At 37.9% G+C, this 57,671-nt stretch carries 57 protein-coding genes, 2 tRNA genes, 1 pseudogene, 1 riboswitch and 1 other annotated feature (2 of these 62 cut by a window edge); of the genes and pseudogenes, 41 read left to right on the top strand and 19 right to left on the bottom strand.

Annotated elements, in window-relative coordinates; translation table 11 throughout:
• The 3 genes in view from EDX97_RS02510 to EDX97_RS02520 are tightly spaced (at most 58 nt apart) and all read right to left on the bottom strand, a layout consistent with a single transcriptional unit that may run on beyond the window.
• Positions 1-309 carry the 5' end (the start) of an MATE family efflux transporter gene (locus tag EDX97_RS02510; protein WP_128519609.1) on the bottom strand. It extends 1,041 nt beyond the left edge of the window, so 309 of the gene's 1,350 nt are visible here — the first part of the coding sequence; its start codon is at positions 307-309; the stop codon falls past the left edge of the window.
• Positions 306-2,237 carry an NAD(+) synthase gene (locus tag EDX97_RS02515; RefSeq protein ID WP_128519610.1) on the bottom strand — a complete coding sequence of 644 codons (1,932 nt, stop codon included), beginning with the start codon at positions 2,235-2,237 and terminating at the stop codon, positions 306-308. Before EDX97_RS02515 ends, EDX97_RS02510 begins: the two co-directional genes overlap by 4 nt.
• 58 nt (positions 2,238-2,295) lie before the next feature.
• Positions 2,296-3,801, bottom strand: coding sequence for a 4Fe-4S dicluster domain-containing protein (locus EDX97_RS02520; protein ID WP_128519611.1), 1,506 nt, complete (start codon positions 3,799-3,801; stop codon positions 2,296-2,298).
• Positions 3,802-3,909: 108 nt separating this feature from the next.
• Between EDX97_RS02520 and EDX97_RS02525 the strand changes: the two genes are divergently transcribed.
• The 3 genes from EDX97_RS02525 to EDX97_RS12195 are packed head-to-tail and all read left to right on the top strand — an operon-like array spanning position 3,910 to position 5,871.
• The gene (locus EDX97_RS02525) at positions 3,910-4,548 is read left to right on the top strand and encodes an HAD family hydrolase (RefSeq protein ID WP_183164237.1); all 639 of its coding nucleotides are present in this window, start codon (positions 3,910-3,912) and stop codon (positions 4,546-4,548) included.
• Complete coding sequence (locus EDX97_RS02530) at positions 4,535-5,410, top strand: pseudouridine synthase (RefSeq protein ID WP_128519613.1); 876 nt, start codon at positions 4,535-4,537, stop codon at positions 5,408-5,410. The genes EDX97_RS02525 and EDX97_RS02530 overlap by 14 nt, the downstream gene beginning before the upstream one ends.
• Positions 5,411-5,445: 35 nt before the next feature.
• Positions 5,446-5,871 carry a prepilin peptidase gene (locus tag EDX97_RS12195; protein ID WP_128519614.1) on the top strand — a complete coding sequence of 142 codons (426 nt, stop codon included), beginning with the start codon at positions 5,446-5,448 and terminating at the stop codon, positions 5,869-5,871.
• Here the strand turns inward: EDX97_RS12195 and EDX97_RS02540 are convergent.
• Entirely contained in the window at positions 5,765-6,682 is a 918-nt protein-coding gene (locus EDX97_RS02540; RefSeq protein ID WP_128519615.1) for an RluA family pseudouridine synthase, read from the bottom strand. The genes EDX97_RS12195 and EDX97_RS02540 overlap by 107 nt on opposite strands.
• Positions 6,683-6,738: 56 nt before the next feature.
• Here EDX97_RS02540 and EDX97_RS02545 point away from each other — a divergent pair, with 56 nt between their 5' ends.
• From EDX97_RS02545 to EDX97_RS02580, 8 genes are all read left to right on the top strand, one after another.
• Positions 6,739-7,128, top strand: a complete 390-nt coding sequence (locus EDX97_RS02545; protein ID WP_128519616.1) for a desulfoferrodoxin family protein — start codon at positions 6,739-6,741, stop codon at positions 7,126-7,128.
• Positions 7,129-7,164: 36 nt separating this feature from the next.
• The gene (locus tag EDX97_RS02550; protein ID WP_173445834.1) at positions 7,165-8,388 is read left to right on the top strand and encodes a chloride channel protein; all 1,224 of its coding nucleotides are present in this window, start codon (positions 7,165-7,167) and stop codon (positions 8,386-8,388) included.
• Positions 8,389-8,482: 94 nt separating this feature from the next.
• Positions 8,483-9,622, top strand: coding sequence for a glucose-1-phosphate adenylyltransferase (locus EDX97_RS02555; RefSeq protein WP_128519618.1), 1,140 nt, complete (start codon positions 8,483-8,485; stop codon positions 9,620-9,622).
• A 2-nt stretch (positions 9,623-9,624) separates the two neighbouring features.
• Positions 9,625-10,734: a glucose-1-phosphate adenylyltransferase subunit GlgD gene (gene glgD / locus EDX97_RS02560; protein WP_128519619.1), complete on the top strand. Its 1,110-nt coding sequence runs from the start codon at positions 9,625-9,627 to the stop codon at positions 10,732-10,734.
• A complete protein-coding gene (gene glgA / locus EDX97_RS02565; RefSeq protein WP_128519620.1) occupies positions 10,734-12,176 on the top strand; it encodes a glycogen synthase GlgA in 1,443 nt (480 codons plus the stop codon). Before glgD ends, glgA begins: the two co-directional genes overlap by 1 nt.
• Before the next feature lie 108 nt (positions 12,177-12,284).
• On the top strand, positions 12,285-12,551 hold the full coding sequence (locus tag EDX97_RS02570; protein ID WP_128519621.1) for a phosphocarrier protein HPr: 267 nt from the start codon (positions 12,285-12,287) through the stop codon (positions 12,549-12,551).
• Positions 12,552-12,644: 93 nt separating this feature from the next.
• On the top strand, positions 12,645-14,345 hold the full coding sequence (locus EDX97_RS02575) for a phospho-sugar mutase (protein ID WP_128519622.1): 1,701 nt from the start codon (positions 12,645-12,647) through the stop codon (positions 14,343-14,345).
• 28 nt (positions 14,346-14,373) lie between these two features.
• Complete coding sequence (locus EDX97_RS02580; RefSeq protein ID WP_128519623.1) at positions 14,374-14,631, top strand: hypothetical protein; 258 nt, start codon at positions 14,374-14,376, stop codon at positions 14,629-14,631.
• Between the two features lie 8 nt (positions 14,632-14,639).
• On the opposite strand, the gene EDX97_RS02585 is transcribed toward EDX97_RS02580, so the two are convergent.
• The 4 genes from EDX97_RS02585 to EDX97_RS02600 all read right to left on the bottom strand — a co-directional run bounded on the left by EDX97_RS02585 (position 14,640) and on the right by EDX97_RS02600 (position 17,430).
• A complete protein-coding gene (locus EDX97_RS02585) occupies positions 14,640-14,942 on the bottom strand; it encodes a transposase (protein ID WP_128519624.1) in 303 nt (100 codons plus the stop codon).
• 134 nt (positions 14,943-15,076) lie between these two features.
• Positions 15,077-15,622, bottom strand: coding sequence for a transposase (locus tag EDX97_RS02590; RefSeq protein WP_183164238.1), 546 nt, complete (start codon positions 15,620-15,622; stop codon positions 15,077-15,079).
• Between the two features lie 147 nt (positions 15,623-15,769).
• On the bottom strand, positions 15,770-16,936 hold the full coding sequence (locus EDX97_RS02595; RefSeq protein ID WP_128519626.1) for a pyridoxal phosphate-dependent aminotransferase: 1,167 nt from the start codon (positions 16,934-16,936) through the stop codon (positions 15,770-15,772).
• Positions 16,936-17,430: an Lrp/AsnC family transcriptional regulator gene (locus EDX97_RS02600; protein ID WP_128519627.1), complete on the bottom strand. Its 495-nt coding sequence runs from the start codon at positions 17,428-17,430 to the stop codon at positions 16,936-16,938. The genes EDX97_RS02595 and EDX97_RS02600 overlap by 1 nt, the downstream gene beginning before the upstream one ends.
• A gap of 150 nt (positions 17,431-17,580) precedes the next feature.
• Here EDX97_RS02600 and gap point away from each other — a divergent pair, with 150 nt between their 5' ends.
• From gap to rnr, 12 genes are all read left to right on the top strand, one after another.
• Positions 17,581-18,594, top strand: a complete 1,014-nt coding sequence (gene gap / locus EDX97_RS02605) for a type I glyceraldehyde-3-phosphate dehydrogenase (RefSeq protein WP_128519628.1) — start codon at positions 17,581-17,583, stop codon at positions 18,592-18,594.
• 105 nt (positions 18,595-18,699) lie between these two features.
• A complete protein-coding gene (locus EDX97_RS11660) occupies positions 18,700-18,873 on the top strand; it encodes a hypothetical protein (protein WP_173446873.1) in 174 nt (57 codons plus the stop codon).
• Between the two features lie 12 nt (positions 18,874-18,885).
• Complete coding sequence (gene cysS, locus EDX97_RS02610) at positions 18,886-20,238, top strand: cysteine--tRNA ligase (RefSeq protein ID WP_128519629.1); 1,353 nt, start codon at positions 18,886-18,888, stop codon at positions 20,236-20,238.
• Positions 20,238-20,624, top strand: a complete 387-nt coding sequence (locus EDX97_RS02615) for a Mini-ribonuclease 3 (protein WP_128519630.1) — start codon at positions 20,238-20,240, stop codon at positions 20,622-20,624. The genes cysS and EDX97_RS02615 overlap by 1 nt, the downstream gene beginning before the upstream one ends.
• Positions 20,621-21,325 carry a 23S rRNA (guanosine(2251)-2'-O)-methyltransferase RlmB gene (gene rlmB / locus EDX97_RS02620; protein ID WP_128519631.1) on the top strand — a complete coding sequence of 235 codons (705 nt, stop codon included), beginning with the start codon at positions 20,621-20,623 and terminating at the stop codon, positions 21,323-21,325. Before EDX97_RS02615 ends, rlmB begins: the two co-directional genes overlap by 4 nt.
• A gap of 25 nt (positions 21,326-21,350) precedes the next feature.
• Positions 21,351-21,929 (top strand): sigma-70 RNA polymerase sigma factor region 4 domain-containing protein, encoded by a 579-nt coding sequence (locus tag EDX97_RS02625; protein ID WP_128519632.1) that lies wholly within the window; start codon positions 21,351-21,353, stop codon positions 21,927-21,929.
• A gap of 49 nt (positions 21,930-21,978) precedes the next feature.
• A complete protein-coding gene (gene rpmG / locus EDX97_RS02630; protein WP_128519633.1) occupies positions 21,979-22,128 on the top strand; it encodes a 50S ribosomal protein L33 in 150 nt (49 codons plus the stop codon).
• A 6-nt stretch (positions 22,129-22,134) separates the two neighbouring features.
• Positions 22,135-22,341 (top strand): preprotein translocase subunit SecE, encoded by a 207-nt coding sequence (secE, locus tag EDX97_RS02635; protein WP_128519634.1) that lies wholly within the window; start codon positions 22,135-22,137, stop codon positions 22,339-22,341.
• Positions 22,342-22,350: 9 nt separating this feature from the next.
• Positions 22,351-22,902 (top strand): transcription termination/antitermination protein NusG, encoded by a 552-nt coding sequence (nusG, locus tag EDX97_RS02640; RefSeq protein WP_128519635.1) that lies wholly within the window; start codon positions 22,351-22,353, stop codon positions 22,900-22,902.
• Between the two features lie 18 nt (positions 22,903-22,920).
• Positions 22,921-23,700: an HAD-IIA family hydrolase gene (locus EDX97_RS02645; RefSeq protein WP_128519636.1), complete on the top strand. Its 780-nt coding sequence runs from the start codon at positions 22,921-22,923 to the stop codon at positions 23,698-23,700.
• 14 nt (positions 23,701-23,714) lie between these two features.
• Positions 23,715-23,945 (top strand): preprotein translocase subunit SecG, encoded by a 231-nt coding sequence (gene secG, locus EDX97_RS02650; protein ID WP_128519637.1) that lies wholly within the window; start codon positions 23,715-23,717, stop codon positions 23,943-23,945.
• Positions 23,946-23,989: 44 nt separating this feature from the next.
• Positions 23,990-26,053 (top strand): ribonuclease R, encoded by a 2,064-nt coding sequence (gene rnr, locus EDX97_RS02655; protein ID WP_128519638.1) that lies wholly within the window; start codon positions 23,990-23,992, stop codon positions 26,051-26,053.
• Here the strand turns inward: rnr and EDX97_RS02660 are convergent.
• Positions 26,022-26,792 (bottom strand): Cof-type HAD-IIB family hydrolase, encoded by a 771-nt coding sequence (locus EDX97_RS02660; protein WP_128519639.1) that lies wholly within the window; start codon positions 26,790-26,792, stop codon positions 26,022-26,024. The genes rnr and EDX97_RS02660 overlap by 32 nt on opposite strands.
• A 253-nt stretch (positions 26,793-27,045) precedes the next feature.
• Between EDX97_RS02660 and EDX97_RS02665 the strand changes: the two genes are divergently transcribed.
• From EDX97_RS02665 to EDX97_RS02700, 8 genes are all read left to right on the top strand, one after another.
• Positions 27,046-27,717 carry an ankyrin repeat domain-containing protein gene (locus EDX97_RS02665; protein WP_128519640.1) on the top strand — a complete coding sequence of 224 codons (672 nt, stop codon included), beginning with the start codon at positions 27,046-27,048 and terminating at the stop codon, positions 27,715-27,717.
• 14 nt (positions 27,718-27,731) lie between these two features.
• Positions 27,732-29,801, top strand: a complete 2,070-nt coding sequence (fusA, locus tag EDX97_RS02670; protein ID WP_128519641.1) for an elongation factor G — start codon at positions 27,732-27,734, stop codon at positions 29,799-29,801.
• A gap of 146 nt (positions 29,802-29,947) precedes the next feature.
• Positions 29,948-30,559, top strand: a complete 612-nt coding sequence (locus EDX97_RS02675; RefSeq protein ID WP_128519642.1) for an ECF transporter S component — start codon at positions 29,948-29,950, stop codon at positions 30,557-30,559.
• 122 nt (positions 30,560-30,681) lie between these two features.
• Positions 30,682-32,388, top strand: a complete 1,707-nt coding sequence (gene ptsP, locus EDX97_RS02680) for a phosphoenolpyruvate--protein phosphotransferase (protein WP_128519643.1) — start codon at positions 30,682-30,684, stop codon at positions 32,386-32,388.
• Between the two features lie 58 nt (positions 32,389-32,446).
• Positions 32,447-34,123, top strand: a complete 1,677-nt coding sequence (locus EDX97_RS02685) for a M3 family oligoendopeptidase (RefSeq protein WP_128519644.1) — start codon at positions 32,447-32,449, stop codon at positions 34,121-34,123.
• A 47-nt stretch (positions 34,124-34,170) separates the two neighbouring features.
• Positions 34,171-34,374: a binding site (T-box leader), on the top strand.
• A 32-nt stretch (positions 34,375-34,406) separates the two neighbouring features.
• Entirely contained in the window at positions 34,407-37,022 is a 2,616-nt protein-coding gene (locus EDX97_RS02690; RefSeq protein ID WP_128519645.1) for a valine--tRNA ligase, read from the top strand.
• Positions 37,023-37,131: 109 nt separating this feature from the next.
• Positions 37,132-37,590 carry a MarR family winged helix-turn-helix transcriptional regulator gene (locus EDX97_RS02695; protein ID WP_128519646.1) on the top strand — a complete coding sequence of 153 codons (459 nt, stop codon included), beginning with the start codon at positions 37,132-37,134 and terminating at the stop codon, positions 37,588-37,590.
• Positions 37,591-37,688: 98 nt separating this feature from the next.
• Positions 37,689-38,120 (top strand): MarR family winged helix-turn-helix transcriptional regulator, encoded by a 432-nt coding sequence (locus EDX97_RS02700; protein WP_128519647.1) that lies wholly within the window; start codon positions 37,689-37,691, stop codon positions 38,118-38,120.
• Between the two features lie 23 nt (positions 38,121-38,143).
• Here EDX97_RS02700 and typA read toward each other — a convergent pair whose 3' ends face one another.
• Positions 38,144-39,979: a translational GTPase TypA gene (gene typA / locus EDX97_RS02705; protein ID WP_128519648.1), complete on the bottom strand. Its 1,836-nt coding sequence runs from the start codon at positions 39,977-39,979 to the stop codon at positions 38,144-38,146.
• 80 nt (positions 39,980-40,059) lie between these two features.
• Between typA and EDX97_RS02710 the strand changes: the two genes are divergently transcribed.
• Positions 40,060-40,812, top strand: coding sequence for an esterase family protein (locus EDX97_RS02710; RefSeq protein WP_128519649.1), 753 nt, complete (start codon positions 40,060-40,062; stop codon positions 40,810-40,812).
• 18 nt (positions 40,813-40,830) lie between these two features.
• On the opposite strand, the gene EDX97_RS02715 is transcribed toward EDX97_RS02710, so the two are convergent.
• Positions 40,831-41,088, bottom strand: a complete 258-nt coding sequence (locus tag EDX97_RS02715) for a NifU family protein (RefSeq protein WP_128519650.1) — start codon at positions 41,086-41,088, stop codon at positions 40,831-40,833.
• 17 nt (positions 41,089-41,105) lie between these two features.
• Positions 41,106-41,576, bottom strand: a complete 471-nt coding sequence (locus tag EDX97_RS02720; protein WP_128519651.1) for a divergent PAP2 family protein — start codon at positions 41,574-41,576, stop codon at positions 41,106-41,108.
• Positions 41,577-41,749: 173 nt separating this feature from the next.
• Between EDX97_RS02720 and nifJ the strand changes: the two genes are divergently transcribed.
• Both nifJ and EDX97_RS02730 read left to right on the top strand, forming a co-directional pair.
• Positions 41,750-45,256, top strand: a complete 3,507-nt coding sequence (gene nifJ, locus EDX97_RS02725; RefSeq protein ID WP_128519652.1) for a pyruvate:ferredoxin (flavodoxin) oxidoreductase — start codon at positions 41,750-41,752, stop codon at positions 45,254-45,256.
• Positions 45,257-45,337: 81 nt separating this feature from the next.
• Positions 45,338-46,018: an HAD family hydrolase gene (locus EDX97_RS02730; protein ID WP_128519653.1), complete on the top strand. Its 681-nt coding sequence runs from the start codon at positions 45,338-45,340 to the stop codon at positions 46,016-46,018.
• A gap of 18 nt (positions 46,019-46,036) precedes the next feature.
• On the opposite strand, the gene EDX97_RS02735 is transcribed toward EDX97_RS02730, so the two are convergent.
• Positions 46,037-47,251, bottom strand: coding sequence for an NADP-dependent isocitrate dehydrogenase (locus EDX97_RS02735; RefSeq protein WP_128519654.1), 1,215 nt, complete (start codon positions 47,249-47,251; stop codon positions 46,037-46,039).
• Between the two features lie 100 nt (positions 47,252-47,351).
• Between EDX97_RS02735 and EDX97_RS02740 the strand changes: the two genes are divergently transcribed.
• The 5 genes from EDX97_RS02740 (at position 47,352) to EDX97_RS02760 (ending at position 51,348) form a co-directional block, all read left to right on the top strand.
• Positions 47,352-48,185 (top strand): peptidase U32 family protein, encoded by an 834-nt coding sequence (locus tag EDX97_RS02740; protein WP_128519655.1) that lies wholly within the window; start codon positions 47,352-47,354, stop codon positions 48,183-48,185.
• Entirely contained in the window at positions 48,182-49,381 is a 1,200-nt protein-coding gene (locus EDX97_RS02745) for a peptidase U32 family protein (RefSeq protein ID WP_128519656.1), read from the top strand. The genes EDX97_RS02740 and EDX97_RS02745 overlap by 4 nt, the downstream gene beginning before the upstream one ends.
• 1 nt (position 49,382) lies before the next feature.
• Entirely contained in the window at positions 49,383-51,077 is a 1,695-nt protein-coding gene (locus EDX97_RS02750; RefSeq protein ID WP_128519657.1) for a proline--tRNA ligase, read from the top strand.
• A 102-nt stretch (positions 51,078-51,179) separates the two neighbouring features.
• Positions 51,180-51,254: transfer RNA gene (locus EDX97_RS02755), tRNA-Cys, on the top strand.
• A gap of 5 nt (positions 51,255-51,259) precedes the next feature.
• Positions 51,260-51,348 (top strand) — tRNA-Leu (locus tag EDX97_RS02760).
• 53 nt (positions 51,349-51,401) lie between these two features.
• Here the strand turns inward: EDX97_RS02760 and EDX97_RS12140 are convergent.
• The 6 genes and pseudogenes from EDX97_RS12140 to EDX97_RS02790 form a co-directional block, all read right to left on the bottom strand.
• Positions 51,402-52,330, bottom strand: a 929-nt coding sequence (locus tag EDX97_RS12140; protein WP_420884677.1) for an IS30 family transposase, incomplete at its 5' end; no start/stop codon positions are given.
• A 1-nt stretch (position 52,331) separates the two neighbouring features.
• Positions 52,332-52,489, bottom strand: a pseudogene (locus EDX97_RS02770) (helix-turn-helix domain-containing protein); the annotation flags it as partial.
• 126 nt (positions 52,490-52,615) lie between these two features.
• Positions 52,616-53,890 carry a bifunctional folylpolyglutamate synthase/dihydrofolate synthase gene (locus EDX97_RS02775; RefSeq protein ID WP_128519660.1) on the bottom strand — a complete coding sequence of 425 codons (1,275 nt, stop codon included), beginning with the start codon at positions 53,888-53,890 and terminating at the stop codon, positions 52,616-52,618.
• Entirely contained in the window at positions 53,887-54,411 is a 525-nt protein-coding gene (locus tag EDX97_RS02780; protein ID WP_128519661.1) for a folate family ECF transporter S component, read from the bottom strand. Before EDX97_RS02780 ends, EDX97_RS02775 begins: the two co-directional genes overlap by 4 nt.
• Before the next feature lie 67 nt (positions 54,412-54,478).
• Positions 54,479-54,577, bottom strand: a riboswitch (THF riboswitch).
• Positions 54,578-54,602: 25 nt separating this feature from the next.
• Positions 54,603-55,508: a putative manganese transporter gene (locus EDX97_RS02785; RefSeq protein ID WP_128519662.1), complete on the bottom strand. Its 906-nt coding sequence runs from the start codon at positions 55,506-55,508 to the stop codon at positions 54,603-54,605.
• 48 nt (positions 55,509-55,556) lie between these two features.
• Positions 55,557-56,639, bottom strand: coding sequence for an AI-2E family transporter (locus EDX97_RS02790; RefSeq protein ID WP_183164240.1), 1,083 nt, complete (start codon positions 56,637-56,639; stop codon positions 55,557-55,559).
• A gap of 91 nt (positions 56,640-56,730) precedes the next feature.
• Here EDX97_RS02790 and EDX97_RS02795 point away from each other — a divergent pair, with 91 nt between their 5' ends.
• Both EDX97_RS02795 and EDX97_RS02800 read left to right on the top strand, forming a co-directional pair.
• Positions 56,731-57,465 (top strand): SPOUT family RNA methyltransferase, encoded by a 735-nt coding sequence (locus EDX97_RS02795; RefSeq protein ID WP_128519664.1) that lies wholly within the window; start codon positions 56,731-56,733, stop codon positions 57,463-57,465.
• On the top strand, positions 57,446-57,671 hold the beginning of the coding sequence (locus tag EDX97_RS02800; RefSeq protein WP_128519665.1) for a DUF4438 domain-containing protein. It continues 638 nt past the right edge of the window; 226 of the gene's 864 nt are visible here — the first part of the coding sequence; it begins with the start codon at positions 57,446-57,448; the stop codon falls past the right edge of the window. The genes EDX97_RS02795 and EDX97_RS02800 overlap by 20 nt, the downstream gene beginning before the upstream one ends.

Below are 57,671 nucleotides of genomic sequence, written 5' to 3' on the forward strand. Positions count from 1 at the left end.
GGCGATAAAAAAACCAAAAATCAAACTTTCTGCAATTGCGATTTTAAGTTTATCGGTATCTTTGGCACCATAATAACGACTGATCACGATGCCAAATCCTAAACTCATACCACTACAAAATTGTACGATCAATTCAAAAATTGCAGCTGTTGCTCCTAATGCAGCTAATGGCGCATCTCCCAGAAAATGACCAATAAGTAAGGTATCGACCGTATTATATAATTGTTGAAAAAAATTAGACAAAAACAAAGGAATCGCAAATAATAGGATTCCTTGTTTGATATTGCCTTGTATTAATGTTGGTTTCATTCAATCTCTATGGCCTCAACTTGCTGCAACCAGAGATCGCGACTTGCATCGCTTGGCATTCGCAAATCACCACGTGGAGATAAACAAATGGAACCAACTTTTACACCATCTGGCATACAATTTCGTTTAAATTGTTGGGCAAAGAAACGTCGATAAAAAGTCAATAATCCATTTTTAATCGTTTTCTTATCAATGGTAGGGAAGGCTTTTACACAAAGATCAAAGATCTTTTCTGGCTGTTCATGATGACGTAGTAAATGATACAAGAAGAAATCATGAAGATCATACGATCCTAACACTTCTTCGGTTTTTTGCGCAATCTTACCGGAAGCATCCAATGGCAATAATTCTGGCGATACAGGCGTATCACAAATATCCATCAATACATCATGTAAAGCATTTTGTCCTTCTTTTTGCGCTTGTAGCGCACGTGTTTCTACAATATAACGAACCAATGTTTTTGGTACGGAAACATTGACAGCATACATGCTCATATGATCGCCATTATAGGTACACCATCCTAAAGCCAATTCACTCAGATCACCTGTACCAATGACGATGCCATTATATTGGTTGGCCAGATCCATCAGAATTTGGGTACGTTCTCTTGCTTGTGAGTTTTCATAGGTGATATCCATAATCTCAGGATCATGATGAATATCTTTAAAATGCTGATTGACCGCATCCCCAATCGTAATGGTTTCTTTGGAAGCATGAATGAGATCAATTAATTGATCAGCATTGGTTTTGGTGCGCACACTCGTTCCAAAACCAGGCATCGAAATCGCATGGATATTTTTCGGATCATATTGACACAATTGGAAAGCTCGTTCACAAACCAATAAAGCTAAGGTAGAATCCAAACCACCCGAAATACCAATCACGACATGTTCACAATGAATTTTGGACAAACGAGTTGCCAAACCTTGCGCTTGAATATTTAAAATATTCTGGCAACGACGAATCCGTTTTTCACTGTCATTCGGTACAAATGGATAGGCATCATACGTTCGATGTAATTCAATCGTATCGATTGGTTGGGAAGCATACATGATGGTTCTTACATCATTGATTTCCTCTTCCATACTGGTCTTAAAATGAATGCGATCATTCATCAAATTTTGAATATCAATTTCACCAACGATAAAATCATTGGTATCTAAATAATTTCGTTCTGATAAAACCGTACCGTTTTCACAAATCAAATCGTGACCCGAAAAGACAAGATCACTCGTTGATTCTTGTGGACCAGCACTCGCATATACATATCCCGCATACGTTCTTGCACTTTGATTGATCACCAATTGATGACGATAGGCATCTTTCGCAATCGTATCATTGGAAGCCGATAAGTTACAAAGAATATTGGCACCAGCTAAAGCCAGTTTGGAACTAACCGGAATGGTAACCCATAAATCTTCACATAATTCAGCACCAATACAAGCTTGCGTCGTAGAATCGTAGAAAACCAATCCATTCGATACGGGAACGGTTCGTCCTTGCCAATCCATAGAATCCACCGGACAGTTTTTACCACTGGTAAACCAACGCGTTTCATAAAATTCATTATAGCTAGGAATATATGTTTTTAACTGAAAGCCCAATACGTGATGGTCAAAACAAAAAGCAGCAGCATTGTATAGTTTGTTTTGAATTTGAAGTGGTAGACCCACAAGCACAGCCATCTGATCAGGCATTGCCTCTAGAAACTCCTGAAGCCCTTTTTGAGCTTGTCGTAATAGGAGATCTTCATAAAAAAGATCTTGGCATGTATAACCAGTGATGCATAGTTCCGGAAAGACAATCAATTGCGTATCCTTAGGAACTCGTGCACAAATATCTAACATTGCCTGGACATTTTTTTGCGGATTGCCAATCGCAACGGATGGTGTAGCGGCCACCACTTTATAATACTGATAACGTTTCATTTCTTCCTCCCATAAAAAAAGATGGATAACTCGTATCCATCTTATCATCTTTTTTTGTTTAGTTGTTGACTAATTCTTCGACTTCATCACCATATTTAGAAAGATCGGCCGTTTTCATCTCATCCTCATTGGCATATTTCTTAACTAACGCGCTGGAACGAGGAATCGCTTGTAGTGTTCCGGCACCACCAACGCAGCCACCAGGACAACCCATACCTTCCAAAAGATAGCCATTCAAACGACCGGCTTTTGCCATCATCAACATGGTCTTGCAGTTTTTTAAACCTTCAGCCGCTTGCACTTTGACTTTTACATCTGGATGTTCTTTTTCAATCAATTCTTTTACAGAAGCGGCTACACCACCAGTGACCGCAAATTGACGACCTGCTTTGGTACCATCCGTAAATGGATCATCTACAGTAATCTGATCTAGATTGATACCTTTGGCTTGGAACATACCCATAACTTCTTCAAAAGTTAATACAAAATCAATATCACTACGAACGGAACGACGACTTGCTTCCAACTTCTTCGCTGCACAAGGACCAATAAAGACAACTTTTGCGTTTGGTTTACGCTTTTTGATCCAACGACCTGTTAATACCATTGGCGTTAATGCCATGGAAATATTCTTCGAAAATTGTGGGAATTCTTTCTTTGCCATAACAGACCAAGCTGGGCAACAGCTTGTTGCCATAAAATCTAAGTTTTCCGGAACATTTTTCATAAAATCTTCCGCTTCATCAATGGTACATAAGTCAGCACCAATAGCGACTTCGACAACATCGGCAAAACCTAAGTCTTTTAACGCTGTTTTGACTTTATCTGGTGTTACCTTTGGACCAAATTGACCTACGAACGCAGGGGCAATGGCGGCAATGACTTCATAGCCTTGTTTCATCGCATAAATGGTTTGGAAAATCTGTCCTTTATCAACAATGGCACCAAATGGACAATTGACCAAACATTGACCACAACTTACACATTTATCATAGTTGATCGTAGCTTTGCCGTTCTCATCCGAACTGATTGCATTCATACCACAGCTGGAAGCACATGGACGCTCCATCTTAATGATCGCATGATATGGACAAGCTTCGGCACAACGACCACATTTGATACAACCACTCTGATCAATGTGAGAACGTCCATTGACAATGGAAACGACTTTCTTTGGACATACTTCGGTACATTGATGAGAGAAACAGCCTTGACACATATCTGTGACAATGACTTTCTTTTCCGGACAAGCATTACAAGCAAATTTAATGATATTTACTAGTGGTGGTTCGTAATATTTTTCTGGTTGGATACCTTCTTTTACACCATCACTGACGACACCGGCTTCACTGACATCTCGAAGATTAAGCCCCATACCTAAACGTAGACGCTCACCAATGATGGCACGCTCTAGGAAGACATTTTCTTGATTTCCTGGTAAAATGTCGTAGGGAATCTGTTCCATTTGTTTTGCATAGTCTTCGTCATCGTTATATGCCATTTCGGCAATCGCTGCAAAGACCTTTCTGCGCGTATCTGTTACTGAATTGTATACTCCTCGCATAAATTTTTCTTTCACCTCAATATTTATCTTCTGTCTGTTAACATAATAACAAACTTGAGATGCTTTTAAAAGTGATTTTTTTCACAAATAATGTGCTACAATCTATACATGAAAAAAATTGTATGGGATTGGAACGGTACATTATTTAATGATTTGCATTTATGTTTTTCTTGTATCAATCGATTATTGGAAAATCATTCGCTACAACCACTACCAGATATTGATGCATATCGAAATGTGTTTGGTTTTCCTATTGTTGATTATTATCAACGAATTGGCTTTGATTTTAATCAAACACCATTTTCTGTATTAGCCAAAGAATATATGGAAGACTATCAATCCAAAAGTATGCATTGTTCCTTATATAGCGATGTCATGGAAACCATTGAAACCGTAGAAGAAAAGAAGACACCACAAGTTATCTTATCCGCCAGCAAGAAAGCCTTTTTAATGGCGCAAATTGAACAATTTTCTGTGAAGCAGCATATGGATGGTATATATGGAATCGAAGACATCTATGCACACAGTAAAGTAGAACTGGCACAAGCCTATCGCAAAGAGAATCCAAGGGATGAATTGTGGTTTGTCGGCGATTCAATCCATGATTATGAAGTCGCACAAGCTATCGATGCGCATTGTGTATTGGTAGCCAGTGGCCATCAGGCCAAGTCCACTTTAGAGCAGATGCCTGCACCCGTTGTGGATCAATTATCAGAAAGTTTGGAGTATATCTATGAAAGAGATTGAAGTATTAGAAAATGATGCCGGACAACGATTGGATAAATTCTTAATGAAGACGTTTCCTGATTTATCCAAGTCGATGATGTACAAGGGCATTCGTAAAAAGAAAATCAAAGTCAATCGTAAACGTTGTACATATGACCAAATGTTACAACCACATGATCATATTTTATTGTTTTTACCTCCCGATGTACTCAAAGAAAAAGAAAGAGAAGTGCCAAGTGCATCGACCCAATTGGATATTGTATTTGAAGATCAGAATCTTTTGATCATCAATAAACCTGCAGGATTATTGAGTCAATCGGATCAAAAAGAAAAACAAGATTGTGTCGTTTCCAGAGTACAGGCATATCTGTATCAAAAAGGAGAATATACCATGGCCGATCATAGTTTTGCGCCAACCATTTGTCATCGTTTAGATCGTAATACGGCCGGGTTGATCATTGCTGCCAAAAATGCAAATACCTTACGAATTATCAATCAAGCGATTGCCGAACGAGCCATCAAAAAACAATATCGTGCTTTGGTCAGTGGGACTTTTTTATTGGATTCCTTTCAAATGCATGGATACCTAAAAAAAGAAGGCACAAAAGCAATTGTCAAAGATAAACCTACACCAGGTTTTGCGGAAGCTTATATGGATGTGAAAACAATATCCAAAAAGAAAGATGCGACCTGGTGTGATATCCTTTTACATACCGGAAGATTTCACCAGATTCGAGCTATGATGGGACACTTTCATCATCCTTTGGTTGGTGATCATAAATACGGATACGAAGGCCCCGAAAAACAATATTCCTTGATTGCGTATCGATTGGATCTTCGTAACGTTCCCATGGAAATATCACAACGTATTTTTGAAATCTAAATCATATCTTCATTTTAGATGTCTATAGTAAAAATATGGACATCTTTTTTTATTTGTATTTATTCGCTATTGCGATCAATGACTGGCAAACCATGTATTTTTCCAAGTGGTGGGTGCTTCCATCTCTGGTCATACTGGGACTATTTTTTCCAGTGGATCTTGTTTCATCGTGTATGGGGACCTTCTTATTTGGTGGAATGTCGATCCTTCTTTATCATATCCATCACGATTGGATTGGAGTGGCTGATGTAGCCTATCTCAGTTATTTTGGCTTTCTTCTAGGCTATGAACGAATGACGATTGCCCTATTGATAGGCATCAGTATTGGCCTGGTTTATGCCTATATTCGAAAAGCTAAAACGATTCCTTTTCTAACTTGTTTAAGTCTAGGATGTTTGGTTGCTTGGTGGCATGGGTATGAACTCTTTTATACCATGCTTGCTCGAATCTGGATTCGATAGGTAAAGAAAACATAAGATGTTCTTGTGTTAATGGATGGACGCATTCCATCTGATAATTTTGCAGCATCAAACCTTGATCATCTTCTTTTTGACCATAAATAGGATCATTAAGGATAGGATGCGAAAGATAGGCACAATGCACGCGAATTTGATGTTTACGCCCTGTCAACAATGTCACATGTAAAAACGAAAGGGTTTGTGTCGCTTGTACGACATGAAAAAGGGTATGTGCTTCTTTCCCATGTGGATTTACGATCATGGCATTCGTATGTCGATTGCGACCAATGGAAAAATCTGCTTTTTTAATATGAGAAGGAAACGATCCTTTGACCAAACAACGATATTGCTTCTGGATGTTGGAAGACATAAACAAATGATTGAGCATCCCTTGAAAAAAAGGATTCTTACAAAATAAGACCAGACCACTGGTTTCAAAATCAATACGATGACAAGCTTGTGCTTTGTGAGGCCATCCACAATTATATAGATAGGCATTCACCCGATCTTGTAATGAATCGGTATGATTGCCATCATCATGGACTAGTAAAAAAGGTGGTTTATTGGCAACAAGTAGGATTTCATCTTCATAGACAATGGAAACGGAATCTTTTGTGGATAGGAACATATGATTTTCCAATGGAAAAACGATCGTGATCAATTGTTTGGCTTTATATTGGTTTGGTAAGTTGTATTGTGTGGCTTTTCTTTTCGACAGATGAAAAAACTGTATCAAGTCTTGATTAGTTCCATCTTGTTGAGGTATCAATTGCATTTGATAAGCGTCTAAATATGTAAAAAGAAAGTGATTCATAGATTCAGTATAGCACGGATGCGTGTTATAATTAGAATAGAAAAGGAGTGATTCGTATGCGTATTTTTAAATGTGATAAGTGTGGAAATTTGTATGAAATGATTGAACAAAAAAGTGGTTGTACACCTGTTTGTTGCGGTAGCCCAACACGGGAATTAAAAGCGGGCGAAGTCGATGCAGCTACGGAAAAGCATGTCCCTGTATTAAGTCAAGAAAATAATACGTTAGTCGTTAAAGTTGGCAGTGTACCTCATCCTATGCAAGATGTTCATTATATTATGAATATTTGGGCTGAATTTGAGGATGGCAGCATGGAACGTATTAGTTTAGTTCCTGGACAAGCACCAGAAACAACGATTGCTTTAAGAGGTCGTAAAGGACATGTAGTTGTATATGAATATTGCAACTTACACGGTCTTTGGAAAGCGGAAATGGATATTGCTTAGCTCTGTTATTAACAGAGCTTTTTCATGGGAGAGAATATGACATTTTTTGAAGATGGTTTTAAGAAAAATGGTTTAATTTGGTTGCGTTATATCTATTTTGCGTTCGTAGGCTGTCTGATAGGTGCCATCATTGGCTTGGCCGAAACAATCTTTTGTCTTGGATTGAATTGGATCTTTAAAATTCGGGTTGGACATGAAATGTCATTATTGATTGCCATGCCTTTTGTGGGCCTGTTGATCATTTTTATTTTTGTGAAATATGGTGGCCAAAGTAAAGAGGGAATGAATCTTGTTTTTAAAGTTGATCAAGGAAAGAGTCGTACCATCACCTATCGTTTAGTACCTTGTATGGTGCTTTCGACTTGGTTGACACATCTTGTTGGGGGAAGTGTTGGTCGAGAAGGTGTAGCCGTACAAATTGGGGCAACCTTATCGTATCGAATTGGAAAAAAATTGCCGTTTTCCATTCCTAAATCGATGTTATTGGAAACAGGTATTGCTGCCGGTTTTTCTGGTTTGTTTGGTACACCAATTGCCGCGGCATTCTTTGGCCTTGAAGTTTTAGTATCTGGGGCGATTCGTTATGAGGGATTATGTTCTGCATTAACAGGCTCGTTTATGGCAGCTTATATATCCAGCTTGTTTGGCATTCATGCGGAACAATTCGCATTGCCCCATGTATCCATTACGTTTTTCTTGATGTTACGGGTGATTCTTTTAGGAATTATATGTGCGTTCATTGGTATGTTCTTTTCGAAAAGTTTACAGTTCATGCGTAATAATTTAGCTAAGCTTTGGCCAAATCCGTATCAACGGATTTTTATCATGGGTATAATATGTGCAGGCTTATTAGCTCTTTTTGATCAGGGACGCTATAGCGGTTTAGGTGTTAATTTGATTGATGCTGCTATGCATGGTCAAACCATTTATCCTTGGGATTGGATCCTAAAATTAGTCATGACTGTACTTGTCTTAGCCAGTGGCTTCCAAGGTGGGGAAGTTATGCCGTTATTTTCCATTGGTACTTGTTTGGGCTATTGGATTGGCAGTTTAATAGGAATTCCACCAATGTTTGCAGCGGCTATGGGATATGCAGCTTTATTTGCCGCGGGTACAAATACCTTGTTGGCCCCCATTGCGATTGGTATGGAAATTTTTGGTACACAGTATTTTCTACCGATTTTTATTGTATGTGCTATTGCCTTTTTGTTGAATAAAAACCATTCCATCTATGTATTACAGCGAAATTTGCGCTTATAGTATGTAAACTCTTACAATTTAACTTAATTTATATACATTGATGGATTTTGTGTTATAATTTTTCTAGTAAATACTTAGTATTAGGAGGATGAGTATGGAAAAGAATAATATGCTCGCCATGATTTTAGCGGGCGGCCGTGGAACGCGTTTGAAAGATTTGACGGCTAAAAACGCGAAACCGGCAGTACATTTCGGTGGAAAGTATCGTATCATCGATTTTCCATTGAGCAACTGTGCCAACGCAGGTATCGATATTGTAGGTGTGCTTACACAGTATGAACCCGTTGAATTGAATGCGTATGCAGGTGCAGGACAACGTTGGGGTCTTGATACACGTGGTAGTGGCGTATTTGTGTTACCACCAAGTGAAAAAGATGGAACAAAATTTGATGTTTATCAAGGTACAGCTGATGCCATTACGCAAAATATTGATTTTATCGATCGTTTTGATCCAGAGTATGTTTTGGTTTTATCTGGAGACCATATTTACAAGATGGATTATGCGAAAATGCTTGCCTATCATAAAGAACATAATGCGGATGCAACCATTGCGGTATTGCCAGTTTCTTGGGATGAAGCAAGTCGTTTCGGAATTATGAATACAGACGATGATGGAAACATTGTTGAATTTGAAGAGAAACCAGCTAATCCAAAGAGCAATTTGGCAAGTATGGGTATTTATATCTTCAACTGGAAATTATTGCGTAAAGAATTGATTGCGGATACAAAAGTTGAAGGATCTAGCCATGATTTTGGAAAAGATATTATCCCTTCTTATTTGAATCAAGGAAAGAAATTGGTTGCATGGCGTTTTGAAGGTTATTGGAAAGATGTTGGAACCATTGATTCACTATGGGAAGCTAACATGGATTTGTTAAATAAGAGCAGTGAATTGAATTTAGATGATCCAAACTGGAAAATTTATACAGAAGATATTCCAGCTTTGCCAGAATATATCGGACCAAATGGAAAAGTAGAGCATTCATATGTTAACCAAGGCGCTGTTATTTTAGGCCATGCGAAAGATTCTGTTATTTCCAATGGTGTTACGATCGAAGAAGGCGCTACGGTAGAACAATCCGTATTATTACCAGGTGTTACGGTTGGTGCGGGTGCAAAAGTGTATAAGGCTTTAGTCGCTGATAATATCAAGATCGACGCCGATACAAAAGTTGGTTCTTTATCTAGTAAAGAAGTCACTTTAGTGGCTAAACATGTGAAGAAAGGTGGATAATTATGGCAAAAGCATTAGGTATCGTCGCATATAATGACTCCAGTGTATATGTAGAAGGAATGCAATCATATCGTCCTATTGCAGCCTTCAATTTTATGGGACGTTTCCGTATGGTGGATTTCCCTATGTCAAACATGACAAATAGTGGAATGGATAATATTCAAGTTTATATTAATGGAAATCCAAAACCATTATTCAAGCATATTGGTCGAGGTCGTCAATATAATATCAATGCGAAACATGGTAATTTGGAATTAGTGCCATTGTATAAAGAAAATATGACAGGTCGTATCACACCGGATGTTGAAACATATTATGAAAATTTACATAGTATTCAAGCATCCAATTGTGATTATGTGATCATTGCCCCTACAAACATTATTTATCAGGCTGATTATGCCGAACTTTTAGATCAACATATCGAAAGTGGTGCGGACATTTCTATTCTGTATCAAAATATCGATAACGCAAAAGAAGAATATATTGGATGTGCTACCGTACAATTGAATCGTCAAAAAGGTGTTGAATCATTATCACGTAATATGGGTAAATACAAAAATCGTAGTTTATCTTTAGAGACATACATCATGTCAAAAGAGATTTTTGTAAATGCTATCTTAGAAGCAAGAAAAACTTCGGCTTTATATTGGTTACGTGATATTGTTAATGATTTATGCAGTGAATTGGACGTTCGTGGTATTTCCTATCGTAATAAAATTTACTATGTATATGATTTAAAATCATTCTATCAAGCTAATATGGCTACATTAGAGCCAGAAAATATGAAACAGTTACAAAATTGGTCTGTATATACTCGTTCTTATGATTCAAGTCCAGCTATTTATCCAAATGGTGGAAATGCAACCAATTCATATATTTCAAATAGTTCTAAGATTTCAGGTACTGTTGTAAACTCGATTATTGGACGTGGTGCTGTTATCGGTAAAGATGCTGAAATTGAGAATTGTTTGATCATGCCGGAAGCAACTGTGGCAGCAAATGCACATTTGAAAAATGTGATCGTTGATAAATATGCGAATGTTACGCATAAAAAAGACTTAGAAGGTGAACCAGATAAACCTCTATATATTGGCAGAAGGGAGACTGTATAATGGCATCAATCTTGATGGTTGCCAGTGAAGCGTTGCCTTTTATCAAGACGGGCGGACTGGCGGATGTGGTTGGATCCTTACCACAAGCGTTATCGCAAAAAGGACATGAAGTAAAAGTCGTTATCCCACTATATCGTAAGATTTGGGAAAAATATCAAAGTGAATTATATTTTGATTGCGAGTATTCCGTATCCATTAATTATCATGAAGTTCCAGTTCGTTTGTATTCCAAGATGGAAGGAGATGTATGCTACTTCTTTATTCAACATCAAGGATATTTTGAACGAGATACTTTGTATGGTTATGATGATGATGGTGAGCGTTTTGCTTATTTCCAAAAAGCAGTTATTGAAATGCTGAATCAATTAAACTATTGGCCAAATATAATTCATTGTCATGATTGGCAAACTGGTATGATTCCTTGTATGGTCAAAGAAACGCATGATTCAGATCCTCGTTATAATGCGATTCGTTTTGTATACACGATTCATAATTTATTGTTCCAAGGTAACTTTGGACCAGAAATGTTAGATTCTTGTTTAGGATTACCATATTATTTGATGGAAAATGGAAATGTGAAATTTGATGGTGGTATTTCCTTTATGAAATCCGGTATTTTATATGCGGATAAAGTAACAACTGTATCACCAACATACTCACAAGAAATTTTAACACCACAATATGGAGAGCATTTGGAAGCTGTTCTAAACATGCGTAAATATGATTTGTGGGGTATCGTAAATGGTATTGATACGAAATCTTGGAATCCAAAGACAGATCCATTGATTGAATACAATTACGATAAGATCAATGTTCGTGTACAAAAGGTTAAAAATAAATTAGCTTTGCAAAAAGAATTAGGCTTAACACAAGACGAAGATGTCATGTTAGTTGGTTGTGTTAGCCGTTTAACCTGGCAAAAAGGTTTCTATCTATTGATGGAACAATTGGATGCTTTATGTGCAGCACCTATTCAATTAGTTATTCTTGGTACGGGAGAAGCGCCAATTGAAAACAAATTCCGTGATTTGGAGAACGGAAATAAAGGTAAAATCGTATTCTACAATGGATACAATGAAGAAATTGCCCATCGTGTTTATGCGGCAAGTGACTTATTCTTGATGCCAAGTCTATTTGAACCATGTGGTATTTCTCAGTTGATCTCACTTCGTTATGGAACCTTGCCATTGGTTCGTGAAACAGGTGGTTTGAAAGATACCGTTGATGCATACAATGAATATGAAAAGAGTGGTAATGGATTTAGCTTTGAAAAGTATGATTCTAACGATTTGATCAATGTCTTATATTATGCATGTGATGTATATTATAATCGCAAAGATGATTGGCAAATGCTTCAAACCAATGCCATGAATACAGATGTATCTTGGGAGAATAGCGCAAATACATATTCTTTGTTGTACAATGAATTAATGAATCAGTAAAAAGATAAATCGCTTACATAGTCATTTGAAAATACGAAATATGTATTGTTTTCTCAGGTAAAATGGATTAATATATTTATAGTTATTGAAGTAGGAGGAAATATCATAATGAAACAAATTACTGTAACTGTAGTAGATCCAGTAGGACTTCATGCACGTCCTGCAACGGTAGCTGTTAATGCAGCTTCTAAATTCAAAAGTGAAATTAACATCGCTTTTAAAGGACGCGAAGTAAACATGAAATCAATCATGGGCGTTATGTCTTTAGGAATCCCTACACAGTCAGAAATTACAATTAGCTGCAATGGTGAAGATGAAGATGCTGCTATCGCTTCTATCGAAGAAGTATTGCGTGCACAAAAAATCATCGACTAATTGAATGAAATAAAAAGGCCACGAAAAGTGGCCTTTTTTTATAAATGAAAACGATTTCATATGCTATAATAAACGTAGCATGGAGGGAAGTATATGTCTTTAGTAGAAGAAAGATATGAAAAATGGGTACATCATCCCAATCTAGATCCTCGCTATAAAGATGTTTTAGCAAACATGAGCGAAGAAGAGAAAAATGATGCGTTTTATACAACGATTGAATTTGGCACAGCCGGTATGCGTGGACTATTAGGCCCAGGAACGAACCGTATCAATATTCACACGATTCGTAAGGCTACACAAGGTTATGCAAACTACATTAAAAAGAATGGGGAAGAAGCTTGTAAAGCCGGTGTTGCGATTGGTTACGATAACCGCCACATGTCTCGTGAATTAGCTTTTGATTGCGCGGATTTGTTGGCCAAAAATAATATTGCTTCTTTCGTTTATGATTCTTTACGACCAACACCTATGTTGAGTTTTGCCGTTCGTTACAATCATTGTTTCGGTGGTATCATGATTACAGCTAGTCATAATCCAAAAGAATACAATGGTTATAAATTGTATGATAATAAAGGTTGTCAATTGGTTCCTGCATTGGCCGATGCGGTTATTACCGAAGTAAATGCGATTGAAGATGAATTAGCCATTGATGCCAATTGCACAGAAGAACAAAAGAAACTCGTCACAGTCATGGGTGATGATGTCGATCAAGATTACTACAAACATGTATTAAGTATTCAATTAAATCCAGACGTGAAAAAAGATATTAAAATTGTTTTCTCACCTGAACATGGTACAGCCAATATTCCAGTTCGTGACATTTTTAAAATGACTGGCTATACTTGCATTCCAGTTGAAGAGCAATGTACACCAGATCCAGACTTTTCTTGTACACCAACACCAAACCCAGAACAACCAGGTGCTTATGAATTGGCTTTGAAATATGCCAAAGAAAATGATGCAGATTTGATCTTGGTTTGTGACCCAGATGCTGACCGTATGGGCGTTGGGGTAAAACACAACGGCGAATACGTTGTAATGACAGGTAACCAATCTGGTTCTGTGGAAATTGAATATATTTGTTCACAATTGGTTGCACAACATAAAATGCCTGAACATCCAGTTATGTTCAATACCGTTGTAACTAGTGACTTAGGTGAAAAAGTAGCAGCGGATTATGGTGTTGAAACCGAAAAAACATTGACGGGATTTAAGTTCATCGGTGAAAAAGTAGCTAAATATGAAGTGACGCATGAAAAGAACTATGTATTTGGATATGAAGAATCATATGGATCCTTAGTAAAACCATTTGTTCGTGATAAAGACGCACCACAGGCCTTGTTGATTTTAGCTGAAGCTTGTGCATTCTATAAACAACAAGGAAAAGACTTAGTTGATGTATTAGAGGAATTGTATCAACGTCATGGTACATATGAAGAATCACAAGTTGCATTGACTTTATCTGGCGAAGAGGGTGCAAAACGTATCCAAAAGATCTTATCGGATCTTCGTGCTGAAGCACCAAAAGAAATTGCTGGCGTAAAAGTTGTAAAGAGCGAAGACTTCCAGACGCAGAAGATCTATGAAAATGGAGAAGAGAAACCATTGGAAGGCTTCACAAAATCCAATGTCTTGAAATATTTCTTGGAAGATGGAAGCTGGGTTGCTGTTCGTCCAAGTGGTACAGAACCTAAATGCAAGTTCTATTATTGCATTAAGGGTACCGACAAAGCCGATGCTCACAAAAAAACAGAAATGGCACAAAAAGCCATGTCGGAATTAACCGGTGCATAAACATAAGAAAAGGGGCTGTAACAAATAGATGAATTTTCGGATTTATCTAGGAGCGGAAGCTCCTTCTTTTATTTTTGTCAGTCTGCCAGGCTCTGCTTTTTATACGATAATGAAAAAATGCCAATTTTTGAGCGCATTAAAACTACTTGCTCATATCTGGCATTTTTTGGTTTGTATAGTAGATGTTAGGAATGGTTTTTTTGATTGGTTTTCTGTTTATGCATTTTATGTGTATGATATTTGCGCAGATCATGACCGATTGAAACAAGCAGAAGCTCCAATTTGACCATGGTTTCATAGTCTGTCATATTCCTGGTCCTGCTTGATCTGTCCGAATATCCCTTCTGCCGGGATGCTCTGCTGTTTCAACAGTTCCTGCCCCGTTTCCGTCCGCAGATTTTCTCTGACCTCGATCTGCATCTCGGCCAGCTTGTCGGTCCTCTGCAGGGTTCTTCCGTGTTTGGATCGCGTACACTGTGACCGCAAAGGACATCCTTCACAATGTTCATTGCGATAGAACTGGATCGTTCTCGGATATCTGCCTTTGACAGATTCTTTTGTCTGTTCCAGCGTGAATGCATGTGTCCCTGCGGACAATAGATATTGCCTTCTTCATCCGGCTTCATCCTATAGCTCCTGAACCGGTTCTTGTCCGTGACCTTTTCCTCTTCTTTGTGCATGGTATGTATTTCACATATAGTTCGATATCATGTTCCTGTCCAGGGTATCGGTTATCTCTGCCAGATATTCAAAGGAAAATTCCTTGAGGATGGAGAAGCGGTAAGGCAGTTCTTCTTTTTTACAGTATCGATTGAGGCTTTACAGACGGTCCATGATCCGGATCCATTGTTCATCCATACGAAGGTCATCTTGTTCGCATTGGCTTTGAACCTAGTGCCATCAATATAAAGAATGTCCGCATCGATGGTATCGTTCTTTTCAAAATAGCGGTTCAGATCATAGAAGATCTCTTCGATGGAAATCTTGAGGTCATCATGGATGAAACGATGAAAAGCCATATGGGAAGGTGTCTGACCATCCATGATAAATTGAAAACGGATGTCATAGCGGCAAAGAGAGGCAAGCTTTCGCAAAGAGACATAGCCATTGAGAGCAAAAGCGAGAAGAACACATTGGAGCATATTCACACTGTCATACCCATGCGAATTTCGATGAGAGAGATCGAAATATTTTAATGGATTGATCGTTTCTACGACCTCTTTCACGGTTCTGGAAATAGCATCATCAGGGATAGAATCTTCGTAAACAAAACGCAAAGGGAATTGAAATGACGGTTGAATTGCGTTAGAAGGTATTTTGACACAACAAAATTATACCAAAAAGGCCGATGGCGATGAACAACAGTTCAAAACCATCGGTCTTTTTTATGAGCTAATTGACGATAACTCGTTACAGCCCTTTTTTTACTTTTGATAATGAATGCTTTCTAAGAAATGCTGGATACGAACACAAGCTTCTTTGATATGATTCAAACTATAAGCATAGGAAATACGTATAAATCCTTCACCATGTTCACCGAATGCATTGCCAGGTATACAAGCTACATGTTCTTTTTCTAGAAGCTCATTGCAGAATGTTTCACAATCCATACCGGTTTTGCGGATATCAGCAAACACATAGAATGTACCATGTGGCATATTGGTATGAAGGCCCATCGCATTTAAACGATTTACTAATAGATTTCTTCGATGGAGATATTCTTCTCGCATCATTTCCACATCTGGATATCCATTCTTTAAAGCCTCAATAGCTGCATATTGACTGGTGACAGGAGCCGACATAATGATATACTGGTGGATTTTGGTGATGGCTTTGGATACTGGTGCATCGGCTAAGATGTATCCCAAACGCCAGCCTGTCATCGCAAAAGCTTTGGAAAAGCCATTAATCACAATGATTTGATCACGAACTTCATTAAACTGAGCTAACGAAGCAAATTTTTGATCAAAACTCAATTCGGCATAAATTTCATCGCTGACAACATAAATACCACTTTCTTTAATAATTGGTACTAATTTTGCATAATCATCATACGTCATAACGCCACCGGTAGGATTGGACGGGAAGTTAATGATCATTGCTTTTGTCTTATCGGTGATGGCTGCTTGTAAATCTTCGGGTTTTAATTTAAATTCATTTTCTTTGGTTAAAACAATGGGAACACATACACCACCAGCTAATGCAACAGCTGGTTCATACGCAACATAATTTGGATCCATTACGATGACTTCATCACCAGGATTCAAAAGGGCACGCATCGAAATATCAATACCCTCACTTCCACCGACAGTGACTACGATCTCTGTTTTCGGATCATAATTTTGGTCGTAATGTTCGTGATGAAATTTTGCGATTTCTTCGCGCAATTCCAATAAGCCTCGATTGGCTGTATAGTGTGTTTTACCATCAGCTAATGATTGCATGGCTGCCTGACAAATATGCCATGGCGTGGCAAAATCAGGTTCGCCTACACCAAGTGAAATAACGTCGTCCATGGTAGACGCTAAATCAAAAAATTTACGAATGCCACTTGGTTTCATTTGTTCGACAACGGTTGAAATTGGTTTCATTATGGTGTCACGACCAATCTATCCGTATCGTCATCTTTAATGGATTCTATCAATACACCCGATGTTTTATATTGTTTTAAAACAAATAAAGTTTTAGTAGAAATCACACCTTCGACACAAGCAATACAATCCGAAACAAAGCGAGCCACTTCAAACATCGTTTTGCCTTCTACCAAACACAGAAAGTCACAATCACCACTCAATAAATACATAGTGGTGACTTCGGGATAATTCGCAATGAGCATCGCTGTTTGATCATATCCTCGATTTCGTTGTGGAGAACAAGATACTTCGATATAAGCCATTACCTTTTCATTTCGTTGGGCGCGATTGTAGTTGATGACTGTATGATAACCGCAAATGATCTTCTTATCTTCTAATTCTTTGATCTCGTTTGAAACATCGTCTACATCTTCATTTAAGATATCAGCTAGATCTTGTGGACGTAAACGAGCGTCTTTTTCTAACAAGTCTAATAATTGATTTTGATTCATAAAAACCTCCTTGGAGACATTCTATCATGAATTGAAAAAAGGTGATAGTTATAACGATAATGAAAGCGGTTTAATGCGTTGTGAAACGATTGACAAACAAGGTGTCATTTTCTATAATATTGATGATTGATTAAAGGAGGAATTACTGATATGACAGTAAAAGTTGCAATCAACGGTTTTGGACGTATTGGACGTTTGGCATTCCGTCAAATGTTTGGTGCTGAAGGGTATGAAGTAGTAGCTATCAACGATTTGACTAGCCCTGATATGTTAGCATATTTGTTGAAGTATGATACTACACAAGGAACTTATGCATTAGCAGATACAGTTTCTGCTGGTGAAGGTTCAATCACTGTTGATGGAAAAGAAATCACAATTTATAAAGAAGCTGACGCTTCTAAATTGCCTTGGGGTGAATTAGACGTAGACGTTGTATTGGAATGCACTGGATTCTACACTTCAAAAGCAAAAGCACAAGCTCATATTGATGCAGGTGCAAAGAAAGTCGTTATCTCAGCTCCAGCTGGATCTGATTTGAAGACAATCGTTTACAATGTAAACCACAAAACATTAACTCCAGAAGACAAGATCATTTCTGCTGCATCTTGTACAACAAACTGCTTAGCTCCTATGGCTAAAGCATTAAATGAATTGGCTCCAGTTAAAGCTGGTATCATGTGCACAATTCACTCTTACACTGGTGACCAAATGACTTTGGATGGTCCACAACGTAAAGGCAACAAACGTCGTAGCCGTGCTGCTGCTCAAAATATCGTTCCAACTTCTTCAGGTGCTGCAAAAGCCATCGGATTGGTTGTTCCTGAATTGAATGGTAAATTGATTGGTGCTGCACAGCGTGTACCTACTCCTACAGGATCTACAACTTTGTTAGTTGCTTCTGTTGAAGGAAAAGTAACCGTTGATGAAATCAATGCAAAGATGAAAGCTTCTGCAACTGAATCATTCGGATACAACGAAGACGACATCGTATCTAGCGATATCGTTGGTATGACTTATGGATCATTGTTTGATGCAACACAAACAATGGCAGTAGATATGGGTGACGGAACTACTCAAGTACAAGTTGTTTCTTGGTATGATAATGAAAACTCATTTACTAGCCAAATGGTTCGTACAATCAAATACTTCTCTGAATTAGCTTAATTGATTTTGAGATGAAATGAGCACTCTTCGGAGTGCTTTTTTTGTTGGATTGAAAAAAACGGTGATTTAGAGTATCCTTTAAATACGCATAGAGAGGAATAAATCATGGCGATCAGACAAAAATTATCCGATGAAGATCGTGACGAATTGACAAAAGATGTCAATGATCTAGATAAAGTCTATTTAGAAAAGATGAAAAAAGACGGAATGGATCCCAAATGGATGGAACAATTCCGTGATTTATCTTTAGAAATGGACAAACATAAAAATGAGAAATAGGGAGTGAAAAGAATGAAGCTATACAATAGTTTGACACAGAAAATAGAGACATTGGAACCTATTGTTCCAGGCGAAGTTTCTATGTATGTGTGCGGCCCTACCGTATATAACTATCCACACGTAGGGAATGCCCGGCCTATCGTTGTTTTTGATACATTGAAAAAGGCTCTGGAAGTGCAGGGCTTAAAAGTAAAATATGTAAGCAACTATACAGACGTGGATGATAAAATCATTCATGCTGCTATCGAAAACAATGTGAGCGAAAAAGAAATTACAGACAAATATATTAAAGCCTATGCCCAAACAAGAAGTGACTTACATGCCGATCAACCAGATGTTACCCCACGTGTAACGGAAACCATGGACCAAGTCATTGCGTTTATTCAAAAGCTGATTGATGAAGGAGCTGCCTACCAAGTTGATGGTGATGTATATTTTCGTGTAAGTGCCGATTCGAAATACGGAGAATTATCCCATCAGAACAGTGAAGATTTAATGGTTGGTGCTCGCATCGATGAAAATGATAAAAAAGAAAATCCATTGGATTTTACCCTTTGGAAAGCAACAGATGAAGGCATTCAATGGGATACCCCATGGTCCAAAGGACGTCCAGGTTGGCATACCGAATGCGTAGTCATGATCCAAGATGTATTCAAAAAACCATTGATTGATATTCATGGAGGTGGATTGGATCTAAAATTCCCTCATCATGAAAATGAAATTGCCCAATGCGAATGTGTCAATCATACCCATCTAGCGAATATGTGGGTACATAATGGTATGATCAACATCAAAGATGATAAGGCATCGAAGTTTGAAAAAATGTCAAAATCCATTGGTAATGTGCAATGGGCTAAAGATTTAATTGCTGAATATGGTGGCAACACTATTCGATGGATCTTGATCTCCACCCATTATCGTGCACCATTGAATCTATCCAATGAAAGTTTTACGACAGCACAAAAAGAATTGGGTCGAATTGAAACAGCGTATCGTCAGGCACAAGTAAAACTACAAATAGCCGATGCAAACAAAAGTGATGAAGTAGATACCACTTTGTGGCAGTCCTTTTTGGATGCATTAAATGATGATTTAAATACACCAAATGCGATTTCAACAGTATTTGAAGCGGTAAAACAATTGAATCAATCTTTGCGTACACGTCAAATGGATACCGATAAGGTGAGTATGCTCTTAAATACCGTTGAAAAAATGTTGTATGTCTTAGGTATTGAATTTGAACCTGTCGTTCTAACAACGGAAGATAAAGAAACATATCGAGCATGGCGGGAAGCTGTCAAAGCCAAAAACTTTGATGTAGCCGATACATATCGTGCCAAACTACAAGCTAAAGGAATTCTCTAATGGAAATTGTGCATCAAAATGCGATCAGTTTGGCTTGGATGGGGGATGCCATCATGACCATGTATGTGCGTAAACATTTCTTACTAAAGGGCATTCAAAATCCACATAAATTGCAGCGTATGAGCGCCAAGGTTTGTTCCGCCAAAGGTCAATCCGTCATTTTGGATACCTTGATCCAAGAAGATTTCTTTAATGCGGATGAAAAAGAAATTCTTCGCCGTGGGCGAAATGCATCACCCCATACCAAAGCAAAAAATGCGACGAGTGAGCAATACATGAAAGCAACCGCATTGGAAGCTTGTCTCGGGTATTTATACTTATATGATCATGCCGAAAGATTAAATGTATTGATGGATCGGATTATTCAATTAGGAGATCAATTATGATAGTTTATGGGAAAAATGTCTGGACAACGCTTTCGCAATTTCCAGATCAAATTGAAACCATTTATGTGCAACAAGGAATGAAAGATAAAAAGCGTATTGCGCAGATTGAACAATCCAATATCCCCTATCAATGGATGAATCGCAAACAACTGGATCGTATCGCTCAGAATTCACATCACCAAGGTATTGTATGTGAAGTGAAAGAAATTCCAACGGTTGAATTAGAATCCTTGATTCATCCAAATGGTTTGCTCGTTGCTTTAGATGGAATTCAAGACCCTCAAAATGTGGGAGCTATATTGCGTACCTGTGATTGTGTGGGTGTGGATGGAATGATCTTGACCAAACACAAAAGTGCCGGCTTGACCCCCTCTGCCATTAAAGCAAGTACAGGAGCGGCTTATACTGTACCAACTTGTATTGTCAATAATTTGACAAATACGCTGAAAACCTTAAAAAAACAAGGCTATTGGATCATTGGCACGGATATGGAAAAAGCACGAGACTATCGAGAAGGAATTTACGATGTTCCTATTTGTTTGGTCATTGGTTCAGAAGGTAAGGGCATGAGCCCTTTGGTCAAGAAACAATGTGATTATGTAGTGAAATTACCAATGGAAGGTTCAATCACTTCTCTAAACGCAAGTGTTGCCTGTGGCATTTTGCTTTACCAAATTCATAGTCAAAGACATCCTCTGTAATATTTTTTGCTCAAAAAGGAGCAATATGAAAATAAATATTTATGAGTTGATTTATTATTGTTTTATGAATGATGAAGAAGCCTTTTCTGCTTTGATCGAAGCATTTCGACCAATGACAGTTTCTATCATTCAACATCGCTTTCATACTCGTAATCGTATGGACTATTTACCACTTTCGGATTGTGTATTGTATGAATGCTTGCAACGCTGTCGAATCGATCGATGGCAATTTCTAAAATCATTTTATAGTCGTGCCTTAGAGAATCGGTTGATTGATGCCATTCGGATGGAACAAACACATTCCATTCAGAATTATTATCCGGTTTTTCATTTGGATCAATCTGTTCGTGAAGATATTGAACATTATGCATCCGATCTCATTGCTGATCCTAAAATGCATATTCATGAAGATGTCATGGTCCATATACAAAAAGATTATTTATATGAATTGATGGATAAAAATTTCACCAAAGAGGAATTGGATATTTTAATTTTGAAGCAACAAGGCTATTCCACTCATGAAATTGCGCAACAATATCAGTATTCTGTTCGAAAAATACGTTATATTCTAAGAAAAATCAAAAAATGGGTCCAGGTACATTGACAAATTTTTCAATTCAATGGTATCTTATGAAAGTTAGGAGTGAAATCATATGGCAGATAAAGTGATTTTGGTTTGTACCGAATGTTTATCAAGAAATTATGTCACACCGAAAAATAAGAAAACAAATACAAAACGTTTAGAAATTCGAAAATATTGTCCAAAGTGTGGAAAACACACGTTGCATAAAGAAACGAAGTGAGAAGATATGGCAAAAGAAAAGAAAGAAAAAAAAGGTTGGGCATATTCCCCGGCGAATGTCATGCGAGAATTAAAAAAAGTAAAATGGCCAAGTGTAAAACAACTTTCAAAAGATAGTTTATTGGTTATCGTCTTTACTCTTTTGTTTGGACTTTACTTTTTTGTGTGTGAAATATTATCAACTGGTTTAGTTTCTAAGATTGTTGGAAAGTAGGGAGTTTGAATGGCAGATACAGACTTAAAAAAAGAATGGTATGTAGTCAATACATATGCCGGACAAGAAAACCGGGTCAAAGAAAATTTGGAACGTCGTATTAATACGATGGGTTTACAAGATAACTTATTTCAAATTGTAGTTGCTGAAGAAAAAGAAATTGAATATAAAAATGGAAAACCTGTAGAGAAGACCAAAAATTTGTTCTCTGGTTATTTATTAGTACAAATGATCATGTCGGATGAAGCTTGGTTTGCGGTTCGTAATACACCAGGGGTAACTGGATTTATTGGTTCCAGTGGTAAAGGTGCCAAACCATTCCCTGTGCCACAAGAAGAAATCGATTCGGTATTACGACGTTTAGGCAATCAAGATCTAAATGTTGCGGTAGATTTCCAAGTTGGTGATACCGTTCAAATTTTAAATGGTCCATTTAAAAATTCAGAAGGTACCGTTGAAAGCATGAATGAAGAGAAAAAAGAAGCAACGGTATTATTGATTTTATTTGGTCGAGAAACACCTACCGATATTGCGTATCAAGATTTAAAGAAAGTCGAGTAAGACTTTCTTTTTATGCATATGAAAACACTTGTATTTGATCTCGATGGAACGATGTATCGTGGCACCCAAATCATCGACACCGCTAAGCAATTTTTAGATTATTGTATCAAACAAAACATCCCGTATTTATTCTTGACCAATAATTCTATGCGTACACCGCAAATTAATGTGGAACACATGGAAAATATGGGATATACAGGGATATCCGCCTCACAATTTTATAATAGTGCGATGGCTAGCTGTCAGTACGTAAAAGAAAAATATTCGGGCAGAAAAGCTTTTTTCATTGGTGAAAAAGGTATGGAACAAGCCTTGTTGGATGCAGGGTTTACCATTACGGATGATCATCCCGACTTTGTGTTTGTGGGTTTGACCAAAAAAGGTGACTATGCGATGTATTCCCATGCATTGACTTGTCTTCTACAAGGGGCTAAACTCATTGGAACCAATAAAGATCGTATCTTGGCAAAACCCGGCGGGTTTGAAGTGGGAAATGGCAGTGTTGTTGCCATGTTTGAATATGCGACAAACACCCAAAGTCCCGATATAGCTAAACCATCCAAAACGATGTTGGATTTGTTTCTACGCCATTTTCATCTCAAGAAAGAAGATGTGATCTTGATTGGTGATAACTTAGAAACAGATATACGTTTAGGCTATGAAAATGGGGTACAAACAATTTTTGTCGAAACTGGTGTCCATACAAGAAAAGATATTGCGACATTGAATATCCATCCCACTTGGATCGTATCCAATTTGATGGAATGTGTGGAGTATGATACAATACTTCAAGATTGAAAAGAGGAAGGAACATGGAAGATACCTTGAATATTATTTTGATGATCGTTTCCGGATTGATCATTATCTTAACATTGCTACAGGGTGGAAAATCCGATGGTTTATCGGCAGCCTTTACCGGTAGCGGTGATTTGAACTTATTTGCGGTACAAAAAGAAAGAGGACCCGAAAAAGTCATCAGTCGTTTGACATTGCTTTGTGGTATCGCGTTCTTTTGTTTAGTACTTGCACTACAAGTCATTTAAGGTTAGGCCATTAAGGCCTTTTTTTGTGGAAGGAGGGAAGTTCTATGGAAGATAAAATTTTGGCTCTATTTGATCAAAAACAAAATTGGACATTAAACGAAATCGAGGCAGCTTTGAATCTACGCTCAACCGAAGCCTTTGTACAATTGGTAAAGACATTGAATGTATTGGAGGATAAACATATCCTATTGAACAATCATCATCACTATATGCGAATGGATGCCAATCAATATTTGGTTGGTAAGCTGAAAGATATCTCACGATTTGAATGGATGCTATCCGATGGCGTGCAGAAAATATATCTGCCTAAACATAAAAATGAAGGTCTGTTCGTTGATGATTTGGTTTTGGTTGATATCCAAACTAAAAAAGTAGTTCGTGTCTATGAACATACGATTCATCAATTAACAGGTACGATGGTTAGACGAAAGAAACAATTGGTTTTTCATAGTGATATTGATTATCATTGTGAGTTTCAATTAAAAACGATGGATCATTCACTTCGTCCAGGTACGAAAGTTGTTGCTCAAATCACAAATTATGCAAGACCAGTGGAAATCAAAATTAGTGAGATCATTGGCAACGAAAAAGATCCTGGTGTAGATATTACTTCCATGTTGTATGCCAATAAAGTGCGTATGCACTTTAATGAGAAAGTACAAAAAGAATTGAAGAAAATCCCTCATGAAGTTCGTGATCAGGATCGGGAGAATCGTGTTGATCTGCGAAGCTTGATTACGTTTACGATTGATGGCGATGACGCGAAAGACTTTGATGACGCGATTTCCATTGAAAGAAAACCAAGCGGCTATCGTTTATACGTACATATTGCGGATGTCAGCCATTATGTACAAACCAAAAGCGCCATTGATCGCGAAGCTTTTGCTCGTTCCACAAGTATCTATGTATGTGATCGAGTCATTCCTATGTTACCTTTTGATCTATCCAATGGCATTTGTTCCTTGAATCCAAACGTGGATCGTTGCACATTGACCGTACAAATGGAAATTGATGCAACGGGTCATTGCACCTCCTACAAGATTTATCCATCTTTGATTCATTCCAATCAGCGTTGTACATATAAAAAAGTGAATCAATTGTTAGAAGGAAATGTTGTTTCCGAATATGCCCGTATTCGAAATCAATTATTCGATCTTGAAGCTTGTGCCTATCTTTTAGAAAACCAAGCAAAGGAACGAGGAGCCATTCAATTTGAAACCAAAGAACCAGCCATCGTTCTCAATGATAAAGGGAAAGCTGTCGATGTTTACGAAAAGACACGAGGCTATGCAGAAGAAATGATTGAACAATGTATGATTCTAGCCAATGTGTGTGTGGCCAACTGTTTACATCAAGCCCATTTACCTTGTATGTATCGTGTCCATTTAAAACCCAATCCTGAAAAAGCGAGCACGATCAATACCATGGCCCTGGCATTACATTTATCCTATGATATTATGCCCGATGAAATTGAACCCAAAGTCTTAGCACAATTTTTATCATCCTTAGAAGAGAATGAAGCCTATCCAATTATTTCCATGATTAGTTTGCGAGCCATGGAAAAAGCCTATTATGATGCGGATTGTTTGGGGCACTTTGGCCTTGCTTTAGAAGAATATTGCCATTTTACTTCACCCATTCGACGGTATTCCGATTTGGTTGTTCATCGTATGTTACGAAAGTATCTTTTTGAAAAACAAGATCGAGAGCAAGTATCGAAAGATATCCACGCGATTGGCCAGCAAGCCGAGCATGTATCGGAAAAAGAACGCGAAGCCATTGCTATCGAACGCTTGGTCAATGATTATAAAAAAGCCGAATATATGCAGAAGAATATCGGCCGGGTCTATACAGGGATGATTTCCGGCGTACAGAAGTTTGGTTTCTTTGTGGAATTATCCAATACGATTGAGGGTTTAGTACCTGTGCATACGCTAATGGATGATTTCTATATCTTTGATGAAGATACCTTGACATTACAAGCTCGATCACAAAAAAAGGCCTATCAACTAGGCCAGAAAGTACGAGTTGTATGTACGGGTGTGGATGTACCAAAAGGACATGTTGAATTTGCTCTTACAACAAGCCAAAATGGGAAAAAGCATTGATCAATCCATCTTTATCAACATCACTCGTTACATAATCGGCAATGGCTTTTACTTGGTCTAAGGCGTTGCCCATGGCCACTCCGATATGGGCAAACTGCACCATTTCGGCATCATTGCCACCATCGCCAAAAGCCATCGTTTCATCTTTGTGAATGCCATAATGCTTGATCATGGCTTCCATTCCTTTGGCTTTGCCACCATCTAAAGGAATGATATCGGCTGCAAAATCAATCCATCGTACGATTTGCAGATGATGTGTATTTTTCAATACTTGCATGTCTTGACTTTCTTTAGTCGCAATCATCATTTGATAGATATCTTGATGAAGGAGTGCATGTAGGTCATTTGTGATTGACATGGACTGATTCGCAATCGCAAAGTAGCGTTCCAGTTCCGATTGATAATAGGTGGCTTCTAATTTCTTGCTGGTGGTTAAAGCTACGGCTTTATGGAGTTGCTTGGCATTTTCCAATACGGTCATAATATCTTTATGCGAGAGAGGATTGGCATAAATTGTTTGTGTTGCATTGAAGCAATATTGACCATTGAATGTCAAAAAAGCATCAAAATGAATATGATCAAAATGCGGTAGATAAAAACTAGGACGTCCTGTAGCTAATACGAGTTTAATGCCTTTAGCTTGTAACTGATGCAAAGCATTGATTAGTTTTGGTTCGATTTGAGTTGCTCCCAAAGGAATCAACGTATTGTCAATATCAAAGAAAATAATTTTAATCATGCTCAAATTATAAGGAACATCTTTATCACATGTCAATCTTGGTAGTATCTTTGTCCAGATTGGTACTTGATTTGACCCTTCACTGACCAAAGGTATAATGGAACTGTCAAACGAAGGGAGTGATCAGTATGAATCAAGGACAAGCTGTAGTTATGATTTTCATCGGTAATGGTTGCTCTTTTCGAGAGCTATAGCTGGGTATTTGATGTATCCAGTTTTTTTCATACTTGATTCAATATAAGGAGGATTCAAAATGGATCAAAATTTCAACAAAGTATTCTGGGATGCATGTGCAAATGGTGATTTCCCAATGGCTGCTGCACAAATTAAAGCGGGTGCCGATGTGAACTATCAAAATGGTGATGGTCGTTCTGCCCTGATGCGTGCTGCCAAACGAGATAATAAGGATATCGTACAGCTTTTGATTGATAATGGTGCCGATGTAAATATGACGGATAATAATGGTAAGACGGCATTGATGGGTGCAGCAAAAAAGGGAAATCGTACAATTTGTAAAGCATTGATTTTAGCTGGAGCCGATGTGAATGCGAAAGACGATCGGGGTCGTACCGCTTTGATGCGTGCGGCATTCTTAGGTCGTGATCGTTGTGTTGGTGTTTTGTTGGATGCAGGTGCTGATATCAATGCCCAAGATGAAGTGGGTCGTACTGCTTTGATGGAAGCATGTATTGCCTTTAAACGTGATACTGTAGCCATTTTATTGGATCGCAATGCGAACGTAAATTTATTTGATAATAATGGATGCACAGCCTTAATGCGTGCCGCTTATGGTGGATATCCTAGTTTGATTGAAAAATTGTTGGCTTATGATGCCGATAAAGATATGTTAGACAAACAAGGACGTACAGCTTTGGATTATGTACGTGAATCCAATCGTGCTCAATTGGAGCCAATCTTAAGATAGTAGGAGCCATAACTATGAGAGATTATTTAAGTAATGAAGTTCGAAACGTGACTGTCATGGGTCATAGTGGATCGGGTAAAACAGCGGTCATGGAATCTTTATTGTATTTCACGAAAGCAACCGATCGATTTGGCAAAACATCCGAAGGCTCTTCCATGATTGATTTTGATCCAGAAGAAATTAAGCGAGGTGCAAGTATCTATACAACGATCATCCCCATCGAATGGGATAATTCGAAAATCAATTTTATTGATACACCTGGCTATTTGGATTATGTTGGTGAACAAGAAGCAGGATTTGCGGTTGGTGACAATATCTTAATTGTTGCGGATGCTCGTGATCCATTGGCTTCTGGAACTAAATTGGCTTATAAAAAAGCAGTTCAAGCTAAAAAACCAGCCATTTTCTTTATTAACCATTTGGATGATCCAGATACAGATTTTGAAACAGCATATGATGCCTTGCGTGAGCAATTTGGTAAAAATGTCATTCCGTTTGAATTGCCTATTGTTGAAGATCATACTATTGTTGGTTCTGTCAATATCATTCGCAATAAAGCATGGTACTATAAAGGACCAAAAGCCAATGAAAGCGTAGCCCAACCTGTACCTGAAGAATTGGAAGATGCCGTGAGCATTTATAAAGATCAGATTGCCGAAGCCGTTGCGATGGGCGATGACGAATTGATGGAAAAATTCTTTTCTGGCGAGGCATTCAGTGATGCTGAATTAACACGCGGTGTTCGTATTGGCATTCGAAATGGTGAAATTGTTCCGGTCTATTCAGGTAGTGCTACGGAAATGATTGGTATTCGTCGTTTGATGGATTTAATCGTTGATTATTTCCCAACGTATTCAGAAAAAGGGTTGTATGTGGCAACAACACCAAAAGGTGAAAAAGTCGAATTGATGACGAGTGAAACCGAAACATTGACAGCACAAGTATTCAAAACGATCATGGATCCATTTGTCGGTCGTATTTCGTATTTAAAAGTGTTAAGTGGTGTATTGTCCAGCGATTCAACAGTTTATAATGCATCCAATGGACAACCTGAAAAGATCAGTGCCATCTATACGATCAAGGGAAAACATCAGACTGCTATTGGTAAACTGTTTACTGGTGATATTGGTGCGGTCACAAAACTTCAAAATACACATACCAATGATACATTGTGTGAAAAAGATAAATTATTGATGGCAGATCCAATCCAATTTGATACACCAATGTATGGACAAGCTATTTTCCCTAAAACGAAAAACGATGAAGATAAATTATCAACAGGTTTAGCTCGTTTATTAGAAGAAGATCCTACGTTTAAAGTAGAGAACAATCCCGAAACCAAAGAAACCGTTTTATATGGTGTCGGCGATCAACACTTAGATGTTTTATTGAGCAAATTGGCAAATAAGTATAAAGTCAATGTCACCAAGGCGGATCCAAAAGTCACGTATCGTGAAACCATAACGAAAAAAGCAACAGGTGAAGGTCGTCATAAGAAACAGTCCGGTGGACATGGACAGTTTGGTCATGTTTTTGTAGATTTTGAACCAAATCCAGATGAAGAAGAAATGGTCTTTGATGAAAAAGTATTTGGTGGTGCTGTTCCGAAACAATATTTCCCGGCTGTTGAGACTGGTTTGCGTGAATGTTGTGAAGCAGGACCATTGGCCGGCTATAAGATGGTCAATTTGAAAACAACATTGATGGATGGTAAATATCATGATGTGGATTCCAGCGAAATGGCATTTAAATTAGCGGCTCACTTGGCTTTCAAAGATGCGATGACCAAAGCTCATCCAATCTTACTCGAACCAATCATGAATGTAACGATAGAAGTACCAGATAGTTATACCGGAACCATTATTGGTGATTTGAATAAACGTCGAGGTGCCATTATGGGTATGGAACCAGTGGATGATAACCAAATCATTACCGCACAAGTTCCACTTGCTGAAATGTTACGATATGCGCTTGATCTTCGCAGTATGTCACAAGGTTTAGGCAGCTATACCATGGAAATGGATCGTTATGATCCAGTTCCTGATAATATCAGTCAGAAGATCATTGCTCAACATCAAAAATAGATCCAAGTTTTCTTGGGTCTTTTTTCTTTGTGGTGTATAATCAAAAAGGCAAGTCAAAACTGATCGATTAACAGTCATTGACAAGAATGCCAGATGATTTATTTACATCGTATCCTTTAGGAACGAGAGTAGGAGGAAAATTGAATATGAATCAGTCAAACAGTTCGGTACGACGCATGGCCGCCTTGGCTTTGTTGATTGCCATCATCGTCGTCATGTCGTACACACCATTGGGGTATCTACAAATTGGCCCTATTCAAATGAGTTTATTGACCATTCCGGTAGCGATTGGAGCCGTGGTGATGGGACCTACTGATGGTGCTATACTTGGTGGTGTTTTTGGTTTAACATCTTTATTTAGTGCTATATCCGGACGAAGTGCCATGGGCACCATGATGTTTAGTATCAATCCATTTGCTTGTTTTGTGGTTTGTTTTGTAGCCCGTGTTTTAATGGGTTGGTGTACTGGTTTGATTTTTAAAGCCTTGCAGAAAGCGATGCCAAAGAAAGAAAAATTATCTTGTGCTTTGGGTGGCTTATTGGCAGCTGTATTAAATACGGTCTTCTTTATGGGATCATTGGTATTGTTCTTTTATCAAACGGAATATATTCAAAATTTAGTCAGTGCCTTACATGTTTCCAATCCATTTGCTTTTGTTGTCGTGGTTGTTGGTCTACAAGGTGTTTTGGAAGCCATATTATGCTGTGTTGTAACCTGTGCTGTTAGTGTACCTTTGCGTAAGATTTGGAATAAATAATGAAAGTTCAAGTTCTCTTGGACTTTTTTTCTGGTTTGCACTAGTTGCGATAGTGGGGGAATAGTGTTAAAATTTTAGGGAATGAAAGCGTTCATCACGCATTATAGGAGGAATCGTAAATCATGTTAAAAGGTATTGCGGCAAGTGCTGGTGTATCTGTTGCCAAGGTCTATAAACTAGAGACACCAAAGGTTGTCATCACAAAAAAAGAAAATTGTGATGTTGATGAAGAATTAAAAAAATTTGATGCAGCACTTGAAAAAACAGTAAAAGATATTGAAGGTGTAAAAGAACGTGCAGCAAAACGTTTAGCAGCTGATGAATTAGCTGTCTTTGATGCTCATTTGATGATGGTCAATGACCCTGAATTAGCTGGTCAGATCCAACAAATGATCAAAAACGACAAAGTCAATGCAGAATATGCAACCGAACAAGTAGCTGATCAAATGGTTACGATGTTTGAAAGCATGGATAATGATTATTTCCGTGAAAGAGCAGCGGATGTTAAAGATGTTACTTTCCGTTTGAAATGCAACTTATTAGGATTAGTTATTCCTGATTTGACATCGATTGATGAAGATTCAATCATTGTTGCCCATGACTTAACCCCAAGTGATACAGCCCAATTGAATGAATATGTAAAAGGTTTTGCTACGGAAATTGGTGGTAAAACATCACACTCTGCTATCATGGCTAACTCTTTGGAAATTCCAGCTGTCGTTGGTTGTCCAGGTGTTATGGATGCTTGTAAGACAGGGGATGTCATTGCTTTGGATGCTTTAGATGGCGAAGTTATTATCAATCCAGACGAAGCAACGATCCAAGCATATAAAGATAAAGCAGCTGCATATGCAAAAGAAAAAGAAGAATTACAAGTATTGGTTAACCAAGAAACAGTAACGCCAGATGGCCACAAAGTGGATATTGCTGGTAACATTGGTGGATTTGATGATGTCGCTGGTGTATTGAAAAATGGTGGTGAAGGCGTTGGTCTTTTCCGTACCGAATTCTTATACATGGGCAGCGATCATTTCCCAACAGAAGATGAACAATTTGAAGCTTACAAGAAAGTATTAGAAGGTATGCAAGGTAAACGAGTTGTTGTTCGTACATTGGATATCGGTGGTGATAAGAAATTATCTTATTATCAATTCCCAGAAGAAATGAACCCATTCTTAGGTTATCGTGCCATTCGTCTATGCTTGAAAGAACAAGATGTATTCCGTACACAACTTCGTGCTTTATGTCGTGCATCCGTTTATGGCCGTTTAGCAATCATGTTCCCAATGATCGCTACGATCAACGAATTCCGTCAAGCAAAAGCGATTTATGAAGAAGAAAAAGCTAAATTAATTGCTGAAGGTGTAAAAGTTGCTGACGATATCGAAGTTGGTATGATGGTAGAAATTCCAGCTGCTGCTGCATTGGCTGATCAATTCTCTAAATATGCTGATTTCTTCTCCATTGGTACAAATGACTTGATTCAATATTCAATGGCTGCTGACCGTATGTCAGAACATGTTTCTTATTTATATCAACCATTGAATCCAAGTATCTTACGTTTAGTCAAGATGACAATCGAAGGTGCACATAAGAATGGTAGTTGGTGTGGCATGTGTGGTGCCATGGCTGGTGATGAATTAGCTGCTCCCGTTCTTTTAGGACTTGGATTGGATGAATTCTCTATGAGTGCTACACAAATTCTTCGTGCTCGTAAGACAATCAACAACATGTCTTATGCCGATGCTCAAGCATTAGCTGCAGAATGTGTTGAAAAAGAAACAATGGAAGAAGTACAAGAAGTTATTAAAAAACGTTTAGGAAAATAGTTTTGATCGATAGCCACAAAAGGTGTCTTTTGTGGCTTTTTTTAGTTAGGAGCTATCTATGAAATTTAATGAATATACATATGAACATATGGACAAAAAAGAAATCCAAAAGAAGATCGAAGGTTTTCAGCATCGACTAGAAACAGCTGATTCCTATGCCCAATTTAAAGCCGCCTTTGATGAAATGGATACCTATGATCAGGCTTTGGAATCGAATGTGACGCTTTGTCAAATTCGCCATTCTATCAATACAAAGGATCCCTTTTACCAACAAGAAAATGATTATTGGGATCAAGTATTGCCAGAAATCCAATCGAATTTTCATCAAACCGATGCGGCAATCTTACATAGTCACTATTGTGAACAATTAAAGAAAGATGTACCCATTACGTATTTTTTATCAAAGGAAATGGACCAACAAACTTTTTCGGATGCGATCATTCCCGAACTACAAAAGGAAAATGAATTGTCTTCGAAATATCAGGCTTTGATTGCTTCCAGTCAAATTGAATTTAATGGAAAAGTCTATACACTTTCACAATTAGAACCACTCATGACATCAAAAGATCGAAAGGTACGCAAAGGAGCAACCAAAGCTTATTGGGGATGGTTTAATGAACATCAAGATGATTTAAATAAATTGTATGATCAATTGGTCAAAACCAGAGATACGATGGCTAAAAAGCTAGGCTATAAGAACTATATTGAACTCGGATACAAACGTATGTATCGCTATGATTATAATCAGGAAGATGTAGCCGGTTATCGGAAACAAATTCTTGATGTGGTTGTACCCATTGCCCAACAATTATACAAACGACAAGCCAAACGACTTGGGGTGGATAAACTCTATACATGGGATGAAAAAGTGGAATTTAAAGAGGGAAATCCCACGCCCATTCAGGATATAGACGGTCTTTGTCAATCGGCTTTACAGATGTATCAGGAATTGAGCCCTTCAACAGGTTCTTTTTTTCAATTTATGTTGGATCATGATTTAATGGATCTAGAAGCAAAACCAAACAAAGCACCTGGTGGATATTGTACGTATATTCCTGCTTATCAGAGTCCTTTTATCTTTGCGAATGGCAACCATACCAATCAGGATGTCGAAACCTTAACACACGAGGCTGGTCATGCCTATCAGGTATATTGCTCAAAAGATATTCGTCCAAGTGAATGTATTTGGCCAACGTATGAATCGTGTGAAATTCATTCGATGTCAATGGAATTTTTTACGCATCCATGGATGGAACACTTTTTTGGCGATAAAGCCGATGCCTATCGTTTTGCCCATGTATCGGGAGCTGTTAAATTTTTGCCTTATGGGGTTTTAGTGGATCATTTTCAACATGAAGTATATGCCCATCCACAATGGAGTCCATTACGACGAATGGATTGTTGGCGAAAATTAGAAAAACAATATTTACCACAGAAAAATTATGACGAAATTCCTTTCTTAGAAAATGGTGGTTGGTGGATGCGCCAGTTACATATTTTCATGGATCCATTTTATTATATCGATTATACGTTAGCACAAGTTTGTGCTTTGGAATTTTGGTGCCGCAAAGATGAACAGGTATTTAAGGATTATCAACATCTATGTTCGTTGGGTGGTACTTTACCATTTCGTCAATTGGTCAAAGAAGCAGGCCTTATCGTGCCATTTGATCCAGGCTGCTTAGAGAAGACCATGAAACCGGTATGTGCATGGTTAGAGAATTCCAACTATTAACGTTGAAATTGGCTTGAAAAAAACTGTCTATTTCGTTATTATTAACTAGAAAAGCGACGAATAGAAGGAGTAATCTTTTGATACAGGATAGAGAGTCTCTGGTTGGTGAAAAGGGATCTGCGAAAAAGATGAAGGTAGTCTAGGAGCTGGATTTTTGAATGAAGTAGGAAATCTCGCAGACACAGCGTTATGTGAATAAGGCATTTTTCGATGCAAAGTTAGGTGGTACCACGTCAAAGCACGTCCTTTCGGATGTGCTTTTTTTTTGGAAAGGATTGAGGATATGAGTAAAGAAATGGCACCAAAATACGACCATTTGGCCGTAGAAGAAAACCGCTATCAATCGTGGGTAGATAAGGGATACTTTACAGCAGGGGATACCAGCAAGCATCCGTACTGTATGGTCATTCCTCCTCCAAATGTAACGGGTAAACTACATTTAGGACATGCATGGGATACGACCATTCAAGATATTTTAGCTCGTTATAAACGTATGCGTGGCTATGATGTTTTATGGTTGCCTGGCATGGATCATGCCGGTATCGCAACCCAAGCAAAAGTCGATGCTCGATTAAAAGAAGAAGGTATTTCTCGTTATGATATTGGACGAGAAAAATTTTTGGAACGCGCTTGGGAATGGAAGGAAGAATATGCGACAACCATTCGTAGTCAATGGGCCAAATTAGGATTATCTTTGGACTACACACGCGAAAGATTTACTTTGGATGAAGGACTTTCAAAAGCTGTTCGTAAAACATTCGTAGATTTATATAATGATGGTTTGATTTATCAAGGCGAAAGAATCATCAACTGGGATCCAGAAGCAAAGACTGCTTTGTCCAATATCGAAGTGGAACATAAAGAAATTCCGGGTCATATGTATTATTTTAAATACAAAATTGTGGAAACCGGAAAAGAATTAGTGATTGCGACAACGCGTCCAGAAACAATGTTTGCTGACCAAGCTATCTTTGTTCATCCAGATGATGATCGATATAAAGATATTGTCGGCATGCATGCAATCAATCCAGCTAATGGTGATGAATTACCAATCATGGCGGATGATTATATTGATATGAGCTTTGGTACAGCTGTTATGAAATGTACACCAGCTCATGATCCAAATGACTTTGCCTTAGCACAAAAATATCATTTGCCTATGCCAATTTGTATGAATCCAGATGGTACGATGAAAGAAATGTGCGGTAAATATGCTGGTATGGATCGTTTTGAATGTCGAGATGCATTGGTCAAAGATTTTGAAGCAGCCGGTGTTGTAGATCATATTGAAGAACATGCCCATCAAGTCGGCCACTCTCAACGAACAGGAGTTATTGTTGAGCCATACTTAAGCAAACAGTGGTTTGTGAAGATGAAACCATTGGCCGAGGAAGTATTAAAATGTCAACAAGATGAAGATCAAAAGATTCATTTTATTCCTTCTCGTTTTGAAAAAACTTTTACACAGTGGTTGGAAAATATTGAAGATTGGTGTATTTCTCGTCAATTATGGTGGGGTCATCGAATTCCTGCTTGGACAAATAAAAATACAGGCGAAATCTATGTAGGAATGGAAGATCCGGAAGATACAGACACTTGGATCCAGGATGAAGATGTTTTGGATACTTGGTTCTCTTCTGGTTTATGGCCATTCTCCACGTTGGGTTGGCCAGAAGATACACCCGATCTAGAACGATATTTCCCAAATGATACCTTGGTAACGGGTTATGATATTATTTTCTTCTGGGTTGCTCGTATGGCTTTCCAGACGCGGTTTGCGATGCATAACCGACCATTTAAAGATGTTTTGATTCATGGTTTGGTTCGTGACAGTCAAGGCCGTAAGATGTCTAAATCGTTGGGTAATGGAATTGATCCGATGGATGTTATTCAAGATAAAGGAGCCGATGCTTTGCGTTTCTTCCTGACCACAAATTCAACACCTGGTCAAGATGTACGTTACGATGAAACCAAAGTGGATGCAGCTTGGAATTTCATTAATAAGATCTGGAATGCAGCCCGTTATGTACAAATGCAAGTGGGCGATGAAAAACCAGTCTTAGATCCTGAACATTTATCTAGCAGTGATAAGTGGATCCTATCACGCTTTAATGAAGTATTAGCCCATGTTACGGACAATATGGATAAATACGAATTAGCCATTGTTGGAAATGAATTATACAATTTCGTTTGGAATGATTTCTGTTCCTGGTATATCGAGTTGAGCAAAGCTACATTGTTTAGTGAAGATCCAAATGTAGTGGCTTCAACCAAAGCCGTTCTATATACTGTCATGATCAATATTTTGAAATTGTTGTCACCATTCATGCCATTTGTGACGGAAGAAATTTATTTGGATTTGCCACATGATAAAGAAAGCTTAAATGTTGAAACTTGGCCAGAAGCGATTTCTTTTGCGTATACAGATGCCGAAAAAGAAGAGATGAATCTGGTTATGTCAACAATTGAGACAGTTCGTGAAGTCAAGACAAACTATGATATGAAACCAAGCAAAGATCTAACGATTTCTTTACGTGATAAAAATGGCAACTGGGTGGCTTTATCGAAAGATGCTGATGCTGTATTGAACAAGATGTGTCATGCACAAAATGTAAAGGATCTCCATACCGATGATATCTTATCACGTACGATTGGTCAGTTTGTATTTACCTGTGCGATGGGTGATTTGGTTGATGTTGAAAAAGAAAAGGCAAAATTAACCAAAGAAATTGAGCGATTAAATAAAGAAATCAAACGTGCCGATGGAATGTTACATAATCCTGGTTTTGTTAAGAAAGCACCAGAAGCAAAAGTGAATCAAGAACGAGATAAATTAGCAAAATATCAACAAGAATTAACTTTGACACAAAAGCAATTAAATGAACTTTTGTCAAAATAGTCTCTGAAATTCGGGGGGGGGTCAACAAATCTTATTCTTAAAATAAGATTTGTTGACAAAATATACAAATTAGGTAGAATTGAATGTATAGGATGAAAGGAAAGAAGAAATGCCCCGACAAAAAGCAAGAGATGCCATCAATTACTTTTTGGATCTTCAAATGGATTCCTTTGCTACAAACAGTAGTTGGTATGAAGGATTCAAAATGCGGGACCTACACATTTTGGCATTCATCGACCGAACCCATGAGGACCATATGGTTACTGTATCTGAATTAGCTTATCACTTGAATGTAACACCTGCAGCTGCTAGTCAGTTTGTGACAGCTTATGAAAAGAAAGGTTGGGTTGAGCGGATTCGTTCAGATAAAGATCGACGTACTGTTCACGTAAAAGTGACAGATAAAATAAATCGTATTTTTGATGAACGACTGCAAAAAATTGATGAAAAAGCCGATGAAGTTTTGGCTGATTTCAGTGATGAGGAGATTTTAGCTTTTTCACGCATATTAAAAGCAATCGATGGAAAATTGGGGATTACTCTGAATCCCCAAGACAAAAAGAAGTAAAAGTTTACAAAAAGCGCACAATGTGCGTTTTTTGTTTGTTGATTTTCTCATTCTTTAGGGATACTATTTCATATAAACGAGAATGAGAGGAAGAGGATATGTCGCATCAAGAAGCTATAGAAGCAATCAATGATTTTTTTGAATGGCAGATAGATGCCTTAGCAGTGAAGAAAACATCTTATAAAATGAAGGATATACAAATCATTTCATTTATTTATTGTGCCAAAAACCACTGGGTTACTATTTCGAATTTGGCAAAACATTTTCATATTAGTACAGCAGCAGCGAGTCAATTTATGAATGAGTACGAAGAAAAGGGATGGATCAACCGAATCCGCTTTGAAAAAGATCATCGAATTGTGTATGTTCAATTAACCGATAAAGTATTAAATCAAATTGATGAATGGAAAAAACAATTTCAAACCGAAATTGAAGATGTGTTTGATTCATTTAATGATGATGAAATTTCTGCTTTTTTACGTATACTGCATTCGTTGAATGTACAAATAGAGTCAAATTTCAATCACTAAAAAAACACGCGTTTGCGTGTTTTTTACTGTTCTTGGGCTGCCATTTTTTGACGATATAAGTTCCGACGATCCATGGCAGTTAGACCTTTTTTGCGAAGACGAATAGCATCTGGTGTAACTTCAACCAATTCATCATCATTGATCCATTCCAATGCTTCTTCCAAAGAGAAAACACGTGGTGGGGTCAACAGCATGGCTTCATCTCGTCCAGTGGATCGAATGGCTGTTAATTTTTTATTTTTTAAAGGATTGACATCCATATCAATATTTTTAGCACTTTCACCAATGATCATACCTTCATAAACAGGTGTTTGTGGAGAAATAAACAAAGTACCTCGTTCTTGTAGATTCCATAGAGCATAGGTCATTGCCGTTCCTGTACCATTGGAAATCATAGCGCCTTGCATTCGTTGTGGAATTTCGCCTTTATACGGTTCATAACCAGAAATACGACGAACCAATGTGCCTTCACCATGTGTTTCGTTAATGAATTCAGTACGGAATCCCAACAAGCCTCGCGTTGGTACTTGATATGTGATACGTACATATCCGTTTTCTTCATTTAGATCTTGCATGACACCTTTACGAAGATTCAATTTATTAATAATAGCGCCTTGATATTCTTCTGGTGCAATACAAACCACTTCTTCGACAGGTTCTACCTTATGACCATTTTCATCTTCATGTAAGATAACTTCGGGTTTAGAAACGGCCAATTCATAGCCTTCACGACGCATATTTTCAATTAAAATGGAAATATGCAATTCACCACGACCGGATACTTTAAAGCAATCTGCACTATCGGTTTCTTCTACTTTTAGACCTACATTGACTTCCAATTCTTTTTCCAAGCGTTCTTTTAAGTTACGACTTGTCACATATTTTCCACTTTGACCAGCAAATGGCGATGTGTTGACATGGAAATTCATCGAAAGCGTAGGCTCTTCGATAGGGATATGCGACATAGGTTCTACATGTTCTGGATCACAAATGGTATCACCAATATTGATGTCTGGCATACCAGCAATGACAACGATATCACCGCTATGTGCTTCTTTGACATCCACACGAGATAATCCTTTATAAACAAATAACTTGGATATCGTTTCGCGTTCATTCAAGCCTTGTTCATTACAACGGATATATGTATCGCCTTGGTGTAAGACACCATTGTAGATTCGACCAATGCCTAAACGACCAATATAGTCATCATAAGCTAAAGCGGATACTTGCATTTGTGCTGGTTGATCGTCTTTATCTGGATATGGATCACAATGTTTCAAGATCGTATCAAATAAAGGGTCAATGTTGTCACTTGGTGTATCTAAATCGTATTGAACACGTCCTTCACGGGCAACGCCATATAAAATAGGGAAGTCTAATTGTTCATCGGTTGCATTTAAATCAAGGAATAAATCATACACTTCATCAACGACTTCTTCAGCACGTTGATCTTTTTTATCGATTTTATTGATCAATAAGATCGGTTTTAAACCAATTTCTAATGCTTTCGATAATACAAATCGTGTTTGTGGCATTGGACCTTCACTGGAATCCACCAACAAGATGACAGTATCGACGGTACGAATAATTCGTTCGACTTCACTCGAGAAGTCCGCATGACCTGGGGTATCAACAATGTTGATCTTTACTCCATTGTGAATGATCGAACAGTTCTTAGAATAAATAGTGATACCGCGTTCACGTTCCAAATCATTGGAATCCATGACACAGTCAACGACTTCTTCATTGTCACGGAATACATCGCTTTGTCGCAAGAAAGCATCAACCAACGTACTTTTTCCTGCATCGACATGGGCGATGACGGCAATGTTCAAGATTTTTTCTCTATTGGACATAGTGTCACTCTCTTTCTGTCTAAAAAACAGTACAAGTATAATTCAAAGTATAAAAATTTGCAATATGTTATAATGTGTGCATGGTAGTAGAATATTTTAAAAAGTACTCGAGGTATTTAGATCGAGAAATGGAATACAAAATTTATGGACATGCGGGAAAAGTATGTCTAGTGATTCCAACCCAAAACAATCGTTTTTTTGAATGGGAAGATCGTCATATGTATGAGACCGTGGCTGATCAAATCGAAGAAGGAAAGATTCGTTTTGTAGCTTGTGATGCCATTGATTTGGAAACATGGTCCAATGATCATGGAAATCCCAAGGAGCGTTATATTCGGCATGAAGCTTGGATGCAATATATCATTCATGAATTAAAGCCAGAAGTTGATTTGTATGTTGGTTCTTCCATGCCTTGGTGGGTGACTGGAGCCAGTATGGGAGCAACGCATGCTGCTAATTTATTCTTTCGTTTTCCGGATTTATTTGATGGTATATTGGCACTTTCTGGTGTTTATGAAATGGATCAATATTATGCCGGATATCACGATGAAATTACGTATCAAAACAATCCTATGGCTTATTTATATAATATGGATAAGAATCATCCATATATTCAGAAATACAACTTGGATCCTATGATTTTTTGTGTAGGACAAGGCGATTGGGAAACGGAAACGTCAAGAGATTTACGACAGTTAGAACAGATTTTCAAAGAAAAAGGTATTCATGCTTGGTGTGATTATTGGGGGTACGATGTAGCGCATGATTGGCCTTGGTGGCAAAAACAATTTCCGTATTTTATCAATCATATGTTAAAAGGCGATGTAGTTTAAAGCTACATCGCCTTTTGTTTAAACAAGCATTACGTCTCGTACGCCAGGGACCTCATCCAAAATCAATGATTTGATACCGCTGGAAAAATCGTTGACTGCCATGAAACATCCTTGGCAAGCGCCTCGGAATGTGACATAAACAACGTTATTTTCGTCAATACCCAAGAAGGCAATGTCACCACCATCTTGTTGGATATAGGGACGAATTTTATCAATACATGCTTCGACTTCTTTTTTTGTCGGGATATGTTCTTCGTTAGTCTTTTCTTCTGCCATGATATGCATCTCCTTATCTATAGAAATAAAGGGCTTATAATTAATGGAATGAGAAGACCAATAATAAATCCACCAATGACTTCTGTGAATTTGTGACCTAAAACAGCTTTGAGCTGTTCTTTGTAGATTGGCTCATCATAATCGATATTTATCTTTGCTTCATCCTTTAGATCTTTGATCAACTGTTGTGTTAATTCAATGTTCTTTCCTGAATAGTAGCGTACATGACAAGCATCATACATTACGATGAATGCAAAGATTGCGGTTACCGCAAACAAGGCAGAATTAAATCCTTCTTGAATACCGATTGCCATAGACAAACCCGTTACTGTTGAGGAGTGAGAACTAGGAAATCCACCACTAGCTACGACCCAATGGAGATCCCATTCACCAGATTTTAAATAGTAAAAGATGGTTTTGAGTACTTGTGCGATCAAATTGCAGACAAGTGCTGTCACTAATGGAAAAAGTGAAGCAGGAATGGTCATAAATCCTTCCTCCCTTGATTTCTTGTGTTCATTATATCACACAGATGATAAAAGAATAGTGATATGCTTAATGAATAATTGATAAAAGCGTAAAAATTGTCCTTTAAAAAATAATACAAAACTCGTATAATAATTTTGGTATGAATAAACCAAATATTTAAGGAGGAAATTATATGGCAAAAAAATTCCAGTCCATGGACGGTAACACAGCTGCGGCCCATAATGCCTATGCTCTTACCGAAATGAGTTGTATTTATCCAATTACACCATCTTCGCCAATGGCAGAATCGATGGATGATTGGGCAAGCCAAGGACGAAAAAATGTATTCGGTGAAGTTGTAAAAATTGCCGAATTACAATCAGAAGCCGGTGCATCTGGTGCTGTGCATGGTGCTGCACAGGGAGGAACTTTAGCAACAACTTTTACTGCCAGTCAAGGTTTGTTGTTGATGATCCCAAATATCTACAAATGGGTTGGTGAAAATTTACCAGTCGTATTACATGTAGCTGCACGTTCACTTGCTAGTCGTTCATTAAATATCTTCGGTGACCATGAAGATGTTTACGCTGTACGTCAGACAGGTATCCCTATGTTATCTTCTCACTCTGTACAGGAAGTTATGGATTTAGCTGGTGTTGCTCACTTAGCAGCTATCAAGTGTCAAGTTCCATTTGTTCATTTCTTTGATGGATTCCGTACTTCTCACGAAGTACATAAAGTTGAAGTATTTGATACAGAAAAATACAAAGACTTAATTGATTACGAAGCATTGGAAGAATTCCGTAAACGTTCAATGAACCCACATACAAATCCAGTAACTCGTGGTGCAAACGAAAACGATGATATCTTCTTCCAAACTGTTGAAGCTCGTAACGAACATTACGCAAAAGTCGCTGATGTTGTTGCTGACTACATGAAGAAGATCAGCGAAATTACTGGACGTGATTATAAACCATTTAACTATGTTGGTACGCCAGATGCTGAGCGTGTCTTCGTTGTTATGGGTTCAGCTAGTGAAGCTGGATTAGAAGTTGTAAACGACTTAGTCGCTAAAGGCGAAAAAGTTGGTATGATCAAAGTTCATTTGTATCGTCCATTCTCAGCAAAATACTTAAAAGCTGTATTACCTACAACGGTTAAACGTATTGCTGTATTGGATCGTACAAAAGAAGGTGGAGCTAGTGGTGAACCTCTATACTTAGATGTATTAGGTGCATTAGCTGGTTCTGGTATTGAAATTATCGGTGGACGTTATGGATTAGGTTCTCACGATACACAACCTTGCCATATCAAAGCTGTATTGGATTACTTAAAAGAAGACGAAATCAAGACTGGATTTACTGTTGGTATCGATGATGATTTAACACATACATCATTACCAGTAGATACAAGCTATGTTATCAACTCGGATGCAACTTCTTGCTTGTTCTGGGGTCTTGGATCTGATGGTACTGTAGGTGCTAACAAGAACACAATCAAGATCATTGGTGATAACACGGATCAATATGCTCAAGGTTACTTCGCATATGACTCGAAAAAAGCCGGAGGTGTCACTCGTTCTCACTTGCGTTTTGGAAAATCACCTATCCATTCTACATACTATGTAAATAACGCGGACTTTATTTCTGTATCTTTGGATGCATATATGTTCCGTTATGATGTAGCTCGTGGATTAAAAGATGGTGGTACATTCTTATTGAATACAACATTCGATAAAGATGAAATCGTTAAACATATGCCAAATCGTTTGAAAAAACGTTTAGCACAGGCACATGCAAAATTCTATATCATCAATGCAACTAAGATCGCATTAGAAATTGGTATGGGACGTCGTACAAATACCATTTTACAAAGTGCATTCTTCGCTTTGAATACACAAATCATGCCATTGGATACTTCTGTTGATTTGATGAAGAAATTTGCTAAGAAGTCTTATGGTAAGAAAGGTGATCAAATCGTTCAATTGAACTATGCTGCAATTGATGCAGGTAAAGACGGTATTGTTGAAGTTCCAGTTGATCCAGCATGGGCTGAATTACCAAGTGGTGAATTACGTACTATGACTGGTGATCCTTACTGGGATGAATATGCAGGTCGTATCAATGCATTGGAAGGATACGATATGCCAGTTAGCACATTCGCTAAATTTGCTTTGGATGGTTCTATGCAACCAAACGCAGCATTCAAAGGTCATCGTGCCACTGCCGCTATGGTTCCTGATTGGAATCCAGATAACTGTATCCAATGTGGAATTTGTTCATTCGTATGTCCACATGCAACGATTCGTACATTTGCTTTAACAGATGAAGAAGTTGCAAATGCACCTCAAGAATTCGCAACAGTTCCTGCTATTGGTGTAAAAGATAAGAAATTAGCATTCCGTGTACAAACTTCACCTTCTAACTGTGTTGGTTGTGGATTGTGTGTCACTGAATGTCCAGGTAAGAAGGGTGAAAAAGCCTTGAAGATGGTTCCTATCCATGACAAATTGGATGAAGATGCTTTGGCTGATTACCTATATAAAGATACAGAATACAAGACAGATCTATTCCCTAAGAACACGATCAAAGGTTCTCAATTCTTGATGCCTTACTTTGAAGTTCCAGGATCTTGTCCAGGATGTGGTGAAACTCCTTACTATCGTTTAGCTTCTCAATTATTCGGTAAAGATATGATGATTGCCAACGCAACTGGATGTTCTTCTATTTACTGTGGTGCTACCCCAGATACACCATTCGTAACAGATAAAGATGGAAATGGACCTGCTTGGGCTAACTCATTGTTCGAAGATAACGCCGAATATGGATATGGTATGGCATTGGCTCAAAACTACCGTATGTCTACAATCTATAAGACAATGGAAGAAAACATGGATAGTGTTGCTCCAGAATTGAAGGCTGTCTTTGAAAAATATCTAGAAGCTAAAGGTGACAAAGATGCAGAACGTGCATTAGCACCTCAAATTAAAGAATTAGCTGCTAAAGAAGCAAATGAAGATGTAAAAGCATTAGCTGATGCTGACTTAGTTGAAAAATCTGTATGGATCATCGGTGGTGATGGTTGGGCATACGATATCGGATACGGTGGATTAGACCATGTATTGGCCAACAACGTGAATGTGAACGTATTAGTCTTAGATACTGAGGTTTATTCAAATACTGGTGGACAATCTTCTAAATCTTCACAACGTGCTTCTATCGCTAAGTTCGCTGCTGGTGGTAAGACCGTTGCTAAGAAAGATTTAGGACAAATTGCCATGACTTATGGTACAGCTTATGTTGCTTCCGTATGTATGGGTGCTAATAAGATGCAAACATTGAAAGCATTCCAAGAAGCAGAAAGCTATGATGGACCATCATTGATCATTGCTTACGCACCATGTGCTGAGCATCATATCAAAGGTGGATTAGGAATCCATCAACAAGTTCAACGTGATGCCGTTGATTGCGGATATGTCGTATTATATCGTTACGACCCACGTGCTGAACAACACTTAACAATCGATTCGAAAGAACCAGATTACTCGAAGATGAAAGACTTCATGATGAGAGAAACTCGATTCAATCAATTGGTTAAGTTAAAAGGTGCTGAAAAAGCTGACGAATTGTTCGAAGAAGCAAAAGAAGATGCCGCACGTCGTTATCATCGTCTTGTTTCTTTGGCAAAAGAAGATGAATAATAATCAACCTTTTAAGGAGCTGCATTTGCAGTTCCTTTTTTTTGTATAATTCGTTATGATGTAAGAAGAAAAGAGGAACGTATGAAATTTTGTTTTGATTGTGATGACACACTCTATGATCTACAAGATCCATTTCGCAAATGTGTAGCTCAGTTTTTTCCCAATTATGCAGGAGATTTAGAAGAATTTTATCGTATTTATCGAGAATACGGTGATGAAGTGTTTGATTTGTTGCAAAATGATACGATTACGGTAGATGATAGTGGAATATATCGTATTTATGCATCCAGTAAGGCCTTAGGATTAGATATGGATCTAGAACAGGCTGCTGATTTTCAAGATACGTATCGAAATAATCAACACCATATTCAAATGGCTCCACAGTATCATAAATATTTTAAAAACACCACCAGTGAACTTGCTATTTTAACCAATGGTTTTGATGATCATCAACGAATGAAATTAAAAGCCTTGGATGTTTTTGCATATTTTCAAGATGATCATGTGTATACATCGGGACAATTAGGATTTGCAAAACCAGATCCTCGTGCTTTTCAAGCCATCGCGGATCATACAAACACAAATATTTCAGATTGGTATTATGTAGGCGACAACTATATCAACGATATGCAAGGAGCAAAAGGGGCAGGTATGCACACCATTCATTTTAATCGTCATCATCAAATGGAAGGGGATGCAGCCGATTATATTGTCTATACAGAAGATGAATTGATAGAATTGTTAAAAAAACTTGAAAAATAATAAAAAAAAGATGGTCGCTTAGGCGGCCATCAATTCTTCTAGACGTTGTTTGATTGCTTGAATAAACTGTTCGGAATCCACTTGTTTTGTTTCTACACCTTGTGCCAATGCACAAAGATCTTTTGTCATGATACCTGCATTTAAAGTATCTAAACAAGCTTGTTCTAAAGTATGAGCAAAAGTTTGAAGATCTTCCAATCCATCTTTTTCACCACGTTTTGCTAAGGCACCGGTCCATGCAAAGATCGTAGCAATTGGATTGGTTGATGTTTTTTCACCCTTCAAATATTTATAGTAATGACGAGTGACTGTTCCATGAGCTGCTTCATATTCATAATTGCCATCGGGAGAAACCAATACACTTGTCATCATGGCGAGCGAACCAAAAGCAGTAGAGACCATATCACTCATGACATCACCGTCATAGTTCTTACATGCCCAGATCATACCACCTTCGCTACGAATGACACGAGCTACGATATCATCAATTAAAGAATAAAAATAAGTGATTCCCACAGCTTCAAATTTTTCTTTGTATTCGTTGTCATAGATTTCTTGGAAAATATCTTTGAATGTATGATCATATTTTTTAGAAATCGTATCCTTTGCACCAAACCATAGGTCTTTTTTGGCATCTAAAGCATAATTGAAACAACTGCGTGCAAACGATTGGATGGAATCATCCTTATTGTATAGACCTTGAAGAACGCCTTTTCCTTCAAAATCAAAAATCTTTTCTTCCGTGGTTTGACCATCTTCATCCGTAAATTTTAATGTAGCCGTTCCCGGTTTTTCTACGCGGATTTCTTGATCACGATAAACATCACCATAAGCATGACGAGCAATTGTGATTGGCTTTTTCCAATTCCGTACGACTGGTTGAATCGGATCAATCATGATTGGGGCACGGAAAACCGTTCCATCTAAAATGGCACGAATCGTACCATTTGGCGATTTCCACATTTGATGTAGATTATATTCTTCTACTCGTTGTGCATTTGGTGTGATTGTTGCACATTTAACTGAAACACCATATTTTTTATTGGCATTTGCAGCATCAATAGTTACTTGGTCATTGGTTTCATCACGATGTTTTAATCCTAAATCATAATATTCGGTTTTTAGATCCACATAAGGAAGAATCAATTCATCTTTGATCATCTTCCATAAAATACGTGTCATTTCATCGCCATCCATCTCAACCAATGGCGTTTTCATTTGAATCTTTTCCATAGGCATCCTCCAACTATGCATCCATTATACCTTTTCTTGTATCCGTATGCCAAAACTATTTTTATTTGTGGTAATATATATACACTGTGGAGGTGAAGATATGATTTTCGCAACGATTCATGATAAATCTTCTTTAAAAGCTTTAAAAGAGGCCGGTTGCGATGGCATCATCATTGGCGTTGTTCATCTTGCTTTACATTGTCCATGTATGGTAGAACTGGATGAAATCGCGCAATGGAAAGAAAGTTGTGATCAATTGGGCCTGGACTTATATGTCAATGGCACCAAAATGATGATGGATGAAGATTTACCTCTTGTTTTAAAAACTCTACAACGATGTCAATCCTTAGGTATCCAAGGATTTTATTTTGCGGATGAAGGCGTTTTACAATTAGCCAAAGAAATTGGTTATCAACAAGCTTTGATTTATCAACCCGAAACTTTGATTACCAATCATTTAGATGCACAGTTTTATTTAAATCAAGGCATTCAAGCCGTGAGTTTAGCGCATGAATTATCGCTTGAAGAAATAAAAAAAATAGTGCAAACACCGCATTTAGAAGTATTGATCAATGGTTATTTTTCGATTCTTTATTCACGTCGACCACTGATTTCTAATTATATGCATCAAGAAAATATCGAAGTTCCATCCACGTTACAATACGATCTCATTGAAGCTACACGTACCGATCGTATGCCTATCCTTCAAGATGAAACCGGTACACATATTTTTAGTGAACAGCCTATCCAATCGTACAATGAAATACAAGCATTAAAGGAATGTGGGATTTCGCGCTTTCGAATTGATTCCATTTTTCAATCCGATGCATGGACCATCGATATTTTAAAAGCTTATAAAGAACATCTTGTGATGCCTGGTTCGGATCATTGGTATCATCAACAGACGATTCGCAAAAAGGAGGAGCAAAAATGAATAAAATTGAATTGTTAGCTCCTGCTGGTAATCTCGAAAAAGCCAAGATTGCGATTCTTTATGGAGCCGATGCTGTCTATATTGGTGGAAAACAATTTTCGTTGCGTTCCCGTGCTTCCAATTTCTCATTAGAAGAAATGGCAGAATTGGTCGAATTTGCGAATGTCCATCAAGCCCATGTTCATGTCACAGTGAATATGTTGCCACATGAAGATGATCTAGAAGGCATTCAAGAGTATTTGCTCAAACTGGATGCCATTGGCGTGCATGCAATCATTGTGGCGAGCCCCTATATCATGACATTGGCCAAATCGTTGGGTTGTCATTTTGAAGTACATGTTTCGACCCAACATTCCAGTACCAACTCGAAGGCCATTGAATTCTGGAAAGAACAAGGAATGGATCGTGTGGTTCTAGCTCGCGAATGTGGTATGGAACAAATTGAAACGATGGCTAAAAAACAAATCCTTCCCATTGAAATTTTTATTCATGGTGGTATGTGTATTTCTTATTCTGGTCGTTGTGTCTTAAGCAATCATATGACATTGCGGGATGCCAATCGTGGCGGTTGTGCCCAAAGTTGTCGATGGAAATATCATCTGATGGATGGTGCGGATGAAATATCCAATCCGGAACAATTATTTTGTATGTCATCCAAAGATCTACAAGCTGTTGATGAGATAGAGTCCTTTATCCGATGGGGCGTTGCTTCTTTAAAGATTGAAGGACGGATGAAATCCGCCTATTATCTGGCAACTGTGGTTTCCAGTTATCGACGTTTGATTGATCAAATTTATGAAAAGGGAAGTGTGACACCATCGGAATTAGATGCGATTCGATTTGAAATTGCCAAAGCTGAAAATCGCCAAACAGGACCTGGATTTTATAAAGGTATACCGGATGAAACGGTGCAATTGTATCAAGATCATGATGAAACCGTCACTCAAGAATATGTTGCGTTTGTCTTGGGAAAAAAGAATGATAAAATACAGGTACAAGTCAAAAATAAATTTGTTTTTGAAGATGATCTAGAAATATTTGGACCCCAAATCCCTAGTACACCAATCAAGCTACAAAGTATCGAAGATGAAAATGGGGAACCGTTAACGGTCTGCAACAAGCCGATGCAAATTGTCTATGCCAAATGGGATGGGCCTTGGCAAGAAAATGCGATGATTCGAAAAAGGAGAAAATAAGATGAAATTAAGTCAAAGTTTTTTTTATACATTGCGGGAAAACGCAAAAGATGAAGATAGTGTATCCAGTAATTTATTGGTACGAGCAGGAATGATTAAAAAAACCAGTGCCGGTATTTATATGATCATGCCCATGGGTAAAAAGGTCTTAGCGAAAGTTGAAAATATTATTCGTGAAGAAATGGATGCCAAAGGTGCACAAGAATTATTGATGCCAGCTTTGATTCCTGAAGAAGTTTATGAAAAATCTGGACGACGGGAAGCATTTGGATCGAATATGTTTGCGCTGCATGATCGAAATGATCGTCCCTATGTATTAGGTCCAACTCATGAAGAATTGTTTACAATGGCAGCCAGCATGGATGGAAAGAGTTATAAAGATTTTCCATACAACTTATATCAGATTCAAACAAAATATCGAGATGAAACACGTCCTCGTTTTGGTTTGATTCGTGTTCGTGAGTTTATCATGAAAGATGCCTATTCTTTTGATACCGATGAAGAAGGTTTAGCCAAATCTTACGATGCGATGTATGATGCGTATTGCCGGATCATGGATCGTCTAGGTTTGAAATATAAGATCGTTCGTGCGGATACCGGTGCTATGGGTGGTTTATTAAGTGAAGAATATCAGGCTTTGTCACCCATTGGTGAAGATGTCATTGTTGGTTGCGAAGGTTGTGATTTCTCGAGTAATATGGAAATTACGGAAGTTATGGATAATAAACCAGAATCGACGGAACCAAAAGTACCGTATTCGATCAAAGAAACGCCAAATGCAAAAACGATTGATGAAGTGGCAGCTTTCTTCGGCAAACAACCAAGTGATTTTGTGAAAACATTACTATACAATGCCGATGGTAAGATCGTGGCTTTTTGTGTGCCAGGTGATCGTGAATTGAATGAAGCAAAAGCCATGAAGCTTTTAGGTGCGAATGAAATGGAATTGGCTGCTTTCGATGATGTAGAACGGGTAACCCATGCCAAGGTGGGATTTGCCGGTCCAATCGGTATTGATTGTCCAGTGTACATGGATCGTCAGATCTTAAAAATGCACAATTTTATCGTGGGTGCAAATAAAACGGATCATCACTATGAAAATGTAAATGTTGAAGATTTTCAACCCGAAGCTATTGCCGACTTATGCCAAGTCAAAGAAGGAGATGTATGTCCGGTTTGTGGTAAGCCACTGACTTTTGAGCATGGTATTGAAGTAGGTAATTTGTTTAAATTAGGAACAAAATATTCAAAGAGTTTAAATGTGTTATACACGGATCAAGATAACCAACAGAAACCAATCTGGATGGGATGTTACGGTATTGGTTTGGAACGTTGTATGGCCGCTGTTGCAGAACAATACAATGATGAAAAAGGATTGATGTGGCCAGATGAAGTGGCACCTTTCCGTTTAGCGATTGTTGTTATTTCCAATAAAGATGAACGCCAAATGGAAGTTGCTGACCAATTGTATGATTTCTGTAAGAAACATCACTATGATGTATTATTGGATGATCGTAAAGAGCGTCCAGGTGTCAAATTTAAAGATATGGAATTGATTGGTATTCCACATCGAATTACGGTTGGTCGTGGTGTAAAAGATGGTATGTTGGAATGGACGGAAAGATCGACTGGAGAGAAGAGAGAAGTATCGTTAGATGATATTGAAGATCGAATCACTGAAATTTATGAAAAATAAATAAAAAAAAAGCTTGGCATTATACAAGATCCATGTTATTATAAATAAGGTCGAAATGAGCTTGCAATTATACATCAGATTTTGTATAATGTATAAGCACCTGGTTCCGTAGCCAAGAGGCTAAGGCAATAGACTGCAACTCTGTGATCATCGGTTCGACTCCGATCGGAACCTCCATTTATGGGGTCGTGGCGGAATTGGTAGACGCAACGGACTTAAAATCCGTTGGGAGTTAATTCCCGTGTGGGTTCAAGTCCCACCGTCCCCACCATTTGAAATGAAGTCATCTTCGGATGACTTTTTTTCTGTTGATGAATTGTCAAATTAAGTGCAACACGATGTATGTGAGTCTGTTTCGTTCATAACTTCATTTGGTGTCTTATAGCCAAGGAACTTTCGTGGCCGATTATTCATCAGTTCAAGATTATGCTTTAGCTCATCTTCATCGACAAGTGATAGGTCCATTCCTTTCGGATAGAATTCTCTTAACAGTCCATTGGTGTTTTCATTTGTTCCTTTTTGCCAGGCACAGTATGGATCGCAGAAGTAGGTACTGCAGTGCAGCGCATTTTCTATATCTTCATAACCGGCGAATTCTTTTCCGCGGTCGAACGTTATCGTCTTGACCATGTCTTCGGGATAATCTTTTAATGCTTTGATGATAGCTTGGCTGACAATTTCGGCTGTTCTGTTTGGAACCTTTATCGCAATATACATCCTTGATTTTCGCTCTGCCAATGTCACAAAACAGGCTGAAGATTTGCACTTGCGATCAATTTTACCGAATACAACAGTATCACCCTCCCAATGTCCTAATTCTTTTCGTTTATAGACATCTTTGGGGCGTTTTTTGATTGTCCTGCCGCCATCATTGAATTTTCCTCTGGTTTCGGCCGGTCTTGTAAAGTTTCCTTTTCTTCTTAGACGTGCCATTGTGATTGGACCAAGCCTTTTCTGGTGAATCATTCGATAGATCGTTGATGTAGAAGGAACTTTGTGTGCTGTTTTTCTATGTGCGATTTGTTCAGGCGACCAATGATCTTCTATTCTATATTTCACGTAGGATAGCGTATCCTCACAGGAAATATATTTTCTGCCACAATGATGTTTTCTGTTTTGATATATTTCCTGGGCTTTCGAAGGGATATACCGGGAATCTCGTTCATTTGTTTGGTTTCGTTTCAATTCTCTGGAAATCGTACTCGGACTTCTTCCAAGTTGCTTCGCTATTTCACGAATCGATATGTCAGAAGNCGGGAATCTCGTTCATTTGTTTGGTTTCGTTTCAATTCTCTGGAAATCGTACTCGGACTTCTTCCAAGTTGCTTCGCTATTTCACGAATCGATATGTCAGAAGAAGCAAGTAAAGATATGACTGTTCTCTCATTTATGTTAAGATGGTTGTAGTTCATGGGATTCCCCTTGATAAATATTTGTTTTGTCACTCACATTTTATCATTGAACCCATGGACTTTTTTTATTCTTATAGGCTGTTGCACTTATTATGATAATTTAATCGTTTAAAATAAAGGGTCACATCATTGTGACCCTTTATTCTCATCAAGAATTTTCTTTCGAATTTGTCCAACATAGTATAAGGAACCAAAGAAACATACAATAGAATCAATCGAATGCATCTGATCAATAACTTGTGCCATAGATGAAGATACAGCTTTATATCCCTTTGATTGGATTCTTGTCGCTAATTCATAAGCATCCAATGCTCTGGGATTCGGTGGTGTAATGGTGAAAAAACCAGCCGATAAAGGGCCTAAAATATCAATCATTTCTTCATATGCTTTATCTTGTAGAACTCCCATCACAAAGATGATTTTCTGATCTTTAAAATACGTTTCTAACGATTCTTTTAAGGTACGTACACCTTGTATATTATGAGATCCATCCACGATACGAATGGGATCTTTTTGAATGATTTCAAATCGACATGGCCATGTTGTTTTTTCGATTCCGTAATGTATATCGCTTTGCGAAAGGGGATATCCCTTTTTTTGCAGAAGATGACAAGTTTGAATAGCCATCATCGCATTTTGCACTTGATAAGTTCCTAATAAATGCGTACGATACCCTTTAAACGTTTGTCCAGATAAATCTTGCGTATCCGCTTGTATTTGTGGCACAATATGCATTCTTGCCTGCATTTGATGGCATTTTGCTGCAATCACATCGATGACTTCTTTGGTTTGTGGATAAACGATCACATCACAATCGGGCTTAATGATACCAGATTTATGCGATGCAATTTCCGATAAAGTATTTCCTAACAATTCGGTATGATCCAATCCAATGGCTGTAATTAAAGCACAAATCGTATGAGATACAACATTGGTTGCATCTTGATCACCGCCTAATCCCACTTCCAAGATAACAAGATTGCATTTCTTTTGTTGAAAATACAGAAAAGCGATGGCACAAGTTACTTCATATATTGATGGATGCAAGTGATAGGTTTGTGCAGTATCTCTGACAAGAGAGGCCAAAACGGCTAAAGAAGAATCATCGATCCATTGGTTGTCTACTTGGATTTGTTCCTGCCAATCAAATAAATATGGACTGGTAAAGAAACCAATATGCATGGGTGTTTGGGTTAAGATTGAATATAAATACGCGGCTGTGGATCCTTTTCCATTGGTACCGGCAATATGGATAAAAGAGCAAGCATCTTGTGGATTTCCCAAATAAGAAAGAAGAGCACGTATTGTGATAAGATCCATACGTGCTTTTCCATTGATGACATTTTTTGGTTGAAAAATAGGGAAGTGTGTCAACCAATCGATGGTTTCTTGGTAATTCATTGGATCGATACACTTTGTTTATAAAAGCTGGTGATGGATACCGGTTTTAAAACAACCATCATCAAAGCTGTGTTGATGGGAATCATGATCAATTCCTTGATGAAACGCATCATTAAGAAAACCCAAAACGTATTTCCATACAGCATGGATAACCATAATGTATTTAATCCAAGACCAACAATCAAAGTGTATAGAATTTGAGCAAATAAAACTCTTTTGAATGAGATTTCTTTTTTATATAAGACAAGAGCAAAAATCAAACCAGAGACAAAACCACTAATCGTAAAACCAGGAAAATAAGGGCCTGTTGGCTTTACGATGTAACCACCAATGTCAGCTAATGCCCCTACGATTCCGCCCAATACAGGTCCAAACAAAGCAGATTCCATCGCAACGGGAATTTGCGAAAAACGAATTTCGATGACATCGGTAATCGGAATCTTGAAAAAGCCTAGGATGATCGCAATGGCAATCATCATGGATGTGGTTGTCAAAACACGAACATTTTTTAATTTAGACATAAGAAAAACCTCCTCTATGCAGTATAGGTCCTTTTACTACATAAGGAGGTTTGATACCTGAATATGTAGCAGCGGGATGCAGATCCAATATCGCAAGTTACTACTTTTCGTCCATCTGTCAACTCCCTGTTCAGATGGCACTTTACGCATGGGATCTTACTCTGCTTAATGTCTAGATGTATGGTATCACACTATATAAAAAGGGTCAAACCAATTCCAGTAACTACACCAGTCAAGAAAAGAATAAGGATAACTCTGGCCAGATTTTTTCTTCTTTCGCCATATCGAATCAACACCAATAGAGCTAATCCTGAATTGGTGACTAGACCACTAAATAAAGAGCCTAAGCTCAAGGTTCCAGCTGCATACAATTGTGCTAATACAACCGTAGCGGCACAATTGGGAATAAAACCAATACAAGCTGATAAAATAGGTTGGAAAATAGAATGATCCAATAATAGATTTTTAATAGTTTGTGGTCCTAACCATTCCATTAATAAACCGATGATAAAGCTTGTTACAAAAAGGAATACAAAAATACGTAAAGATCGCAATAAGGCACTCAGTGGCAATGGATAGTTGGGATAACAACAGTTACATCCATTGACCGCTGCACTCGATTGGTCATCATCGTATGCATCATATTCTTCGCTGTCTTCTTCTTCCATTTCTTCAAAACGAATAATATGTTGATGATTCCGTAATAGGAAATCAACCAAATAACCAACAACAATCCCCGTAACAAATTTACCAATCAAGACAAAACCAAGGGTGGAATATAATTCGGGATTGCTTAAAAGGATTGGAATGGCTTCATCACTGGTTGCAATCATCACAGCTACTAAAGTACCCAATGTGATATTTCTTTGTACAAAAAGCATAGCTGCCAAAACACTAAAACCACATTGCGGAATCAAGCCGACAAGCGCTCCAATCAACGGCCCAAAACGTTGTAAGTCAAAGAATATTTTCTCATCGGAAGCGGAAGTTTGTTTGCGTTCAAACACTTCAATGATACAGTATGTAATGAATAATAGGGGCAACATGGCCCATGTGTCATGGACACAATCTATCAATATATCGATTAAAAATTCCATAAAACCTATCATACAGAATTCTAATAAAAAAGCAAGCTAGATGCTTGCTTACGGTTCTAATCGTTTTTCATTAAGCTTGTTTTCGGTAAATTCCTGCAACGTACGATAAATCAGTGCAAAAACCGGAACACCTAAGAACATACCAATGACACCATATAGGTCACCGCCAACAGTAACGGAGAACAAGATCCAGAATCCCGAAAGACCTAATTGATCACCCAATACGAGTGGCTTTAAGATATTGCCATCAAATTGTTGAAGAATAAAAATGAAAATCAAGAAAATGAGAGCATAGATAGGATTGATCAACACCAATAAGATAGCACTTGGTATAGCTCCTAAGAATGGACCAAAAACAGGAATCAAATTCGTGATGCCAACAATAAATGCGATCATTTGTGCATAAGGCAATCGGAAAATGGAAATACCAATATAACATATAATACCAATGATCAAAGAATCAATAAGATTACCAATGATGAAACTATCGAATACATCTCTTGTCGTATGGGTAAAATGAACCAAATGATTGGCAATCGATTCAGGGAAAATCGCATACGTCAAACGTTTAAATGTTAGACAAAGAGATTCTTTATCTAAGACGATATAGAAAGCGGAAACAATAGCTAAGATCGTATTGATCAAAAAGCGAACCGCTGCTACCGAATATGTAGCAATCTTGGATAAATTTTCGGAAATTAATTTGGATAAACGACCGGTTAAATATGATTCCGTATTGGATAAATCAATATGCATATTTTGTTCAATTTGTTTAATATAAAACCGGATATTTTTTTGGAACATCTTTTGATTGGTCAATAATTGTTGGATAGAACTTATTAAATTAGGAAGTATCATCGATATCATAAGAATCAAAAAGAAGATAAAAATCAAAAATACAACCAGTGCGGACCAAAGTCTTTTTTTCTTAAAATTTTTAAATAAAGATTTTTCTAACCAGCTCACAGGAATACGCAATACAATGGCTAAACCCAATCCAACAATAAAAGGAGCAGCCGCTGATGCAAAGGTTTTAATTCCTTTGATGATGGTTCCACAATTATATATGACGATGCCTATAGTGATCGCAATGATCAATGAGAAAGAATAGACCATTACTTTTTTCTTCATTTCGTTATCAAAACGAACGTGCATGTTATCACCTCACACGGAGTTATTTTATCATCTAGAAGAATAGTTTCAAAACATATATAATATTTTTATGAATAAATTATATGAAGGAACCATATCCTGTAAGGCACTATTAGAAAATCCCAAACGAATTTGCATTTGTTTATATGTGGATAAGAAAAAACGAACCAAAGATTTTCGTTATATCATTCATTTAGCACAAAAAAGAAATTGTAAAGTTGTAGTGACAAATCGTGATCAATTGGATCAAATGGCCAGTTCAAAAACACATGGTGGTATGCTGCTTGAAGCCAAAACCAGACAATTTGATTCTCCTCAAAAAATCAATGGATGGAGTGTCTATATTGATGGCTTAGAAGACCCCTATAATTTAGGCAGTGTTTGCCGAACCCTATACGCAGCCGGATGTGATGGTTTGATTCTGCCATTTAGAGATTGGCAAAAAGCTGAAACCATTATTTTACGATCCAGTGCAGGGGCATTTGAAAAGTTGCCTATTTATATGGTCAAAGACGGTGAAGCTTTGATTCAATATCTAAACACGAACGATATTCCCTTATATTGTGCCTATCGAAACCAAGCACAAAGCTTGTATGACATTACTTTTCCAGATATATGTTGTATTGCGATTGGAGGTGCCTATCGTGGACTGAGTCGAACCCTTTTAGATCATGCCTATCAAAATGTATACATTGAATATGGAAGAGACTTTCGCAATGCCCTTGATACCGCCAGTGCTTGTGCTGTGTTCGGATTTGAAATCATGCGAAAAAGGAGAAATGAAAATGCGAATCAATCGAGATAAATTAGTAAAAATGGCAGTGAATGGACAAGTAGATCATCCTCGTATGGGACATTTCTATGTGGGATATGATGGCAAAGGCCGATTACCTGTTGGAACCGGTGGCATCGTATATACCCATGCCATTGGTGATTCTTGTATGGGGATAGCCGGTGATCATGTAGAACCGGGGGTTACCATTGCCAATCCCAGTGATCGAGAAAATCATG

This window comes from Absicoccus porci (assembly GCF_003725415.1).
In the GTDB taxonomy this organism is placed as follows: domain Bacteria; phylum Bacillota_I; class Bacilli_A; order Erysipelotrichales; family Erysipelotrichaceae; genus Absicoccus; species Absicoccus porci.

Excerpts from the sequence above, each read along its gene's own strand:
- EDX97_RS02675 (WP_128519642.1), top strand. The coding sequence starts at position 29,948 with ATGAATCAGTCAAACAGTTCGGTACGACGCATGGCCGCCTTGGCTTTG.
- EDX97_RS02600 (WP_128519627.1), bottom strand. The coding sequence starts at position 17,430 with ATGAATCAAAATCAATTATTAGACTTGTTAGAAAAAGACGCTCGTTTA.
- EDX97_RS02580 (WP_128519623.1), top strand. The coding sequence starts at position 14,374 with ATGAATTTTCGGATTTATCTAGGAGCGGAAGCTCCTTCTTTTATTTTT.
- glgA (WP_128519620.1), top strand. The coding sequence starts at position 10,734 with ATGGCATCAATCTTGATGGTTGCCAGTGAAGCGTTGCCTTTTATCAAG.
- secG (WP_128519637.1), top strand. The coding sequence starts at position 23,715 with ATGGAAGATACCTTGAATATTATTTTGATGATCGTTTCCGGATTGATC.
- secE (WP_128519634.1), top strand. The coding sequence starts at position 22,135 with ATGGCAAAAGAAAAGAAAGAAAAAAAAGGTTGGGCATATTCCCCGGCG.
- EDX97_RS02540 (WP_128519615.1), bottom strand. The coding sequence starts at position 6,682 with ATGAATCACTTTCTTTTTACATATTTAGACGCTTATCAAATGCAATTG.
- EDX97_RS02555 (WP_128519618.1), top strand. The coding sequence starts at position 8,483 with ATGGAAAAGAATAATATGCTCGCCATGATTTTAGCGGGCGGCCGTGGA.
- gap (WP_128519628.1), top strand. The coding sequence starts at position 17,581 with ATGACAGTAAAAGTTGCAATCAACGGTTTTGGACGTATTGGACGTTTG.
- EDX97_RS02645 (WP_128519636.1), top strand. The coding sequence starts at position 22,921 with ATGAAAACACTTGTATTTGATCTCGATGGAACGATGTATCGTGGCACC.
- EDX97_RS02550 (WP_173445834.1), top strand. The coding sequence starts at position 7,165 with ATGACATTTTTTGAAGATGGTTTTAAGAAAAATGGTTTAATTTGGTTG.
- EDX97_RS02740 (WP_128519655.1), top strand. The coding sequence starts at position 47,352 with ATGATTTTCGCAACGATTCATGATAAATCTTCTTTAAAAGCTTTAAAA.
- EDX97_RS02520 (WP_128519611.1), bottom strand. The coding sequence starts at position 3,801 with ATGCGAGGAGTATACAATTCAGTAACAGATACGCGCAGAAAGGTCTTT.
- EDX97_RS02730 (WP_128519653.1), top strand. The coding sequence starts at position 45,338 with ATGAAATTTTGTTTTGATTGTGATGACACACTCTATGATCTACAAGAT.
- EDX97_RS02530 (WP_128519613.1), top strand. The coding sequence starts at position 4,535 with ATGAAAGAGATTGAAGTATTAGAAAATGATGCCGGACAACGATTGGAT.
- EDX97_RS02615 (WP_128519630.1), top strand. The coding sequence starts at position 20,238 with ATGGAAATTGTGCATCAAAATGCGATCAGTTTGGCTTGGATGGGGGAT.
- EDX97_RS02795 (WP_128519664.1), top strand. The coding sequence starts at position 56,731 with ATGAATAAATTATATGAAGGAACCATATCCTGTAAGGCACTATTAGAA.
- EDX97_RS02595 (WP_128519626.1), bottom strand. The coding sequence starts at position 16,936 with ATGAAACCAATTTCAACCGTTGTCGAACAAATGAAACCAAGTGGCATT.
- glgD (WP_128519619.1), top strand. The coding sequence starts at position 9,625 with ATGGCAAAAGCATTAGGTATCGTCGCATATAATGACTCCAGTGTATAT.
- EDX97_RS02665 (WP_128519640.1), top strand. The coding sequence starts at position 27,046 with ATGGATCAAAATTTCAACAAAGTATTCTGGGATGCATGTGCAAATGGT.
- nusG (WP_128519635.1), top strand. The coding sequence starts at position 22,351 with ATGGCAGATACAGACTTAAAAAAAGAATGGTATGTAGTCAATACATAT.
- EDX97_RS02545 (WP_128519616.1), top strand. The coding sequence starts at position 6,739 with ATGCGTATTTTTAAATGTGATAAGTGTGGAAATTTGTATGAAATGATT.
- EDX97_RS02720 (WP_128519651.1), bottom strand. The coding sequence starts at position 41,576 with ATGACCATTCCTGCTTCACTTTTTCCATTAGTGACAGCACTTGTCTGC.
- rlmB (WP_128519631.1), top strand. The coding sequence starts at position 20,621 with ATGATAGTTTATGGGAAAAATGTCTGGACAACGCTTTCGCAATTTCCA.
- cysS (WP_128519629.1), top strand. The coding sequence starts at position 18,886 with ATGAAGCTATACAATAGTTTGACACAGAAAATAGAGACATTGGAACCT.
- rpmG (WP_128519633.1), top strand. The coding sequence starts at position 21,979 with ATGGCAGATAAAGTGATTTTGGTTTGTACCGAATGTTTATCAAGAAAT.
- EDX97_RS11660 (WP_173446873.1), top strand. The coding sequence starts at position 18,700 with ATGGCGATCAGACAAAAATTATCCGATGAAGATCGTGACGAATTGACA.
- EDX97_RS02515 (WP_128519610.1), bottom strand. The coding sequence starts at position 2,237 with ATGAAACGTTATCAGTATTATAAAGTGGTGGCCGCTACACCATCCGTT.
- EDX97_RS02780 (WP_128519661.1), bottom strand. The coding sequence starts at position 54,411 with ATGTCTAAATTAAAAAATGTTCGTGTTTTGACAACCACATCCATGATG.
- EDX97_RS02750 (WP_128519657.1), top strand. The coding sequence starts at position 49,383 with ATGAAATTAAGTCAAAGTTTTTTTTATACATTGCGGGAAAACGCAAAA.
- EDX97_RS02710 (WP_128519649.1), top strand. The coding sequence starts at position 40,060 with ATGGTAGTAGAATATTTTAAAAAGTACTCGAGGTATTTAGATCGAGAA.
- EDX97_RS02715 (WP_128519650.1), bottom strand. The coding sequence starts at position 41,088 with ATGGCAGAAGAAAAGACTAACGAAGAACATATCCCGACAAAAAAAGAA.
- EDX97_RS02745 (WP_128519656.1), top strand. The coding sequence starts at position 48,182 with ATGAATAAAATTGAATTGTTAGCTCCTGCTGGTAATCTCGAAAAAGCC.
- EDX97_RS02695 (WP_128519646.1), top strand. The coding sequence starts at position 37,132 with ATGCCCCGACAAAAAGCAAGAGATGCCATCAATTACTTTTTGGATCTT.
- EDX97_RS02735 (WP_128519654.1), bottom strand. The coding sequence starts at position 47,251 with ATGGAAAAGATTCAAATGAAAACGCCATTGGTTGAGATGGATGGCGAT.
- EDX97_RS02775 (WP_128519660.1), bottom strand. The coding sequence starts at position 53,890 with ATGAATTACCAAGAAACCATCGATTGGTTGACACACTTCCCTATTTTT.
- typA (WP_128519648.1), bottom strand. The coding sequence starts at position 39,979 with ATGTCCAATAGAGAAAAAATCTTGAACATTGCCGTCATCGCCCATGTC.
- EDX97_RS02660 (WP_128519639.1), bottom strand. The coding sequence starts at position 26,792 with ATGATTAAAATTATTTTCTTTGATATTGACAATACGTTGATTCCTTTG.
- EDX97_RS02575 (WP_128519622.1), top strand. The coding sequence starts at position 12,645 with ATGTCTTTAGTAGAAGAAAGATATGAAAAATGGGTACATCATCCCAAT.
- ptsP (WP_128519643.1), top strand. The coding sequence starts at position 30,682 with ATGTTAAAAGGTATTGCGGCAAGTGCTGGTGTATCTGTTGCCAAGGTC.
- EDX97_RS02685 (WP_128519644.1), top strand. The coding sequence starts at position 32,447 with ATGAAATTTAATGAATATACATATGAACATATGGACAAAAAAGAAATC.
- nifJ (WP_128519652.1), top strand. The coding sequence starts at position 41,750 with ATGGCAAAAAAATTCCAGTCCATGGACGGTAACACAGCTGCGGCCCAT.
- EDX97_RS02570 (WP_128519621.1), top strand. The coding sequence starts at position 12,285 with ATGAAACAAATTACTGTAACTGTAGTAGATCCAGTAGGACTTCATGCA.
- EDX97_RS02790 (WP_183164240.1), bottom strand. The coding sequence starts at position 56,639 with ATGAAGAAAAAAGTAATGGTCTATTCTTTCTCATTGATCATTGCGATC.
- fusA (WP_128519641.1), top strand. The coding sequence starts at position 27,732 with ATGAGAGATTATTTAAGTAATGAAGTTCGAAACGTGACTGTCATGGGT.
- EDX97_RS02785 (WP_128519662.1), bottom strand. The coding sequence starts at position 55,508 with ATGGAATTTTTAATCGATATATTGATAGATTGTGTCCATGACACATGG.
- rnr (WP_128519638.1), top strand. The coding sequence starts at position 23,990 with ATGGAAGATAAAATTTTGGCTCTATTTGATCAAAAACAAAATTGGACA.
- EDX97_RS12195 (WP_128519614.1), top strand. The coding sequence starts at position 5,446 with ATGGACATCTTTTTTTATTTGTATTTATTCGCTATTGCGATCAATGAC.
- EDX97_RS02525 (WP_183164237.1), top strand. The coding sequence starts at position 3,910 with ATGAAAAAAATTGTATGGGATTGGAACGGTACATTATTTAATGATTTG.
- EDX97_RS02700 (WP_128519647.1), top strand. The coding sequence starts at position 37,689 with ATGTCGCATCAAGAAGCTATAGAAGCAATCAATGATTTTTTTGAATGG.
- EDX97_RS02690 (WP_128519645.1), top strand. The coding sequence starts at position 34,407 with ATGAGTAAAGAAATGGCACCAAAATACGACCATTTGGCCGTAGAAGAA.
- EDX97_RS02625 (WP_128519632.1), top strand. The coding sequence starts at position 21,351 with ATGAAAATAAATATTTATGAGTTGATTTATTATTGTTTTATGAATGAT.